This is a genomic window from Streptomyces sp. NPDC028722 (assembly GCF_040637655.1).
Taxonomy (GTDB): domain Bacteria; phylum Actinomycetota; class Actinomycetes; order Streptomycetales; family Streptomycetaceae; genus Streptomyces.
Genome location: NZ_JBEZWU010000032.1, coordinates 1 through 57413, shown reverse-complemented (window position 1 = coordinate 57413; position 57413 = coordinate 1). Strand labels below are relative to the sequence as shown.

Annotated in this window: 51 protein-coding genes (1 of these 51 running past the window's edge); 40 read left to right on the top strand and 11 right to left on the bottom strand. The window is 73.6% G+C overall.

The genetic code is table 11. The features are described from left to right. On the top strand, positions 1 to 180 hold the end of the coding sequence (clpB, locus tag AB0F03_RS32790; protein WP_361998761.1) for an ATP-dependent chaperone ClpB. 2418 nt of this gene lie to the left of the window's left edge; only the last 180 of its 2598 coding nucleotides appear in the window; its start codon lies beyond the left edge, outside the window; it ends in the stop codon at positions 178 to 180. Positions 181 to 404: 224 nt separating this feature from the next. Continuing rightward, positions 405 to 935, top strand: coding sequence for a YbjN domain-containing protein (locus AB0F03_RS32785; RefSeq protein WP_361998758.1), 531 nt, complete (start codon positions 405 to 407; stop codon positions 933 to 935). A 42-nt stretch (positions 936 to 977) separates the two neighbouring features. On the opposite strand, the gene AB0F03_RS32780 is transcribed toward AB0F03_RS32785, so the two are convergent. Next, a complete protein-coding gene (locus tag AB0F03_RS32780; RefSeq protein WP_361998755.1) occupies positions 978 to 2162 on the bottom strand; it encodes a pyridoxal phosphate-dependent aminotransferase in 1185 nt (394 codons plus the stop codon). Between the two features lie 796 nt (positions 2163 to 2958). Here AB0F03_RS32780 and AB0F03_RS32775 point away from each other — a divergent pair. From AB0F03_RS32775 to AB0F03_RS32695, 17 genes are all read left to right on the top strand, one after another. Then, positions 2959 to 3504: a DUF2617 family protein gene (locus tag AB0F03_RS32775; RefSeq protein WP_361998753.1), complete on the top strand. Its 546-nt coding sequence runs from the start codon at positions 2959 to 2961 to the stop codon at positions 3502 to 3504. 79 nt (positions 3505 to 3583) lie between these two features. Next, on the top strand, positions 3584 to 5218 hold the full coding sequence (locus AB0F03_RS32770; protein WP_361998750.1) for a polyamine aminopropyltransferase: 1635 nt from the start codon (positions 3584 to 3586) through the stop codon (positions 5216 to 5218). Positions 5219 to 5310: 92 nt separating this feature from the next. Beyond that, positions 5311 to 6060, top strand: coding sequence for an SRPBCC family protein (locus tag AB0F03_RS32765; protein ID WP_361998747.1), 750 nt, complete (start codon positions 5311 to 5313; stop codon positions 6058 to 6060). A gap of 275 nt (positions 6061 to 6335) precedes the next feature. Then, on the top strand, positions 6336 to 7124 hold the full coding sequence (locus tag AB0F03_RS32760; protein WP_361998744.1) for an aldose 1-epimerase: 789 nt from the start codon (positions 6336 to 6338) through the stop codon (positions 7122 to 7124). A 10-nt stretch (positions 7125 to 7134) separates the two neighbouring features. Further along, the gene (pyrE, locus tag AB0F03_RS32755) at positions 7135 to 7683 is read left to right on the top strand and encodes an orotate phosphoribosyltransferase (RefSeq protein ID WP_361998741.1); all 549 of its coding nucleotides are present in this window, start codon (positions 7135 to 7137) and stop codon (positions 7681 to 7683) included. 152 nt (positions 7684 to 7835) lie between these two features. Beyond that, positions 7836 to 8858, top strand: a complete 1023-nt coding sequence (gene fbaA / locus AB0F03_RS32750; RefSeq protein WP_361998739.1) for a class II fructose-bisphosphate aldolase — start codon at positions 7836 to 7838, stop codon at positions 8856 to 8858. A 128-nt stretch (positions 8859 to 8986) separates the two neighbouring features. After that, complete coding sequence (locus AB0F03_RS32745) at positions 8987 to 9415, top strand: DUF3151 domain-containing protein (protein WP_361998736.1); 429 nt, start codon at positions 8987 to 8989, stop codon at positions 9413 to 9415. A 136-nt stretch (positions 9416 to 9551) separates the two neighbouring features. Next, positions 9552 to 10400, top strand: coding sequence for a tryptophan 2,3-dioxygenase family protein (locus tag AB0F03_RS32740; protein WP_361998733.1), 849 nt, complete (start codon positions 9552 to 9554; stop codon positions 10398 to 10400). After that, the gene (kynU, locus tag AB0F03_RS32735) at positions 10393 to 11577 is read left to right on the top strand and encodes a kynureninase (RefSeq protein WP_361998731.1); all 1185 of its coding nucleotides are present in this window, start codon (positions 10393 to 10395) and stop codon (positions 11575 to 11577) included. Before AB0F03_RS32740 ends, kynU begins: the two co-directional genes overlap by 8 nt. Before the next feature lie 315 nt (positions 11578 to 11892). Further along, complete coding sequence (locus AB0F03_RS32730) at positions 11893 to 12816, top strand: alpha/beta hydrolase (RefSeq protein ID WP_361998729.1); 924 nt, start codon at positions 11893 to 11895, stop codon at positions 12814 to 12816. Between the two features lie 159 nt (positions 12817 to 12975). After that, positions 12976 to 14022 (top strand): alpha/beta hydrolase, encoded by a 1047-nt coding sequence (locus tag AB0F03_RS32725; protein ID WP_361998727.1) that lies wholly within the window; start codon positions 12976 to 12978, stop codon positions 14020 to 14022. Continuing rightward, complete coding sequence (locus AB0F03_RS32720) at positions 14015 to 15271, top strand: acyltransferase (protein WP_361998725.1); 1257 nt, start codon at positions 14015 to 14017, stop codon at positions 15269 to 15271. The genes AB0F03_RS32725 and AB0F03_RS32720 overlap by 8 nt, the downstream gene beginning before the upstream one ends. A 10-nt stretch (positions 15272 to 15281) precedes the next feature. Continuing rightward, a complete protein-coding gene (locus AB0F03_RS32715) occupies positions 15282 to 16661 on the top strand; it encodes a sensor histidine kinase (protein WP_361998722.1) in 1380 nt (459 codons plus the stop codon). Further along, on the top strand, positions 16658 to 17341 hold the full coding sequence (locus AB0F03_RS32710; RefSeq protein WP_361998719.1) for a response regulator transcription factor: 684 nt from the start codon (positions 16658 to 16660) through the stop codon (positions 17339 to 17341). The genes AB0F03_RS32715 and AB0F03_RS32710 overlap by 4 nt, the downstream gene beginning before the upstream one ends. Before the next feature lie 123 nt (positions 17342 to 17464). Next, the gene (locus AB0F03_RS32705) at positions 17465 to 18787 is read left to right on the top strand and encodes a histidine kinase (RefSeq protein ID WP_361998832.1); all 1323 of its coding nucleotides are present in this window, start codon (positions 17465 to 17467) and stop codon (positions 18785 to 18787) included. Beyond that, entirely contained in the window at positions 18784 to 19449 is a 666-nt protein-coding gene (locus AB0F03_RS32700; protein WP_361998717.1) for a response regulator transcription factor, read from the top strand. Before AB0F03_RS32705 ends, AB0F03_RS32700 begins: the two co-directional genes overlap by 4 nt. 74 nt (positions 19450 to 19523) lie before the next feature. Then, a complete protein-coding gene (locus AB0F03_RS32695; protein WP_361998714.1) occupies positions 19524 to 20744 on the top strand; it encodes a cytochrome P450 in 1221 nt (406 codons plus the stop codon). A gap of 49 nt (positions 20745 to 20793) precedes the next feature. Here AB0F03_RS32695 and AB0F03_RS32690 read toward each other — a convergent pair whose 3' ends face one another. Then, the gene (locus AB0F03_RS32690) at positions 20794 to 21666 is read right to left on the bottom strand and encodes a diacylglycerol kinase (RefSeq protein WP_361998712.1); all 873 of its coding nucleotides are present in this window, start codon (positions 21664 to 21666) and stop codon (positions 20794 to 20796) included. Positions 21667 to 21862: 196 nt separating this feature from the next. On the opposite strand from AB0F03_RS32690, the gene AB0F03_RS32685 reads away from it, so the two are divergent. Next, positions 21863 to 23146, top strand: a complete 1284-nt coding sequence (locus tag AB0F03_RS32685; protein WP_361998710.1) for an adenylosuccinate synthase — start codon at positions 21863 to 21865, stop codon at positions 23144 to 23146. Between the two features lie 82 nt (positions 23147 to 23228). After that, on the top strand, positions 23229 to 23456 hold the full coding sequence (locus AB0F03_RS32680; RefSeq protein WP_361998707.1) for a hypothetical protein: 228 nt from the start codon (positions 23229 to 23231) through the stop codon (positions 23454 to 23456). Positions 23457 to 23481: 25 nt separating this feature from the next. Here AB0F03_RS32680 and AB0F03_RS32675 read toward each other — a convergent pair whose 3' ends face one another. The 3 genes from AB0F03_RS32675 to AB0F03_RS32665 all read right to left on the bottom strand — a co-directional run bounded on the left by AB0F03_RS32675 (position 23482) and on the right by AB0F03_RS32665 (position 26434). Beyond that, the gene (locus AB0F03_RS32675) at positions 23482 to 24132 is read right to left on the bottom strand and encodes a hypothetical protein (protein WP_361998704.1); all 651 of its coding nucleotides are present in this window, start codon (positions 24130 to 24132) and stop codon (positions 23482 to 23484) included. Positions 24133 to 24242: 110 nt separating this feature from the next. Next, complete coding sequence (locus AB0F03_RS32670) at positions 24243 to 24938, bottom strand: GntR family transcriptional regulator (protein WP_361998701.1); 696 nt, start codon at positions 24936 to 24938, stop codon at positions 24243 to 24245. 140 nt (positions 24939 to 25078) lie between these two features. After that, positions 25079 to 26434 carry an aspartate aminotransferase family protein gene (locus tag AB0F03_RS32665; RefSeq protein WP_361998698.1) on the bottom strand — a complete coding sequence of 452 codons (1356 nt, stop codon included), beginning with the start codon at positions 26432 to 26434 and terminating at the stop codon, positions 25079 to 25081. 233 nt (positions 26435 to 26667) lie between these two features. On the opposite strand from AB0F03_RS32665, the gene AB0F03_RS32660 reads away from it, so the two are divergent. Then, entirely contained in the window at positions 26668 to 28743 is a 2076-nt protein-coding gene (locus AB0F03_RS32660) for a serine/threonine-protein kinase (protein WP_361998695.1), read from the top strand. Between the two features lie 17 nt (positions 28744 to 28760). Here AB0F03_RS32660 and AB0F03_RS32655 read toward each other — a convergent pair whose 3' ends face one another. Beyond that, positions 28761 to 29510 carry an SLATT domain-containing protein gene (locus tag AB0F03_RS32655; RefSeq protein ID WP_361998692.1) on the bottom strand — a complete coding sequence of 250 codons (750 nt, stop codon included), beginning with the start codon at positions 29508 to 29510 and terminating at the stop codon, positions 28761 to 28763. A 265-nt stretch (positions 29511 to 29775) separates the two neighbouring features. Here AB0F03_RS32655 and AB0F03_RS32650 point away from each other — a divergent pair, with 265 nt between their 5' ends. The 7 genes from AB0F03_RS32650 (at position 29776) to AB0F03_RS32620 (ending at position 36222) form a co-directional block, all read left to right on the top strand. Next, positions 29776 to 30117, top strand: coding sequence for a YbaB/EbfC family nucleoid-associated protein (locus AB0F03_RS32650; RefSeq protein WP_361998830.1), 342 nt, complete (start codon positions 29776 to 29778; stop codon positions 30115 to 30117). A gap of 73 nt (positions 30118 to 30190) precedes the next feature. Then, the gene (gene recR, locus AB0F03_RS32645; RefSeq protein ID WP_356821517.1) at positions 30191 to 30790 is read left to right on the top strand and encodes a recombination mediator RecR; all 600 of its coding nucleotides are present in this window, start codon (positions 30191 to 30193) and stop codon (positions 30788 to 30790) included. After that, on the top strand, positions 30783 to 31445 hold the full coding sequence (locus AB0F03_RS32640; protein ID WP_361998688.1) for a DUF5063 domain-containing protein: 663 nt from the start codon (positions 30783 to 30785) through the stop codon (positions 31443 to 31445). Before recR ends, AB0F03_RS32640 begins: the two co-directional genes overlap by 8 nt. A 163-nt stretch (positions 31446 to 31608) precedes the next feature. Continuing rightward, positions 31609 to 32880 (top strand): aspartate kinase, encoded by a 1272-nt coding sequence (locus AB0F03_RS32635; protein WP_121787698.1) that lies wholly within the window; start codon positions 31609 to 31611, stop codon positions 32878 to 32880. Beyond that, positions 32880 to 33947 carry an aspartate-semialdehyde dehydrogenase gene (locus AB0F03_RS32630; protein ID WP_361998685.1) on the top strand — a complete coding sequence of 356 codons (1068 nt, stop codon included), beginning with the start codon at positions 32880 to 32882 and terminating at the stop codon, positions 33945 to 33947. Before AB0F03_RS32635 ends, AB0F03_RS32630 begins: the two co-directional genes overlap by 1 nt. A gap of 326 nt (positions 33948 to 34273) precedes the next feature. Further along, positions 34274 to 34957, top strand: a complete 684-nt coding sequence (locus AB0F03_RS32625; protein WP_361998683.1) for a SigE family RNA polymerase sigma factor — start codon at positions 34274 to 34276, stop codon at positions 34955 to 34957. 143 nt (positions 34958 to 35100) lie between these two features. Continuing rightward, complete coding sequence (locus AB0F03_RS32620; RefSeq protein WP_361998680.1) at positions 35101 to 36222, top strand: hypothetical protein; 1122 nt, start codon at positions 35101 to 35103, stop codon at positions 36220 to 36222. Between the two features lie 91 nt (positions 36223 to 36313). Here AB0F03_RS32620 and AB0F03_RS32615 read toward each other — a convergent pair whose 3' ends face one another. Then, the gene (locus tag AB0F03_RS32615; RefSeq protein ID WP_361998677.1) at positions 36314 to 37102 is read right to left on the bottom strand and encodes an SURF1 family protein; all 789 of its coding nucleotides are present in this window, start codon (positions 37100 to 37102) and stop codon (positions 36314 to 36316) included. A gap of 182 nt (positions 37103 to 37284) precedes the next feature. Here AB0F03_RS32615 and AB0F03_RS32610 point away from each other — a divergent pair, with 182 nt between their 5' ends. Then, complete coding sequence (locus AB0F03_RS32610; protein WP_361998675.1) at positions 37285 to 39102, top strand: prolyl oligopeptidase family serine peptidase; 1818 nt, start codon at positions 37285 to 37287, stop codon at positions 39100 to 39102. 132 nt (positions 39103 to 39234) lie between these two features. Here the strand turns inward: AB0F03_RS32610 and AB0F03_RS32605 are convergent, their stop codons facing one another. Next, complete coding sequence (locus AB0F03_RS32605) at positions 39235 to 41097, bottom strand: NAD-binding protein (protein ID WP_361998827.1); 1863 nt, start codon at positions 41095 to 41097, stop codon at positions 39235 to 39237. Between the two features lie 164 nt (positions 41098 to 41261). Between AB0F03_RS32605 and AB0F03_RS32600 the strand changes: the two genes are divergently transcribed. Both AB0F03_RS32600 and AB0F03_RS32595 read left to right on the top strand, forming a co-directional pair. Next, positions 41262 to 42275 carry a permease gene (locus AB0F03_RS32600; RefSeq protein ID WP_361998824.1) on the top strand — a complete coding sequence of 338 codons (1014 nt, stop codon included), beginning with the start codon at positions 41262 to 41264 and terminating at the stop codon, positions 42273 to 42275. Further along, positions 42272 to 42982 carry a TIGR03943 family protein gene (locus tag AB0F03_RS32595; RefSeq protein WP_361998672.1) on the top strand — a complete coding sequence of 237 codons (711 nt, stop codon included), beginning with the start codon at positions 42272 to 42274 and terminating at the stop codon, positions 42980 to 42982. Before AB0F03_RS32600 ends, AB0F03_RS32595 begins: the two co-directional genes overlap by 4 nt. A 31-nt stretch (positions 42983 to 43013) precedes the next feature. On the opposite strand, the gene AB0F03_RS32590 is transcribed toward AB0F03_RS32595, so the two are convergent. Next, positions 43014 to 45077: an NAD(+) synthase gene (locus tag AB0F03_RS32590; protein WP_361998669.1), complete on the bottom strand. Its 2064-nt coding sequence runs from the start codon at positions 45075 to 45077 to the stop codon at positions 43014 to 43016. Between the two features lie 389 nt (positions 45078 to 45466). On the opposite strand from AB0F03_RS32590, the gene AB0F03_RS32585 reads away from it, so the two are divergent. From AB0F03_RS32585 to AB0F03_RS32575, 3 genes are all read left to right on the top strand, one after another. Next, entirely contained in the window at positions 45467 to 46843 is a 1377-nt protein-coding gene (locus AB0F03_RS32585) for a UDP-glucose/GDP-mannose dehydrogenase family protein (RefSeq protein WP_361998667.1), read from the top strand. Between the two features lie 165 nt (positions 46844 to 47008). Next, positions 47009 to 47179: a hypothetical protein gene (locus AB0F03_RS32580; protein ID WP_356947489.1), complete on the top strand. Its 171-nt coding sequence runs from the start codon at positions 47009 to 47011 to the stop codon at positions 47177 to 47179. Beyond that, the gene (locus AB0F03_RS32575) at positions 47176 to 48792 is read left to right on the top strand and encodes a glycosyltransferase (RefSeq protein WP_361998664.1); all 1617 of its coding nucleotides are present in this window, start codon (positions 47176 to 47178) and stop codon (positions 48790 to 48792) included. Before AB0F03_RS32580 ends, AB0F03_RS32575 begins: the two co-directional genes overlap by 4 nt. Positions 48793 to 48902: 110 nt before the next feature. Here AB0F03_RS32575 and AB0F03_RS32570 read toward each other — a convergent pair whose 3' ends face one another. Further along, complete coding sequence (locus AB0F03_RS32570; protein WP_361998662.1) at positions 48903 to 49769, bottom strand: lamin tail domain-containing protein; 867 nt, start codon at positions 49767 to 49769, stop codon at positions 48903 to 48905. 66 nt (positions 49770 to 49835) lie between these two features. Then, positions 49836 to 50447: a hypothetical protein gene (locus AB0F03_RS32565; RefSeq protein ID WP_361998659.1), complete on the bottom strand. Its 612-nt coding sequence runs from the start codon at positions 50445 to 50447 to the stop codon at positions 49836 to 49838. Between the two features lie 626 nt (positions 50448 to 51073). Between AB0F03_RS32565 and AB0F03_RS32560 the strand changes: the two genes are divergently transcribed. From AB0F03_RS32560 to AB0F03_RS32540, 5 genes are all read left to right on the top strand, one after another. Then, positions 51074 to 52819, top strand: coding sequence for a serine/threonine protein kinase (locus AB0F03_RS32560; protein WP_361998656.1), 1746 nt, complete (start codon positions 51074 to 51076; stop codon positions 52817 to 52819). Between the two features lie 267 nt (positions 52820 to 53086). After that, entirely contained in the window at positions 53087 to 54172 is a 1086-nt protein-coding gene (locus tag AB0F03_RS32555) for a hypothetical protein (RefSeq protein WP_361998655.1), read from the top strand. Next, entirely contained in the window at positions 54165 to 55817 is a 1653-nt protein-coding gene (locus tag AB0F03_RS32550; RefSeq protein ID WP_361998652.1) for a polyprenyl synthetase family protein, read from the top strand. Before AB0F03_RS32555 ends, AB0F03_RS32550 begins: the two co-directional genes overlap by 8 nt. After that, entirely contained in the window at positions 55814 to 56521 is a 708-nt protein-coding gene (locus AB0F03_RS32545) for a hypothetical protein (RefSeq protein ID WP_361998650.1), read from the top strand. The genes AB0F03_RS32550 and AB0F03_RS32545 overlap by 4 nt, the downstream gene beginning before the upstream one ends. A 122-nt stretch (positions 56522 to 56643) precedes the next feature. Further along, positions 56644 to 57114: a hypothetical protein gene (locus AB0F03_RS32540; protein ID WP_361998648.1), complete on the top strand. Its 471-nt coding sequence runs from the start codon at positions 56644 to 56646 to the stop codon at positions 57112 to 57114. Positions 57115 to 57413 lie beyond the last annotated feature (299 nt).

The window sequence follows — 57413 nt, the reverse complement described above, 5'->3', positions numbered from 1 at the left end:
GAGGAGGGCCTGGACCCGGCGTACGGCGCCCGCCCGCTGCGCCGCCTGGTGCAGACCGCCATCGGCGACCGGCTCGCCAAGGAGATCCTGTCCGGCGAGGTCAAGGACGGCGACACGGTCCGCGTGGACCGCTTCGAGGACGGCCTGCTGGTCGGCCCCGCCACCGGCAAGACCCTGTAGGACACGCTCACGGTCCCCTCCCCGGCCCGCCGGGAGGGGACCTCCGCGTTTCGGCGGGCGTCTGCGGTTCACTCGGACGGACGTACGGGCGCACCCCCGCGTCACCGCCCACGGCACCCCCTGCCGGATCATGTCCGCCACGGGCTGACAGGCCCCGTCAGGGCTTGCCACCCCCCTCCCCGCATGGGGGAGGATGGCGGCATCCGCATGAAGGGAAAAACACGGTGAGCATCGACCCGTCCTCGATTCCTAATTTCGGGGGCCAGCCCGAACCGCAGCCCCAAGGACCGGCGGGCCCCGTCCTCCCGGATCAGGACCTGGTGAAGCAGCTTCTCGAGCAGATGGAGCTGAAGTACGTCGTCGACGAGGAGGGAGACCTCGCGGCGCCGTGGGAGCAGTTCCGCACCTACTTCATGTTCCGCGGAGAGGACGAACAGGCGATCTTCTCGGTGCGGACGTTCTACGACCGCCCCCACCCGATCGACGAGAAGCCGCAGCTGCTGGAGTCCATCGACGACTGGAACCGCCGCACCCTGTGGCCCAAGGTGTACACCCACACCCACGACGACGGCACCGTCCGCCTGATCGGCGAGGCCCAGATGCTGATCGGCACGGGCGTCGACATCAACCACTTCGTCTCCTCCACGGTCAGCTGGGTGCGGGCCGCGATCGAGTTCGACAAGTGGCTGGTGGAGCAGCTCGGCCTGGAGCAGGAGGTCGACGAGGCGGAGAAGCCCGAGGACGACGGGGAGTAACCCGGTCCGTGAGGTCCGGGGGCGGCGGCCCCCGGACCGCGCTCACATGGCCCGCAGCCGCTCCGCCGCCTCCCGCAGGACCTCTTCCCGCTTGCAGAACGCGAAGCGCACGAACGGCGCCCCGGCCTCCCGGTCGTCGTAGAAGACCGCGTTGGGGACGGCCACGACGCCCGCGCGCTCGGGCAGGGCGCGGCAGAAGGCGAACCCGTCCTTCTCGCCCAGGGGGCGGATGTCGGCGGTGACGAAGTAGGTGCCGGCCGGCCGGAACACCTCGAAGCCCGCCGCCGTCAGCCCCTCCGCCAGGATGTCCCGGCGGGCCAGCATGCTCCGGCGGTACTCCTCGAAGTAGGAGTCGGGCAGGGCGAGGGCCTCGGCGACCGCGTACTGGAAGGGCCCCGAGGCCACGTACGTCAGGTACTGCTTCACCGTGCGGACCGCGCCGACCAGCTCGGGCGGCCCCGTCACCCAGCCGACCTTCCAGCCGGTGAACGAGAACGTCTTGCCGGCCGAGCCGATGCTCACCGTGCGCCCGCGCATCCCCGGGAACCCGGCGAGCGGCAGGTGCTCGGCGCCGTCGAAGACCAGGTGCTCGTACACCTCGTCGGTCACCACCAGCAGATCCCGCGCCACCGCGAGCTCGGCGATCGCGGCGAGTTCCGCGCGGGTGAGGACCGTGCCGGTCGGGTTGTGCGGGGTGTTGAGCAGCAGCAGCCGGGTGCGGCCGGTGACGGCCGCGCGCAGCTCGTCCAGGTCCAGCCGGAAGCGTCCCCCGTGCGGCCTCAGCGTCACCGGCACCCGTGTGCCGCCGGCCATCGCGATGCTCGCCGCGTACGAGTCGTAGTACGGCTCCAGGGCCACGACCTCGTCCCCGGGCTCCACCAGCGCCAGCAGGGCCGCCGCGATCGCCTCCGTCGCGCCCGCCGTGACCAGCACCTCGGTGCCCGGGTCCCAGGACAGGCCGTACCGGTGCTGCTGGTGCGCGACGATCGCGGAGCGCAGTTCGGGGACGCCGGGACCCGGCGGGTACTGGTTGCCGCGCCCGTCGCGCAGCGCCCGCACGGCGGCCTCCCGGACCTCCTCGGGCCCGTCCGTGTCCGGAAAGCCCTGGCCCAGGTTGATCGCCCCGGTCGCCACGGCGAGCGCCGACATCTCGGCGAAGATCGTCGTCCCGAACGCGGCGAACCGGCGGTTGAGGTGAGGACGTGCGCTGGAGGTCATACCGGCCATCCTCCGCCCAAGCTCTGGACTTGCTCAACTGTGCTTTGGGCGCGGATCGGGGTGGGCATCTCCCGGTCACCGCGTCGGACGCGGTGACGGCGAGGCGCCCACGGGGGGTCGCTTCGGGGGAACGGAAGGTGGGGGACGCCATGGTCATCGGCATCATCCTGGTGGTGGCGGCGGTACTGATCAGCGCGCGGGTGGCGGGCCGCAACCGCCGGAACCGGCAGGCCGGGCTGTCGCTCGGCAAGGGCGGCGGACGCGGCCGGGCGTCCCGCCCGTCATCGTCGTCATCGTCGTCGTCCGACGGTGGCAGCAGCTGGTGGGCCGGTGGCCTGGGCGCGTCGTCCGGGGGAGACGGCGGGCACGGCGGCCACGGTGGGCACCACGGAGGTCACTCCTGCGGCGGTGGTCACTCCTGCGGTGGCGGTTCGTCGTGCGGCGGGGGTTCGTCGTGCGGCGGCGGGGGCGGATGCGGGGGAGGCAACTGACACGGGGCAGCCGATCTCCCGCGGAGCGGGGGGAGCCGCATCGAACGTCCGCCGGAAACGAACACCCGGCGGACGTTCGCCCGTTCCCCTTCCGCGCCTGTCGTACGCGGTGGTTGAACAATTGAGCTGTTGAGCCCCCTGAGGGATGGAAACCCGGCGGAGTTGGGTAAAAACGCTGTGGCGTCACCACAGTTCGTGGTTCTCTCTACAACGCCGACACAGCCCCTCGGGCGTCCCCCTGGCCCCCCTGCGGCCGGGCCGACCGGACTGACAGGCCGATCTCCCTCTTCCTTGCGCGTTAGCGGAGCCGACCCATGCTCACGACCCTGAACACCTCCTACACAGATACCCGGGCTGCCGACCTCGCCTGGGCCCTGGGACGCGAACCGCTGCCCGCCCTCGCCACGCTCGACCTCGAACTCACCGGCGCGAAGCTCCAGTTACGGCTGCTCGGCGCGTCCCACCAGATCCTCCTGGAGGAGGAGCGGAGCAGCTGCTCGGAAACCGTGGCCTGCATCCCCGGCTCCAGCACCCCGCTGCCGGTGGGCGTCGCCAAACGCGTCGGCGACTGGGAGTACGAGTTCGCCGCCCGCGTCGAGATCCTCACGCCCGGCTCCTTCGAGGGCCGCGCGCAGGAACTGCTGGCCCTCGTCTCCGAGCATCCGCACGGCCTGGCCGGCGTCTTCCCCGGCAGCCCGCACGCCTTCACCGCGATACTCGCCCAGCGGCAGGAGGGCCAGGTGCACTGGCGTACCTGGCACGCCTACCCGCAGGACGGGCAGTTGGTGGCCACCCGTACCCGGGTCGGCGCCCGGGCGTCGGCGGGGCAGCCGGGCCGGGGCCGGTCCCGGGCGGCCTAAACCTGGGACGCGACAACCGCCGCCAGGTTCACACGTGCGGGTGACGAAGCGTCCCCGGTACGTGACGTACGGTCGCCATGTGGTCGAAACGTACACCCCCGCGCCCCCGGACACCCCGCCTTCCTCGGCGGGCCCCGCGCGGCTGCCCGTCCGGCCCGGCACCGGGCGGTTCCTGGTCCTCGTGTGCGTGTTCGTCTGCGCGGCCTGCGGGCTGGTGTACGAGCTGGAGCTCGTCGCGTTCGCCTCGTACCTGATGGGCGACTCGGTCACCCAGGCCTCCGTCGTGCTGTCCGTGATGGTGTTCGCCATGGGCATCGGCTCCCTGGGAGCCAAACGGCTGCGCCGGCACGCGGCCGCCGGGTTCGGCGCGGTCGAGTCGGCCCTCGCCCTGGTCGGCGGGGGCAGCGCCATGGCGCTGTACGCCGTGTTCGCCTGGACCGGCGGCTGGGGCGGCATGTGGGCCGGCGGCCCGCGCTGCCTGCTGGTCACCCTCTCCCTCGCCATCGGCCTGCTCGTCGGCGCCGAGGTCCCCCTGCTCATGGAGCTGATCCAGCGCGTCCGCCGGCAGGACGCGGGCGCCACGGTGGCCGACCTGTTCGCCGCGGACTACGTCGGCGCCCTCGTCGGCGGCCTGGCCTTCCCCTTCCTGCTCCTGCCGTACCTGGGCCAGCTGACCGGCGCGCTGCTCACCGGCGCGGTCAACATGGTCGCGGGCGGCGCCCTCGTCCTCGGCCTCTTCCGCCGCGACCTCACCCGCCGCGCCCGCTGGACCCTCCTCGTCGCGGGCCTCCTCGTCCTCGGGGTCCTCGGCACCGCCGCCGCCCTCGCCGGCGACTTCGAGCGGGCCGCCCGCCGCGCCGTGTACGGAACGGACGCCCGGGTGGCCGTGCGGACCGGCGTCCAGGAGGTCGTCCTGACCGGCGGCACCGGCGGCAGGCCCCTCGGCCTCTACCTCGACGGCCGGCTCCGGGCCGGGGGCCGGGACGCCCCCCGCTACCACCGGGCCCTGGTCCGCCCCGCCCTCGCCGGCCCCCACGCGCGCGTCCTGATCCTGGGCGGCGGCGACGGCCTGGCCGCCCGCGAGGTGCTGCGCCGGCACGGGGTGCGCCGCGTCGACGTCGTCGAACTCGACCCCGGCCTGGTGGACCTCGCCCGCCGCGACCCCGGCCTGTCCGCCGCCAACGGGCACGTCCTCGCCGACCCGCGCGTCCACGTCACCACCGCCGACGCGCTCACCTGGCTGCGCAGGGCGCACGGGCCGGCGTACGACGTCGTGATCGCCGACCTGCCCGACCCCGGCGTCACCGCCGGCACCAAGCTGTACTCCCAGGAGTTCTACGGCCTGGCCCGCCGCGTGCTGGCCGCGGACGGCCGGCTGGCGGTGCACGCCGGGCCCGTCACCACCCGTCCCCGCGCCTTCTGGACCGTCGCCGCGACACTCCGCGCGGCCGGCTTCGCCGTCTCGCCCTACCGGGTCCTCGGCGACGCCTCCGGTTCCGCGGCCGGATCGGGCGGCCCGGCGGGCGCCGCCGGTGCCCCGCGCGACTGGGGTTTCCTCCTGGCGGCGCCGGGCCGCACCCCGCCACCCCTGCGCCCGGCCCCCGGCCACCCGCCCGCCCGGTCCCGGGCGGCCCTCGCCTCGGACGCCGAGGCGGCGGAACGTACCCGCATCGGGGGGCTGCGGGCGTCGACCCTGCTCCATCCACGGTACTGAGACCAGGGCGGGCCGACTCGTTCCGGGAACGGGGGTGATGCCTGCGGCGGAGCCGGGTGCGTTCTCGCGGGGACTGGGTAGGCTCACCGGACATGGAGCACCAGGTCTTCGTCCCGGTTTCCGCCGAACGGCTCAGGGCGGCGCTGGCCGACCCCGCGCGCGTCGCCCGGGCGGTTCCCGGACTGCAGCAGGACGCCGGTGCCGCACCGATCGCCGGCCGGCTGAAGCTGCGCGTCGGCGGACACTCCGTCACCTACCGGGGCGCGCTGCGGGTGACGGCCCGGGCGGACGGCACGTACGCCGTCGACGCTGACGCAGGCGAGGCCCGCGGCGACGGATCGGTCCGGCTCGCCCTGACGCTGCGTCTCGCGGACGGCGACGGCGGCTGCACGGTCACCGTGCGGGGCACGGCGGACGCGGACGGCCGCATCACGGAACTGCCGGTCCAGGCGGTGGCCTCGGCGGCGGCACGACTGCTGGACCGCTTCGTGGCGGCGCTGGCGACGGACGGGGCGCAGCAGCCGGAGCCCGGCGCGGTGTCCGAGGCCGAGGTGTCCGTGTCGTCGCCGGAGCCCGGCGCGGACGACGTGTGTCCCGACCGCCTCACCGACGCCTTCACCGGCACCGGTGAGCCGCCGGCCGAGGCCGCGCACGCCCGCCGGACGATGATCGGCCGCAGCGCCGAGGAGGTCGACCACGCCCCGCCGCGCGGCCGCTACGCCCCCGTACCGGCCCCCCAGACGATCGCCGGCAACCCCGCCCTGCGCTGGGCGGCCCCCGCCGCGGCACTGGCCCTCGCCTCGGCGGTCGTACTGACCCGCGCCCTGCGCAAACGCCACTGACCCGCGCGGTGCGCGGGCGCCGTTGACCCGCGTCCTGCGCGAGCGCTGCCGACGGGCGCCGTGCGGGAGCGTCACTGACCCGCGCTGTGCGCGCGCTGCCGAGCCGCGTCCCGCGTGAGCGCCGCTCACCCGCGCCCCGCGCGAGCCCACTGACCCGCGCCCCCCGCGCGCCGGAGACGGACCCCCGCGAGCGCCGCTCACCCCCGCCTCGCCCAACCACCACCCCCGGGCCGCTTGCGGCACGCCCTCTTGATCGCCCCAGTAGGGTCGGTCCCGTGAGTGACGAAGACATCACGCTGACCGCGGGTGACGCGGAAGTGACCGTAAGGCCCGGCAACGGCGGCCGGATCGGCGGACTCCGGATCGGCGGTGCGGAGCTGCTGCGGCAGGGGGACCGCTACGGCTGCTTCCCGATGGTGCCCTGGTGCGGCCGGATCCGGGAGGGCCGGTTCCTGGACGGCGCCACCGTCCGCCGGATGCCGCTCAACGCCCCGCCGCACGCCATCCACGGCACCGCGCGCGACGGCGCCTGGCGCACCGCGCGCGTCACGGAGAACGAGGCGGTGATCACGTACGAGCTGACCGACCCCTGGCCGCACACCGGCCGCGTCACCCAGGTCGTCGCGCTCGCCGAGGACGCCCTGACGCTGGCGATGTCCGTGGAGACGTACGACGACTCCTTCCCGGCGCAGATCGGCTGGCACCCGTGGTTCCACCGGAACCTCGGCGGCGAGGACGTCCGGCTGGACTTCACGCCCGCCTGGCAGGAGGAGCGCGGCGCCGACCACCTGCCCACCGGCCACCGCGTCGATCCCAAGCCCGGCCCCTGGGACGACTGCTTCGGCATGCCGGACGGTGTCGACGTCACCCTCACCTGGCCCGGGCAGCTGGAGCTGTCGGTCACCAGCCGCCAGGAGTGGGTGGTGGTCTACGACGAGCAGGCCGAGGCCGTCTGCGTGGAGCCGCAGACCGGCCCGCCCGACGGCCTGAACACCCACCCGCGCCTGGTCACCCCCCTGGAGCCGCTGGAGGCGGCGACCACCTGGAGCTGGCGGCGCCTTTAAGCTGGCTGCCATGACGGACGTACGTGGCGCGCTGCTTCAGCAGATCAAGGACAAGGCCGTGGTGCACGGCAAGGTGACACTCTCCTCCGGTCTGGAGGCCGACTACTACGTCGACCTCCGCCGCGTCACCCTCGACGGCGAGGCCGCCCCGCTGGTCGGCCAGGTGCTGCTGGACCTGACCGCGGACCTGGAGTTCGACGCGGTCGGCGGGCTCACCATGGGCGCCGACCCGGTCGCCGCCGCCATGCTGCACGCCGCCGCCGCGCGCGGGCGCGGGCTGGACGCGTTCGTCGTCCGCAAGGCGGCCAAGGCGCACGGCTTGCAGCGGCGCGTGGAGGGCCCGGACATCGCGGGCCGCCGTGTGCTCGTCGTCGAGGACACCTCCACCACCGGCGGCTCCCCGCTGACCGCCGTGGAGGCGGTGCGCGAGGCCGGTGCCGAGGTCGTCGCCGTCGCGACCATCGTGGACCGGGCGACGGGCGCCGCCGAGAAGATCCAGGCCGGCGCGGGCGTTCCGTACCGTTTCGCCTTCTCGAAGGATGAACTGGGTCTGGACTGACGGACCGGTATGACCTGGACTTGGCCGGGGTGCCCACCATCGCACCGGCCGGTACGGCGTGTCTGGAAAGATGGGGCCGACGATGACGTCGCACCCCAGGTCTAGGTCAGGGCCGTAACGCAGAATCCACCCGCAACACGAGGAGCGGACAGATGCCCATCGCAACCCCCGAGGTCTACAACGAGATGCTCGACCGGGCGAAGGCAGGCAAGTTCGCCTACCCGGCCATCAACGTCACCTCGAGCCAGACCCTGAACGCGGCGCTGCGCGGTTTCGCGGAGGCGGAGAGCGACGGCATCGTCCAGATCTCGACCGGTGGTGCCGAATTCCTCGGCGGCCAGTACAGCAAGGACATGGTGACCGGCGCGGTCGCGCTCGCCGAGTTCGCGCACATCATCGCCGAGAAGTACCCGGTCAACATCGCCCTGCACACGGACCACTGCCCGAAGGACAAGCTCGACGGGTACGTACGCCCGCTCATCGCGCTGTCGAAGAAGCGCGTGGACGCCGGCCTCGGCCCGCTGTTCCAGTCGCACATGTGGGACGGTTCGGCCGAGACCCTCGCCGACAACCTCCAGATCGCGCAGGAGCTGCTGGAGCAGGCCCGCGCCGCGCACATCATCCTCGAGGTGGAGATCACCCCGACCGGCGGCGAGGAGGACGGTGTCTCGCACGAGATCAACGACTCCCTCTACACCACGGTCGACGACGCGATCCGCACCGCCGAGGCCCTGGGCCTGGGGGAGAAGGGCCGCTACCTGCTGGCCGCCTCCTTCGGCAACGTGCACGGCGTGTACAAGCCGGGCAACGTCGTCCTCCGCCCCGAGCTGCTCAAGGAGCTGAACGAGGGCGTCGCCGCCCGGTTCGGCAAGGCGTCCCCGTTCGACTTCGTCTTCCACGGCGGCTCCGGCTCCACCGAGCAGGAGATCCGGACCGCGCTGGAGAACGGCGTCGTGAAGATGAACCTCGACACGGACACCCAGTACGCGTTCACCCGTCCGGTCGCCGACCACATGTTCCGCAACTACGACGGCGTCCTGAAGGTCGACGGCGAGGTCGGCGACAAGAAGGCCTACGACCCGCGCACCTGGGGCAAGCTGGCCGAGGCGAGCATGGCCGCGCGCGTCCTGGCGGCCACGCAGCACCTCCGCTCCGCGGGCAACAAGATCAAGTAAGCGGTTCCTCCCGAGGGGCCCGGTGACCGTCACGGCGCCGGGCCCCTCGTCCGTCCGGGTCCGGGCCGGTGGTGCCCGGGTCCGGGCCGGCCGCCACCGGCCGTTCCCGCGTGCGCGAGACTGACCCCATGACGATTCACGAGAACCTCCTCGGCGGCCCGCCCCCCACCCACCTCCCGGACGACCCGGAGCCCCGCCGGCTGCTGGCGGACGGCACCGCGCCCGCGGACGTCGCCGCGCGGTATCCCACCTCCTCCCTCGTCTGGGCCCAGCTGGCCGACGAGGCGTTCGAGCGCGGCGCGGTCGTGGAGTCGTACGCCTACGCCCGTACGGGCTACCACCGCGGTCTGGACGCCCTGCGCCGCAGCGGCTGGAAGGGCCACGGCCCGGTGCCGTGGGAGCACGAGCCGAACCGCGGCTTCCTGCGGGCCCTGCACGCCCTGGCCCGCGCCGCCGGGGTCATCGGTGAGCAGGACGAGTACGAGCGCTGCGCGCGGTTCCTGGAGGACTCCTCGCCGACGGCCGTCACGACGCTGGGCCGGCCCGGGACGCGGTGACCGGTGTGGCCCGTCCGGCAACGGACGGGCCTTGCCGTTTCCGGGGGGAATGCGGAGGATGCGGTGTGGGGACCGGGGCCCCCGTGCCGGCATCGGCAGGGGCGGACCGCTACCCGGAGTAACACAGGAGACAGCGATGTCCCACCAGGCTCACCTCCCTTCCGAGGCCACTGAGCCCGAGACCCCGCATCTCGACTTCGCGGGTACGACGCCGTACGAGGACTACGTCAAGGCGGACGTGCTCACCCATCTCCAGCACACCCTCTCCGACGACCCCGGAGAGATGGTCTTCCTGGTGACCACCCAGGTCATGGAGCTGTGGTTCACGGTCCTCGTGCACGAGTGGGAGACCGCCGCGAAGGCGCTCCGCTCGGACGACGTGCCCACCGCGATCGCCGCGCTGAAGCGTTCCGTACGCGAACTGGAGGCCCTCAACGCCTCCTGGAAGCCGCTCGGCCAGCTGACCCCCGCGCAGTTCAACAGCTACCGCAGCGCGCTCGGCGAGGGCTCCGGATTCCAGTCGGCGATGTACCGGCGCCTGGAGTTCCTGCTCGGCGACAAGTCGGCGTCCATGCTCGTCCCGCACCGCGGCGCCCAGCGCGTCCACGCGGAGCTGGAGAAGGCCCTGCACGAGCCGAGCCTGTACGACGAGGTCGTACGGCTCCTCGCGCGCCGCGGCCACGCGATCCCCGACTCCGTGCTGCGCCGCGACGTCACGCGGCGCTACGAGCCGTCGGAGGCCGTGGAGGCCGCCTGGGCCGCCGTCTACGCGGACGACGAGAGCGACGAGATCGCCCGGCTGGGCGAGGCGCTGACGGACGTGGCCGAGCTGGTGTGGCGCTGGCGCAACGACCATCTCGTCGCCACCCGGCGCGCGATGGGCGCCAAGGCCGGCACCGGCGGCTCGGCCGGCGTGGCCTGGCTGGAGAAGCGCGCCCGCAAGAACGTGTTCCCCGAGCTGTGGACGGCGAGGTCCCATGTCTGAGCTGCGCCTGCTCGCGGAGAAGCTGGACGCGGCGGACGAACTGGCCCCGCTGCGCGACCGTTTCGTCCTCGACGACGTGATCTACCTGGACGGGAACTCGCTCGGTGCCCTGCCCGCGCACGTGCCGGGACGGGTCGAGGACGTCGTCCGCCGCCAGTGGGGCGAACTGCGCATCCGCTCCTGGGAGGAGAGCGGCTGGTGGACGGCGCCCGAGCGGATCGGTGACCGGATCGCCCCGCTGGTCGGCGCCGCCCCGGGCCAGATCGTCGTCGGTGACTCCACCAGCGTGAACGTCTTCAAGGCGCTCGTGGCGGCGGTCCGCATGGCCGGCGAGGACCGCACCGAGATCCTCGTCGACGCCACGACCTTCCCCACGGACGGCTACATCGCCGAGTCGGCGGCCCGCCTGACCGGCCGCACCCTGCGCGCGGTCACCCCGGCAGAGGTGCCGGGGCTCCTGGGCGGCCGTACGGCGGCGGTCCTGCTGAACCACGTCGACTACCGCACCGGCCGCCTGCACGACCTGCCCGGGCTCACCGCCGCGGTCCACGCGGCCGGCGCCCTCGCGGTCTGGGACCTGTGCCACAGCGCGGGCGCGCTGCCGGTGGGCCTGGACGAGCACGGGGTCGACCTGGCCGTCGGCTGCACCTACAAGTACCTGAACGGCGGCCCGGGCTCACCGGCGTACCTGTATGTGCGCAGCGCGCTCCAGGACCGCTTCGACTCCCCGCTGCCCGGCTGGAACTCCCACGCCGACCCCTTCGGCATGAGCCCGGCCTACGCCCCGGCGCCGGGCGCCCCGCGCGGCCGGGTCGGCACGCCGGACATCCTCTCCATGCTGGCCCTGGAGGCCGCCCTGGAGGTCTGGGACGGGGTGTCCCTCACCGCGGTCCGCGCGAAGTCCCTCGCCCTGACGGACTTCTTCCTGCGGTGCGTGGACGAGTACACCGGCCCGGGGCGGACGGAGTCCGTGACGCCCGGACGCCACGAGGAGCGGGGCAGCCAGATCGCCCTGCGCTGCCCGGACGCCGGCGAGGTCATGAAACGCCTCGTCGAGCGCGGGGTCGTCGGTGACTTCCGGCATCCCGACGTGCTCCGGTTCGGGTTCACGCCGCTGTACGTGGGCTTCCGGGACACCGAGCGGGCCGCGCGGATCCTGGCGGAGGTGCTGGCCTAGGAGACGGGGCGGGCCGGCAGGGGCGGGGGGACCTCGTCACCTGCCGGGCCGCCCCCACCGCGCCGCGCGCTCCGCACCGCCCCACCGCCCCACCGCGCCGCCCCCACCGCGCCGCGCGCTCCGCACCGCCCCACCGCCCCACCGCGCCGCCCCACCGTGCCGCGCGCTCCGCACCGCCCCCACCGCACCGCGCACTTCTCACCGTGCGTCACATTCAGGTGTCCCCGCACGTCACCGGCCTGATACCGTCCCCGCCAACGGCCGGCCGCCCCGCCCGGTCTGCCGATGCCGTTGTTGTCGCTGGGAGGTTGGAGCATGCCGGACGACGCCGCCGCAGCCCGCGCGGCCGCCGAGGAGGAGTCGGCCTTCTCGCACCCCCCGGTCGGCCCCGACGCCACCGCCGCCTACGGTGACCACCCCGACCAGGTGATCGACTTCTACGCCCCGCGCCCCGGCACGGAGTCCGCCGCTTCCCCGGCCCCCCTGGTCGTCGTCCTGCACGGCGGCGCCTGGCGCGCCCGCCACGACCGCCGTCACATCACCCCCTTCGCGGACCACCTGGCCCGCAGGGGTTTCGCGGTGGCCAACGTCGAGTACCGGCGCGGCGGCCGGCCCCTGATCCCCGGACAGGGCGACGGGACGCGCGAGCCGCACGCCGGGGCCGGGGACACGCCTCCCGCCGGCCGCTGGCCCGACACCCTCGACGACGTCGCGGCGGCCCTGGACGCCCTCCCCGTCCTCGTCCGCGAGGCGCTGCCGCAGGCGGACGCGGGCCGTACGGTCCTGACCGGCCACTCGGCGGGCGGGCACCTGGCCCTGTGGGCGGCGGCCCGTCATGTGCTTCCCGCCGACGCCCCCTGGCGCACCGACGGGCCGGCGGCGCTGCGCGGTGTCGTCGCGCTCGCGCCGATCGCGGACCTGGAGGTGGCCGAGAAGCTCGGCGTCTGCGGGCACGCGTCCCGGCAACTCCTCGGCGGGCACGATGTGTTCGCGGAGCGCCGGGCCTACGCGGACCCCGTCCTGCTCCTCCCGACGGGCATCGCCACGACCCTGGTCCAGGGCCGGGCGGACCTGGTCGTACCGCCGGCGGTCGCCGAGTCGTACGCCGAGGCCGCGGCGAAGGCGGGGGAGACGGCCGGGCTGACGCTCCTGGCGGACGTGGGCCACTTCCCGCTGATCGACCCGGCGGCGGACGCCTGCGCGGTCGTGGCGGAGGAGATCGCCCAACTCGCCTGGTGACACACCCGCTTCCCCCGTAGGGGCCGGCCCGGGTCATACCCGTAGTACCTGAGAGCTACGGCGCGGAACAGCTCCCCGGCGGGACGCCGACGACGGTCCCGACCTCCTAACTTCCTTGTCGGACAAGCCCGATGGCCGGGCCCCGAAAGGAAGCCACCCATGGGGCAACCCCGCACCGACGTCCCGCACCTGCCGGTCCCCGGTCCCGCCGACGCCCCACGGCCGCAGCGACCGGCCCGGCGCCCGACAGCACGGCGCGCCGGGCGTCGTCTCCTGCTCCCCCTGCTGCTCACCGCCGGGCTCGTCGTCCCCCTCGCCGGGGCGGCCCGGCCGGGGATCCCCGCCCCGGCACCCGCTGCCCTCGGCCGCCTCACACCGGCCGCCCTTCCGTCCGCGTACGAGGCGAACCGGGCCGACGCCGCCGAGGCGGCCCGGATGGCCGCCGCGCACGGGGACGCGCACCGGGCCGGCGCCGACCGGGCCCTGGCGGCGCGCTCCCGCCGGCTCCTCTCCTTCGACGGCCGCGGTCCCGGCCTGGCCACGGAGGTCCTCGGCGACCTGGCGCACGCCGACCGGGTGGCGGTCCTGGTGCCCGGCTCGGACACCTCCCTGGACACCTACGCCCGCTTCCACCGGGCCGCGGCGGCCCTGTACGGGGACCTCGGGCACCGCGCCCCCGCCGGCACCCGCGCCGCCGTCGTCGCCTGGCTCGGCTACCGCACGCCGGAGACGGTCAGCACCGCGGTGGCGACCCCGGCCCGCGCCGGACAGGCGGCGCCCCGGCTGCGCGCGCTCGTACGACAGCTGCACACGCTCGCCCCCGCCCGGGCCCGCGTCTCCCTCCTCTGCCACTCCTACGGCTCGGTGGTCTGCGCCCGCGCCGCCGCGGGCCTGGACGTCGACGACATCGCCCTCGTCGGCAGCCCCGGCACCGGCGCCGACACGGTCGCCGGCCTGCACACCTCCGCCCGCGTCTGGGCGGCCCGCGGCAGCCGCGACTGGGTGGCGCACGTCCCGCACGTCCGCGCCGACCTCCTGTTCACCACCATCGGCTTCGGCCCCGACCCGGTCTCCCGCGCCTTCGGCGCCCGGGTCTTCGACGCCGCCCGCGCCGACCACAGCGGCTACTTCCGCCCGGGCTCGGCCGCCCTCGCCAACCTGGCCCGGATCACCCTCGGCAGGGCACCGGAGGTGTCCCGTGGCTGAGCCGTCCCCGAGCGCCCGTGCCCCGCGTCGCGCACCGCACGCGATCCGCCGGGCCGCCCGGCGCGTGGACGCGGCCACCCCCGCCTCCCGCGACCGGGCGGTGGACGCCCTGCGGGCCCTCGCCATCCTCGGTGTCGTCCTCGGCCACTGGCTGGTCACCGCCCTGGTCCCGGAGGACGGCGCACTGCACACGGCGAGCCCGTTGCAGCACCTGCCGGGGCTGGCCCCGGTGTCCTGGGTGTTCCAGACGCTGGCCGTGTTCTTCCTGGTCGGCGGCCATGTGGCGACCCGCGGCCACGCCTCGGCCCGCGCCCGTGGCGTGCCGTACGGCGCCTGGCTGCGCGCCCGTCTGGGCCGCCTGCTCCGGCCGGCCGCCGCCCTGCTCGGCCTGTGGACGGTGGCGGCCACGGCCCTGCTGCTGTCCGGCACCTCCCTCCTCACCGTCCACACGCTGGTGAAACTCGCCCTGTCCCCCCTGTGGTTCCTGCTGGTCTTCGCCGCCCTGACGGCCGCGACCCCGCTGGTCGCCCGCCTCCACCCGCTGTGGCCGCTGGCCGTGGTCCTGCACGTCGACATCCTCCGCTTCGGGCTGCACCTCGGCCCGTCCTGGCTGGGCTGGGTGAACGTGGCGGCGGGCTGGCTGGTCCCGTACACCCTGGGCGCGGCCTGGGCCCGCGGCGAGCTGGAGAGCCGCCGCGCCGCCCTGGCCCTGCTGGCGGGCGGTACGGCGGCCACGGTCGCGCTCGTGGTGTGGGCGGGCTATCCCGCGTCCATGGTCGGCGTGCCGGGTGCTGCGGTCTCCAACCTCGACCCGCCGACGCTGGCGGCCGTCACCTTCGGCGTGGCCCAGTGCGGCCTGGCCCTGCTGCTGCGCGACCGGCTGCGCTCCGCGATGCGCCGGCCGGTCGCGTGGGCGGCGGTGGCCCTGGTCAACCTGTCCGCGATGACGGTCTTCCTGTGGCACCAGACGGCGCTGATGGTGACGACGGTCACCGCGCTCCAGGCCGGCCGCCTGCCCGGTCTGCACACGCTGCCCGACGGGCCGGCCTGGGTGGCGGCCCGCCTCCTGTGGCTCCCGGTCTTCGCCCTGGTCCTGTTCCTGTGCCGGGCCGCGTTCCGCTCCCTGGAGGAAGGGACCCGCCGTCCCCGCCCGCGGCCGGGCACACCGGCCGGGCGGGCCCGCCCGCGGGTGGTGCGGGTGCGCCGGGACCCGGACCGGGGGGCCACGGGGGTGGTGCGCCGTGTCTAAGGTGGGGCGCGTGACGGGAACGGGGGGCCGCCGGGTGTTCGTGGTGCTCACGGGCTGGATCCGGCGCTGGCTGCGGGTCCTGCGCGACGACCTGTGGACCGTACGGCCCGATCCGCTGCCCGCCTCCGTGTGGCTGCGCTGGCTGCCGCACGGCGTGCTGTGCCTGGCCGCGTTCGGGGTGACGTTCGGCGGCGTGGCACAGCTCGGCAGCGACGGGAACCTGGCTCCCTGGCCGGCCTTCGTGATCGGTCTCGCGTCGGGCGGCCCGGTCGTCCTCGCACTGTGGCGGCCCGTCGCGGGCTGGTGGCTGTCCCTGGCCGGGACGCTGGTGGGAGCGGTCGAGGTCCACGGGCGGCTGGGCAGCGTGTCCGGGCCGGCGTTCACCTGGCCCTGGACCGTGGCCGGCATCATCGCCCACCTCCTCGTCCTGCTGCTGCTCGCCCTGCGGGTGCGCACCGGGGCGGCGGTCGGGGCGCTGGCCCTGACCGCGCTGCTCACCTACCTCCTGGAGGCCGGGTGGGGCGGGGCGCACCACGAGCCCACCGGGGTCGTCGCGGTGGTGCTGTCCACGGTCGTCGTGGTGCTCGGCAGCGCCCTGCGCGGCCGTCGGGAGGCACGCGCCCAGCTCGTCGAGCAGACCACCCTCACCGCCGAGGAACGGGCCCGCCGCACCCTGCTGGAGGAGCGCAACCGCATCGCGCGGGAGCTGCACGACGTGGTCGCCCACCACATGTCGGTCATCTCCATCCAGGCGCAGGTGGCCCCGCACCTCGTCGAGCAGCCGTCGCGGGAGCTGGTCGAGAACCTCGCGGGCATCCGGCAGAACGCGCTGGAGGCGCTCACCGAGCTGCGCCGGGTGCTCGGTGTGCTGCGTTCGGAGAACCCCGAGGACCCGTACGGGCTGGGACATCCCGGCACCGGGGCGGCGCCCCACGCCCCGCAGCCCACGCTCGACCGGCTCGACGCGCTGATCGAGAACACCCGCGCGGCGGGCCTGGACGTGACCGGCGAGGTGACGGGCAAGGCCCGGCCCTACGCTCCCGGGGTGGAGCTGTCGGCGTACCGGATCGTGCAGGAGGCGCTGAGCAACGCCCTGCGGCACGCCCCCGGGTCCCGGGTGCGGGTGGAGGTCGCGCACCTCCGGAGCGGTGTGCGCCTGGACGTGACCAACTCCCGGCCGCGGCACCCCGGCCCGCCCTCCGCGGGCGCCGGGCACGGGCTGCTCGGCATGCGCGAGCGGGCGGCGATGCTCGGCGGCACCGTCACGGCGGCCGGGACCCCGGCCGGCGGTTTCACCGTGGCGGCCTTCCTCCCCCGGGACGGCACGCCGTCCGCGCTCCCGCCCGGCCCGGCCCCGCCCCCGACCCCGTCAGGAGAACCGATCGCATGACGAGCGGCACCAGCGGCACCATTCGCGTACTCGTCGCCGACGACCAGCAGATGGTCCGGCAGGGCTTCACCGTGCTGCTCGACACCCAGCCGGACATCGACGTGGTCGGACAGGCGGTGGACGGCCGGGACGCGATCGCCAGGGTCGCCGAACTGTCCCCGGACGTCGTCCTGATGGACATCCGCATGCCCGAACTGGGCGGCATCGAGGCGACCCGCCGTGTCACCGCGGACCACCCGGGCATCAGGGTCCTGATGCTGACCACCTTCGACCTGGACGAGTACGTGTACGAGGCGCTGCGCGCGGGGGCCTCCGGGTTCCTGCTCAAGGACGCCTCCGCCGACCAGCTCGCCGAGGCGGTCCGGGTCGTGGCGGCCGGCGACGCGCTGCTGGCCCCCGGCATCACGCGCCGGCTGATAGCGGAGTTCTCCCGGCTGGACGGCTCCCCGCGGCTCCCGCTCCGGCAACGCGTGGGCGAACTGACCGAGCGGGAGACGGAGGTGCTGGCGCTGATCGCCCAGGGCCTGTCGAACGCGGAGATCGCCGGACGGCTGGTCGTGGCCGAGCAGACCGTGAAGACACATGTGGGCCGGATCCTGCTGAAACTGGGCCTCAGGGACCGCACCCAGGCAGCGGTCTTCGCCTACGAATCCGGCCTGGTCCGCCCCTCCACCCACTGACCCGCGCCCCCCACCCTCCGTAGTACTTCCGGCGGACGCCGAACGCCCGTCTCACTGCTGACGACCGCGGTCCCGCCTGCGCCTACCGTTCTGTTCGTGACCGAGACGACGCACACACAGCCGATGAGGCCGTCCGTGTCCGGCAGGCCCCGCAGTCCGGAGTTCCGGCTGGCCGTGGATGCTCTGCGCGGGCTGTGGCAGGACCTGTTCCACGACGCCTTCGCCTACCGTCCGCTGGCCCCCGCGGCCGGGGGCGGCCCGCTGACCCGCCGTCTGTCGGGCCGGCCCCGGGCGTACGCGGTCTGGACACCGCACGCGCTGGTGGTGGCCGGCGCGCTGGTGGCGCTGCTCGTCGGAACGGTGAACACGGCCGTGGGCGGGCCCTCCGTCTTCGGTGGACTGCTCGCCGCGGCCCCGGTCCTGCTGACGCTGGTGCGCCCGGTCGGCGCGTTCTGGGTGTCGCTCCTGGCGACCGGCGTGGCCGACGTCGTCGGCAGCAGCCGCTGGGGCAGCTGGCCGTGGCTGCCGGGCAGCTTCCTGTCCCATCTGCTGGTGCTCACGATCGTGGCGGCCCGCACCCGCCCGCGCACGGCGGCCTGGATGTGGGCGCTGACCGGCCTGTACGGGGTGTGGACCGACGGACTCTTCGGCTGGGAGCACGACGGCACCGACGTGGGCCCGATGCTGGTCCTCTCCGCGCTGGCCCTGCTGGTCGTCGCCGTCCGGCACATCCGCCGGCAGGCGCAGCGGGAGGTGTCCGCGCAGCGGACGGTCACCGCGGTGGAGCGTTCACGGCGCACACTGCTGGAGGAGCGCACGACCATCGCCCGCGAGCTGCACGACGTGGTCGCCCATCACATGTCGGTGGTGGCCATCCAGGCGGAGGCCGCGCCCTACCGGGTGGAGAATCCGCCGCCGGAGCTGGAGAAGGCCTTCGTCACCATCCGGGAGAACGCGGTGGCGGCCCTGACCGAGCTGCGCCGCGTGCTGGGCGTCGTACGCGCGGAGGACTACGAGGCGCCGGACGCCCCGCAGCCCACCCTCGCCGACCTGGACGGGCTGCTCGCCAACGTGCGGGCGGCCGGCCCGGACGTGAGCAGGACGGTGACCGGCGCGGTGCGGGAACTGCCGCAGGGCGTGGAGCTGTCGGCGTACCGGATCGTGCAGGAGGCGCTGAGCAACACGCTGCGGCACGCGCCGGGCGCGGACGCGCGGGTCGAGATTGCGTACGTCCTCGGCGGCCTGGGCCTGCGCGTCGTCAACGACCCGCCGCCCGCCCCGCACCTGGTCAAGCCCTCGCCCGGCGCCGGGCACGGCATCACGGGCATGCGGGAGCGCGTCGCCATGCTGAACGGCGAGATGACGGCGGGCCCGACGGACGGCGGAGGGTACGAGGTGACGGTGTTCCTGCCGGTGCCGGCCGCCGTGCACGAGGACGAGGCATGACCATTCGCGTGCTGATCGCCGACGACCAGATGATGGTGCGCGAGGGCTTCTCGGTCCTGCTGAACGCGATGCCGGACATCGAGGTCGTCGGCGAGGCCGTCAACGGCCGGGAGGCGGTCGGCCAGGTGCGGCGGCTCGCCCCGGACGTGGTGCTGATGGACATCCGCATGCCGGAGCTGAACGGCATCGAGGCGACCCGCGAGATCGTGGCCGCGGACGCGGCGGCGAAGGTCCTGGTGCTGACCACGTTCGACCTCGACGAGTACGTGTACCAGGCGCTGCGGGCCGGGGCCTCCGGCTTCCTGCTGAAGGACGCCTCGGCCCGGCAGCTGGCCGACGGCGTCCGGGTGGTGGCGTCCGGCGAGGCCCTCCTCGCGCCCACGGTCACCCGACGGCTGATCACCGAGTTCTCCCGGCTGTCCGAGGCACCGCGCCTGATGCCGGCGGCGCAGGCGGCGTTCGGAGAGCTGACGGAACGCGAGACGGAGGTGCTGGTCCTGATCGCCCAGGGCCTGTCCAACGCGGAGATCGCCGGGCGGCTGGTCGTGGCGGAGTCGACGATCAAGACCCATGTGAGCCGCGTCCTGGTCAAACTGGGCCTGAGGGACCGCACCCAGGCGGCGGTGTTCGCCTACGAGGCGCGGCTGGTGACGCCCGGCTGACGCGGCCGCGATCCCGCGCCCGGCCGGAGAACGGCACCCTGGCCGGACGCGGTGCCACACGTTAGCGTCCCCGCATGGCAGGCCTCACCGATCTCGCTTTCGACCCCTGGGACCCGGCGTTCGTCGCGGACCCGTACCCGGCCTACGCGCAGATGCGGGCGCGCGGCCGGGTGATCCGGTACGAGCCGACCGACCAGTGGCTCGTCCCGCACCACGCGGACGTCTCGGCGCTGCTGCGCGACCGCCGCCTCGGCCGCACCTACCGGCACCGTTTCTCGCACGAGGAGTTCGGCCGGAGCGCGCCCCCGCCGGAGCACGAGCCGTTCCACACCCTCAACGACCACGGGATGCTCGACCTGGAGCCGCCGGACCACACCCGGATCAGGCGTCTGGTGTCGAAGGCGTTCACCCCGCGCACGGTGGAGCGGCTCAAGCCGTACGTGCGCCGGCTGGCGGACGACCTGGTCGCCGGGCTCGTCCGGGAGGGCGGCGGCGATCTGCTGACGGACGTGGCGGAACCACTGCCGGTCGCGGTGATCGCCGAGATGCTGGGCATCCCGGAGGCGGACCGGGCGCAGCTGCGCCCCTGGTCGGCGGCCATCTGCGGGATGTACGAGCTGAACCCGCCGGGGGAGACGGCGGCCCGGGCGGTACGGGCGTCGGTGGAGTTCTCCGACTACCTGCGGGAACTGATCGCGGCCCGCCGCGACAGGCCGGGGGAGGACCTGGTCTCCGGGCTGATCGCGGCCCACGACGAGGGCGACCGCCTCACCGAACAGGAGATGATCTCCACCGCCGTCCTGCTGCTCAACGCCGGCCACGAGGCCACGGTCAACGCCACGGTGAACGGCTGGTGGGCCCTGTTCCGCGACCCCGGCCGGCTGGCGGACCTGCGCGCCGACCACCGTCTGGTCCCCGCCGCGGTCGAGGAGCTGCTGCGCTACGACACCCCGCTCCAGCTCTTCGAACGCTGGGTCCTGGACGACATCGAGATCGACGGCACCACGATCCCCCGGGGCTCGGAGATCGCCCTGCTCTTCGGCTCCGCCAACCATGACCCGGCCGTCTTCGCCGACCCCGGCCGCCTGGACCTCACCCGCGCGGACAACCCGCACGTCTCCTTCAGCGCCGGCATCCACTACTGCATCGGCGCCCCGCTGGCCCGCATCGAGCTGGCCGCGTCCCTGTCGGCGCTGCTCCGGCAGGCCCCCACGCTGGCCCTGGCGGCGGAACCGGAACGCAAGCCGGGCTTCGTGATCCGGGGCCTGCGGGGGCTGAGCGTGGAGATCGGCTGACCGCGCCGGCGCGACGCGGCACACCGGGGCGGGACGGGGCCGGCGCGGGTCAGAGGTCCGTCATCGCCGCCGGACCCCCGGTGACGGCGCGGCGGGGCAGCACCAGCCCCCACGCCCCCTCCTCCACCCGCCACGTCCGCCGCCGTACCGGCCCCGCCACCGCCGTGTCCGCCCGGTAGCGGAAGTCCGCCCCGGTGACCGTCACCGTGTGGCCGGAGGTCAGCAGCGGGGTCGCCGCCGCGCCCACCGACAGCGGGCGGACCTCCACCTCCGCCATCCCGCGGGAGCCGGGGGTCACCGAGACCGTCTCCACCGGCTGGTCCAGGTCCACGAGCGTCGCGCCGTCGACCTCCACCCTCAGCCGGGTGGGCCCCGGGGAGGGCACGGCGGGGAGCCGGAGCGGACGCGTGGCCAGGGGACGGACCAGGGAGCGGTACCAGGGCCGGCCCAGCAGGACGTGCACCGGCTGGGCGGCGGCCACCCGCACCGGCGCCGAAGGGATGCCCAGCGTGCCCAGCACCACCCCGTCGCTGTCGTCCACCAGCAGGTCCAGCCGCCGCTCCGCGCCGTCCAGCACGGCCCGCGCCGCCGCCACCGTCCCGGCGGGCACCCCGAGGGACTCGGCGAGCGCGCTGTCCCCCACCGGCACCACCGACAGCGCACACCCGGCCAGCTCCCGGTGCCGGTGCAGCAGGGTGACGGTGCGCACCAGAGCCCGGCCGTCACCGATCACGACCGGCCGCCGGGACCCCCTTCGGCCCAGTGCGCGGGCGAATTCCTCCGGCCCCTCCGGTAGACACACCTTGGCCGCCGCACCCGCGCTGAGCACGTCTTTCGCGATCCGCACGGACTCTCCGTCCGTCTGCCGTGCCGCCGGATCGATGATCACCAGCAGCTGATCGGACGTCGCGAAAGTCGCCACCTCGGTCCTGCCTCGCTTCCTCGGGTAGCATCTTTGTGCAAGAGCCCCTTGCGCTATTGCGCCAGGGGCTTCGTCTATTCCGGGGCATCCGGTCCGACGGTCGGCGACCAACGGCGGTCGCTGTGGCACGCGGCGGTGAACCTTACGCCCACGCCCCCGACCTTGGACATGCCCCGCCCGGAAGGGGTGTACGCGCGTGCCCGCACTTGTGCTGCTCGGTGCTCAGTGGGGTGACGAAGGCAAGGGAAAGGCGACGGACCTGCTCGGTGGCTCCGTCGACTATGTGGTGCGATACCAGGGTGGCAACAACGCCGGCCACACGGTGGTCGTCGGCGACCAGAAGTACGCACTCCACCTCCTTCCTTCCGGAATCCTGTCGCCCGGCTGTACGCCGGTCATCGGCAACGGTGTCGTCGTCGACCCGTCGGTGCTGCTCTCCGAGCTGAGCGGTCTGAACGAGCGTGGCGTTGACACGTCCAAGCTCCTGATCAGCGGTAACGCGCACATCATCACGCCGTACAACGTGACCGTCGACAAGGTGACGGAACGCTTCCTCGGCAAGCGCAAGATCGGTACCACCGGCCGCGGTATCGGCCCGACCTACGCCGACAAGATCAACCGCGTGGGCATCCGGGTCCAGGACCTGTACGACGAGTCGATCCTCACCCAGAAGGTGGAGGCGGCCCTCGACGCCAAGAACCAGATCCTCACCAAGCTCTACAACCGGCGGGCCATCGCCGTCGACCAGGTCGTCGAGGAGCTGCTGACGTACGCGGAGAAGCTCGCGCCGTACGTCGCCGACACCGTCCTGGTGCTGAACCAGGCGCTGGAGGACGACAAGGTCGTCCTGTTCGAGGGCGGCCAGGGCACCCTCCTGGACATCGACCACGGCACGTACCCCTTCGTCACCTCCTCCAACCCGACCGCGGGCGGCGCCTGCACCGGCGCCGGCGTGGGCCCGACGAAGATCAGCCGCGTGATCGGCATCCTCAAGGCCTACACGACCCGTGTCGGCGCCGGCCCGTTCCCGACGGAGCTGCTCGACGCGGACGGCGAGGCGCTGCGCCGCATCGGCGGCGAGCGGGGCGTCACCACCGGCCGTGACCGCCGCTGCGGCTGGTTCGACGCGGTCATCGCCCGTTACGCGACCCGCGTCAACGGCCTGACCGACTTCTTCCTCACCAAGCTGGACGTCCTGACCGGCTGGGAGCAGATCCCGGTCTGTGTGGCGTACGAGATCGACGGCAAGCGCGTCGAGGAACTCCCGTACTCCCAGAGCGACTTCCACCACGCGAAGCCGGTCTACGAGACCCTGCCGGGCTGGTCCGAGGACATCACCGGGGCGAAGTCCTTCTCCGACCTGCCCAAGAACGCCCAGAACTACGTCAAGGCCCTGGAGGAGATGTCCGGCGCCCCGATCTCCGCGATCGGCGTGGGCCCGGGCCGCGACGAGACGATCGAGATCAACTCGTTCCTCTAGCCGCCTCGCGGCAGCGCCCGCCGTCGTGCCCCCGGGCACGGCGGCGGGCGCCGCTGTGTGGTGAACGGTGCACAATCGAGGTATGGGCGTCCACCGGAACGCGCGATGCCGGGGCCCGTACGGCGGTGAGGGCCACCAGGCCGGCGGCACGGACTGCTCCGACCCCGCCGTCTTCGAGATCACCCGCCACGACCGGCCGCCCCTGTGGGTGTGCCCGGTGCACCTCGGTCCTTCGCTGCTGATGGCGAGCGGGGTGCTGTGGCCCCCGGTGATCCACCTCATCGGCCGCGTGCCCGGCCTGCCACCGTGACGGCCCGCCGCGGTGGTGGCGTGCCTCAACTGAACACGATCATCGAGCCCTGCGCCAGGGAGCGGGTCGCCGCCGCGTGCAGGCCCAGCCAGACGTGGCGCTCGCGGGCGAAGGGGCTGGGGTCGTAGGGGGCGGGGACGGCCGGCTCCTCCAGTTCCGTCGGACCGGCCGGCGGGGTGGGCGGCGCCGGGGGGTTCGCCGGGTCGATGCCGATGACCTGGGCGACGTGCTGGAGTTCGCGCAGCAGGGTCTGGGAGCTGCCCAGCGGGCCGCCGCCCGCGAGGAGTTCCTCGTTGGACAGCGGGTGCGGGAAGTCCACGGGGACGTAGGCGCCCGCGTGGTCGTAGTGCCAGACCAGGTGCGACTGCTGCGCGGTCGTCTCGAACATCTCCAGCAACTGCTCGTAGTCCCCGCCCAGTTCGTCCACCGGGGTCACCGGCAGGCCGCAGACCTGGAGCAGGTGGGCGCGGCGCAGGAAGTGCAGGGCGTCGTAGTCGAATCCGGCGACCGGGGCGACGTCACCGGACAGACCCGGCATGTACTGGTACACCGGCACCGGCGGCAGCCCGGAATCGGCCAACGCCTTGTTGTACTGCGCGAGTTCCTCGGCGAAGGGGTTGTCCGGGGTGTGGCACAACACGTCCACGAGCGGTACCAGCCACAGGTCACAGGCCAAAAGAGGCTCCTCGCATCGGCAGGCGCGGGGTCACGCACGACAGCAGGTGGTCAGGGCAGGGTAGTGCGTCGGGCCCGGAGGCGGTCTCCCCCAGGGGCCGTACCGGTCACCTACCCGTTGGTCAGGCGTTCCAGCAGTGCCAGCGCGTGGGCGTTGGAGGCGGCCACGATCGCGCGGGCGGCCCGGGCCTCGCGGCGGGCCAGGGCGTCGACCAGCTCGGTGTGCCCGGCCCAGAGCCGGCCGCGCAGGTCGGGCAGGCGGAGCAGGTGCTGCACCGCGCAGACCCAGGACTGCACCCGCAGGCGGTGCAGGAAGTCACCGAGGTAGGCGTTGCCGAACAGGGCGCTCAGCTCGCGCCAGAACCGCAGGTCGTAGCCGACCAGGACCGTGAGGTCCCCGGCCGCCGCGGCCCGCTGGGCCTCCTCGCCGCGGCGGCGCACGGTGGCCAGGGCGGCGGCCGTGCGCGGGTCGTCCGGCGGGGTGCGGAAGGCGGGGTGGTCCGCGACGAGGGCCTGGAACATGCCGTCGGTGACCAGGCTGCGGGCCTCGATCATGTGCCGGTGGTCGGCGAGCGAGTACTCGGGCACGCGGAAACCGCGGTGCTGGTCGGCCTCCAGGATGCCCTGCGCGGACAGGTCGACCAGCGCCTCGCGGACGGGGGTGGCGGAGACGCCGTACTGGTCGGCGATCTCCTTGACGGTGAACGCCCGGCCCGGGCGCAGCCGCCCCGCCAGCACCTCGTCCCGGAGCGCGTCCGCGATCTGCTGGCGCAGGGTGCTGCGCGTCACGGCGCCGGTACCGGGCATGCTCCGTGCCTCTCCTCACAGGTCCGGGGTTGACGTACTCGTACACAGGCGCGATCAACGCGCCTATGTATCACTTACGAGCACGTCACCTTACGCGTTCGGACCGGCCCGGCGGCAGCCTCGGTTCTGGCGCCGCGGCGTCACACGGTGTACTCGTCGGCGACGGCCAGCGCGGCGTCGAGCGCGGCCAGGCCCTCCTTCAGCTCCGCCTCGGTCACGGTGCAGGGCGGTACGACGTGCGTGCGGTTCATGTTCACGAACGGCCACAGGCCGTGCCGCTTGGCGGCGGCCGCGAACGCGGCCATCGGGGCGTTGGCCTCGCCGGCCGCGTTGTACGGCACCAGCGGCTCGCGGGTCTCCCGGTCCCGCACCAGCTCCAGCGCCCAGAACATGCCGACGCCGCGCACCTCGCCGACGCTCGGGTGCCGGTCCGCCAGCGCGGCGAGGGCCGGGCCGACGACCGTCTCGCCGAGGTGCCGGGCGTTGTCGACCACGCCCTCCCGCGCCATCACGCCGATCGTGGCGACGGCGGCGGCGCAGGCCAGCGGGTGACCGGAGTAGGTGAGGCCGCCGGGGTAGGGGCGCTTGCCGAAGGTCTCGGCGATCCGCGCCGAGATGGCCACCCCGCCGAGCGGGACGTAACCGGAGTTCACCCCCTTGGCGAAGGTCATCAGGTCGGGTACGACACCGGCCAGGTCGGCCCCGAACCACTCGCCGGTCCGGCCGAACCCGGACATGACCTCGTCCAGGACGAAGACGATCCCGTACGTGTCGCACAGCTCGCGGACACCGGCCAGGTAGCCGGGCGGCGGGACCATGATCCCGGCGGTGCCGGGGACGCTCTCCAGGACGATCGCGGCGATGGAGGCCGGCCCCTCGAAGGCGATCGTCGTCTCCAGGTGCTCCAGCGCCCGCGCGCACTCCTGCTCCTCGGTCTCCGCGTAGAAGCGGGAGCGGTAGAGGAACGGCGCCCAGAAGTGGACGACGCCGGCGCTGCCGCTGTCGGAGGCCCAGCGGCGCGGGTCACCGGTGAGGTTGACGGCCTGCTGGGTGCCGCCGTGGTACGAGCGGTAGGCGGAGAGCACCTTCGGGCGGCCCGTGTGCAGCCGGGCCATGCGCACCGCGTGCTCGACGGCGTCCGCGCCGCCGTTGGTGAAGAAGATCTTGTCCAGATCGCCGGGGGTCCGCTCGGCGATCAGCCGGGCCGCCTCCGAGCGGGCCTCGACGGCGAACGCGGGCGCGAAGGTCGTCATCCTCGCGGCCTGCTCCTGGATCGCCGCGACGACCTCGGGGTGCTGGTAGCCGATGTTGGTGAAGACGAGTCCGCTGGTGAAGTCCAGGTAGCGCGTGCCGTCGTAGTCCCAGAAGTACGACCCCTCGGCGCCGGCGACGGCGAGCGGGTCGATGAGGTCCTGGGCGGACCAGGAGTGGAAGACGTGCGCGCGGTCCGCGGCCTTCACTGCGGCGCCGGCGTCGGGGCGGGGCTGAGGGGTCATGGGGGCGAGGGTAAATGTCCGCGATGCGGAAGGGGTATCGGCGTCCTGTTCCGTGGACAGGGGCAATTCGCGACAAGGTGTCGACAGGCCGTCGGCGCACCGGGCCGGTGGCGGGGCCGCGGACGGCCCCGGCGAGCCTGTTACGCAACCGTAGACAGCGGCCCGCGCCCGCCGCCGCGCCCCCGCACTATTCTCGGTCCGTTGCGACCTATGGGGGGAAGGGCGGCACGGGGATGGACAAGCTGGGACCGGGGGACCCCCAGGGGATCGGGTCCTACCGGCTGCTGGCGCGGCTCGGCGCGGGCGGCATGGGGCACGTGTATCTGGCCCGGTCGGAACGGGGACGTACCGTCGCCGTGAAACTCGTCCGTGCGGAACTGGCCGAGCAGGAGGAGTTCCGGGCGCGGTTCCGGCAGGAGGTGCGGGCCGCGCGGCGGGTCGGCGGGTACTGGACCGCGCCCGTGCTGGACGCGGACACCGAGGCGCCCGTGCCGTGGGTGGCGACCGGATACGTGGCCGGGCCGAGCCTCCAGCAGGTCGTCGGGCACGACCACGGGGCGCTGCCCGAGCGGTCGGTGCGGATCCTGGCGGCGGGGCTCGCGCACGCGCTGAAGGACATCCACGCGGCGGGGATCGTGCACCGGGACCTGAAGCCGTCGAACGTGCTCGTGACCATCGACGGGCCACGCGTGATCGACTTCGGTATCGCGCGGGCCCTGGAGACGGCCACCGCCGCGGGGGAGGGGCTCACCCGGACCGGGTCGCTCGTCGGATCGCCCGGGTTCATGGCGCCCGAGCAGGTGCGCGGGGACCGGATCACGCCGGCGTGCGACGTGTTCTGCCTCGGCTCCGTGCTGGTCCACGCGGCGACCGGGACGCTGCCCTTCGGGAGCGCCGACAGCGGGGTGCACGCGCTGATGTTCCGGATCGCCCAGGAGGAGCCGGACCTGACGGGGGTGCCCGAGGGGATCGCCGACCTGGTGAGGGACTGCCTGCGCAAGGAACCGGGGGCCCGGCCCTCGCTCGACGCGATCCTGGAGCGGACCGGGGCGCAGGACACGGTGGCCGACGGGCGGGCCCGGGACCCCTGGCTGCCCGGTTCGCTGGTCGCGCAGCTGGGCCGGCACGCCGTGCGGCTGCTGGAGGTGGAGAGCCCGGAAGGCGGCCCGGGGCGGTCGTCGTCCGGCACGGGTGAGGATGCCGCGGGTGCGGATGCGGGTGCCGTGGGGACGGAGGCGTCGGCGGACGGTTTCCCGCTCGCACCGCCCCTGCGGGCAGCGGGCACGTCCGGCGCCGCGACGGGGGCGTCCGATGGGAGTGCCGATGAGGGCCGGGCGCCCTCCGTGGGTGCCGGTGCGTCGCCCGAGCACGCCGCCGTGTCCGACGGGGTGCCGGCTCCGCCCGGCGGCCCGATGTCCGCCGGGGGCGCCGGGCATCCGCCCGCCGCCGTCCCCGCCCCGGCGCCGCCGCCCGGCACGCCGCCGGCGCCGCCCGGCTTCGGAGCCGTACCCGGCGGCGCGTACGGGCCCGCGCACGCGCAGCAGTACTCCCAGCAGTACCCGCAGCAGCATCCGCAGCAGCACCCCGGGCCCGCCGCCTACGGGTATCCGCGGCAGCCCGGCGCCGGGGCCTGGGGCGGGGCGCCGCAGCCGTACAACCCGTACGCCGACGGGCTCGGCCGCACCCCGTCGTACGGGCCGACGACCGTCGGGGTGCCGGGGGAGACGGAGCGGCGCAACGGACGGTCCACCGCGCTGCTCGTCGTGGTCGCCCTGGTCGTCGCGCTGGGCGCGGGCGGCACGGTGTACGCGCTGATGAAGAACGGCAGCGGCGTCGACGACAAGGGCGGCGGCACGGTCAGCCCCGTCCCCACCCTCACCTCCGCGCCCCCGGCCACCTCCGGGACGCCCGCACCGGCCACCTCGGCGCCGTCGCCGTCCGCCTCCGCGGCGGGCGCGGTCCCGGACGCCTACCTGGGCTCCTGGCGGACCACCATCGACAACGCCGACGGCTCCCACACCCGCGAACTCACCCTCCGGCAGGGCGGAGTCGGCGACACCGTGCTGACGCTGGTCGCGGACGGGCCCACCGAGGGCGGTGGGACCTACCACTGCGTCTTCCAGGGCACGCTCGCCGCCGAGCCCGGTACCGGCGGGCCGCTGGAGATCGGGCCCTCCACCGTCACCAGCGGTGCGCCCGCCTCCTCCTGCTCGCCCGGTGAGGCCACCGAGGTCACCCTGCTGCCGGACGGCCGCCTGAAGCGGTCGAAGGCGAACGGCGGGGAAAGCCTGACGTACCGCAAGGAGTGACGGGGTGAGCGGAGTGCCTAGCGCGGCTCGGGCGGGCGCTGTCTGGGCATGTTGGGCCGGCTCCCGTTCGCCGGCGGCAGGGGGAAGCGGCTGCCGGACCCCCCGGTCTCCTGCCGCGGCACCGACGTCACCGCCGTCTGGATCCCCAGCGGCACCGCACCCGTCCGGAACTCCACCATCCAGTCGGTCGTCTCCGTGCGCATCAGCTCGGTGACGTCCTCGGAGAACCGCCGCAGCACCGACAGGCACCGCTCGGCCGCCTCGCTCGCCGTCCCCTCCGCCGGCCCCAGCACCTCCCGCACGCACTCCGACGCCCAGTCGAACTGGAGCGCCTGGAGCCGCCGCTGCACCGCCTGTGCCGTCGCCACGTCTCTCATCCAGCCGGAGGTGACCCCGAAGAACCGGTCGGCGCCGGCGCAGGACGCCGCGAGCAGCAGGGCCAGACAGCCCCAGGGGGCGATCCCGCCGGCCACCCCGGTGAGGTCCAGCAGGGGCAGCGCCGCCCCCACCACGGTTCCGGCCGCCGTGCCCGCCCGCAGCACCCGCGCCCCGAGTCGCTTGCGGACCCGGTCCCGCAGATACCACGCGGCCGTCTCCAGCGCCCGGCCCTCCACCCACCGGTACAGCTCGTCCAGCCGTTCGGCGGGTTCCGCCCAGTCGCCGAGCGGGAAGGCCCACCCGGCCAGGTCGCCCGGCCGCAGCCCGGCCGCGCCCTCGCCCCGCCCGTCCTGAGGCGGACCCTCGGGCTGCATCTCCGGCTGACCCACCCGGCACTCCCTACTGATCACGACCGGTCACATCGCGTGACATGCCCTGCCGACGCGCGGCCCCCTTCCTACCGCCCAATGGGTGGCGGGGAGGGACCTTCCCCGGTTTTTCCGCCCGGAAGTGCGTCTTGATCAGGTAGAGGACTCCCGAAGTTCTCACTCGAAAGAGTGGCGGGGCGATGGCCGCGTGGACCACGTAGGCTCAGTGACGACGGAGAAAAAAGACGTCGAGAAGGACGTCGGAGAAGACGGCGAGGAGCTGATCGTGATCCCCGGTGGCCAGCCCAACATGCAGCAGTTGCTCCAGCAGGCCCAGAAGATGCAGCAGGACCTCCAGCAGGCGCAGGAGGAACTGGCGAACACGGAGGTCGACGGGCAGGCCGGTGGCGGTCTGGTGCGGGCCACCGTGACCGGTTCCGGGGAGCTGCGCGCGCTGCGGATCGACCCGAAGGCGGTGGACCCGGAGGACACCGAGACCCTCGCCGACCTGATCGTGGCGGCCGTGCAGGCGGCCAACGAGAACGCGCAGTCGCTCCAGCAGCAGAAGCTCGGCCCGCTGGCGCAGGGGCTGGGCGGCGGCAGCGGCATCCCGGGCCTGCCGTTCTGACCCCGCCGCCTTCCACGCGAAGGCGGGTGCCGACTACCGTACGTACCGAAAGGTCTCCAGGAAAGGCAGTCCGTTGTACGAAGGCGTGGTCCAGGACCTCATCGACGAACTGGGGCGGCTGCCCGGCGTCGGTCCCAAGAGCGCGCAGCGGATCGCCTTCCACATCCTCCAGGCCGAGCCGGCCGACGTGAAACGGCTCGCGCAGACGCTCCTGGAGGTGAAGGCGAAGGTCCGCTTCTGCGCGACGTGCGGCAACGTGGCGCAGGAGGAGCTGTGCAACATCTGCCGTGACGCGCGCCGCGACCGCACGGTCATCTGCGTGGTGGAGGAGCCGAAGGACGTCGTCGCGATCGAGCGAACCCGCGAGTTCCGGGGCCGCTACCACGTGCTCGGGGGCGCGATCAGCCCGATCGAGGGAGTCGGTCCCGATGACCTGCGTATCCGAGAACTTCTCGCGCGGTTGGCCGACGGGACGGTCACGGAGCTGATCCTGGCCACGGACCCCAATCTGGAGGGCGAGGCCACGGCGACGTATCTTGCCCGCATGATCAAGCCCATGGGCCTCAAGGTCACCCGCCTGGCCAGCGGCCTCCCGGTGGGTGGCGACCTGGAATACGCGGACGAGGTGACCCTCGGCCGCGCCTTCGAGGGGAGACGACTCCTAGATGTCTGACGCCACACTGCACGCCTCGGCGCAGAACCCGGACGACTTCGTGGTCCAGATCGCCGACCAGGTCGAGAGCTTCCTGGTGGCTGTCACGGAGGTGGCGAAGGGCGACGAACCCGGCTCGACGGTGCCCTTCCTCCTCCTCGAGGTCTCCCAGCTCCTCCTGGCCGGCGGCCGGCTGGGCGCCCACGAGGACATCGTCCCCGACGACCGCTACGAGCCCGACCCGGGCCCCGAACCGGACGTGGACGGCATCCGCGAGAACTTCGCCCGCCTCCTGGACCCCGTCGACGTCTACTCCGAGGTCTTCGACCCGTACGAGCCCCGCAAGGCGCCGGTGCCCGGCCGGATCTCCGACGACCTCGCCGACATCATCACCGACCTGCGGCACGGGATGGTCCACTACCGCGCGGGCCGCACCACCGAGGCCCTGTGGTGGTGGCAGTTCTCGTACTTCTCCAACTGGGGACCGATGGCCTCCGCGGTGCTGCGCGCCCTCCAGTCCGTCCTGATCCACGTCCGCCTGAACCAGCCCCTGGAGGAGCTGGACGGCCTCGACACCGACCAGGCGAACATCGGTGACGAGATTCTGGAGCTCGAGGCGGGCCGGGTGATGGCCCAGGAGATCGGCGACCCGCTGGGCATCCGGCCGGCGACGTGACCGTCCGCGCGGTTGTGAGCCAGGGCACGTTCCGAGTGCCGGGCGGCACGCCGGGCAGGCTGCCGTAGCGGGCGTCCGGCGTCTCACCATGCGGGAGAACGGTGGTGGGATACGGACGCTCGTTAAACTGAGCCGACACAAACGAACCGAGCGAGGAGCGCACGTGGGCCTTGTCGTGCAGAAGTACGGAGGCTCCTCCGTAGCCGATGCCGAGGGCATCAAGCGCGTCGCCAAGCGGATCGTGGAAGCGAAGAAGAACGGCAACCAGGTTGTCGTCGTCGTTTCCGCGATGGGCGACACGACGGACGAGCTGATCGATCTCGCCGAGCAGGTGTCTCCGATGCCTGCCGGCCGGGAGTTCGACATGCTGCTGACCGCCGGAGAGCGGATCTCCATGGCCCTGCTGGCGATGGCGATCAAAAACCTGGGCCACGAGGCGCAGTCCTTCACCGGCAGCCAGGCAGGCGTCATCACCGACTCGGTCCACAACAAAGCCCGGATCATCGACGTCACCCCGGGCCGGATCCGCACCGCGCTGGACGAGGGCAACATCGCGATCGTCGCCGGCTTCCAGGGCGTGAGCCAGGACAAGAAGGACATCACCACGCTCGGCCGCGGCGGGTCCGACACGACGGCCGTGGCGCTCGCCGCCGCGCTCGACGCCGAGGTCTGCGAGATCTACACCGACGTCGACGGCGTGTTCACCGCCGACCCGCGCGTGGTGAAGAAGGCGAAGAAGATCGACTGGATCTCCTTCGAGGACATGCTGGAGCTCGCGGCCTCCGGCTCCAAGGTGCTGCTCCACCGCTGTGTGGAGTACGCCCGCCGCTACAACATCCCGATCCACGTACGGTCCAGCTTCAGCGGACTCCAGGGCACGTGGGTCAGCAGTGAGCCGATTGGGGACAAGCAGGTGGAGCAGGCCATCATCTCCGGTGTCGCGCACGACACCTCCGAGGCCAAGATCACGGTCGTCGGTGTGCCGGACAAGCCGGGTGAGGCCGCCGCCATCTTCCGGACCATCGCCGACGCCGCCATCAACCTCGACATGGTCGTGCAGAACGTGTCCGCCGCCTCCACGGGCCTGACGGACATCTCCTTCACGCTGCCCAAGACCGAGGGCCGCAAGGCCATCGACGCGCTGGAGCGCAACCGCTCCGGCATCGGCTTCGACTCGCTGCGCTACGACGACCAGATCGGCAAGATCTCCCTGGTCGGCGCCGGCATGAAGACCAACCCGGGCGTCACCGCCTCCTTCTTCGAGGCACTGAGCAACGCCGGCGTGAACATCGAGCTGATCTCGACCTCCGAGATCCGCATCTCGGTCGTCACCCGCGCCGACGACGTGGCGGAGGCCGTCCGCGCCGTGCACACCGCCTTCGGGCTCGACTCCGACACCGACGAGGCCGTCGTCTACGGAGGCACGGGCCGCTGATGGCGCCGACCGGCAGGCCGACGCTCGCGGTCGTGGGAGCGACCGGGGTCGTCGGCACGGTCATGCTCCAGATCCTGTCCCAGCGGGCGGACATCTGGGGCGAGATCCGGCTGATCGCCTCCCCGCGCTCGGCCGGGCGCAAGCTGGCCGTGCGCGGGGCGGAGACCGAGGTGGTGGCCCTGTCGGAGGACGCCTTCGACGGGGTCGACGTCGCGCTGTTCGACGTCCCCGACGAGGTCGCCGCGGTGTGGGCGCCGGTCGCCGCCGCGCACGGTGCGGTCGTCGTCGACAACTCCGGCGCCTTCCGGATGGACCCGCACGTGCCCCTGGCCGTGCCCGAGGTCAACCCGCACACCGTGCGGTCCCGCCCGCGCGGGATCGTCGCCAACCCCAGCTGCACGACCCTGACGATGATCGTCGCCCTGGGCGCGCTGCACGCCGAGTTCGGGCTGCGCGAGCTGGTGGTGTCGTCGTACCAGGCGGTGAGCGGGGCCGGGCGGGCCGGGGTGGAGACGCTCCGGGCCCAGCTGTCCCTGGTGGCCGGCACCGAACTGGGCACCAAGCCCGGGGACGTACGGCGGGCCGTCGGGGACGGTACCGGGCCGTTCCCGGAGCCGGTCGCGCTCAACGTCGTCCCGTGGGCCGGATCGCTGCGCGAGGACGGCTGGTCGTCGGAGGAGATGAAGATCCGCGACGAGTCCCGCAAGGTCCTCGGACTGCCGCGGCTGCCGGTCGCCGTGACCTGTGTGCGGGTCCCGGTGATCACCACGCACTCGCTGACCGTTCACGCCCGCTTCCAGCGCGAGGTCGGCGTCGACGGCGCCCGCGAGATCCTCGCCACCGCGCCCGGCGTCGTGCTCTGCGACGACCCGGAGGCCGGCGAGTTCCCCACCCCCGCCGACGTGGTGGGCACGGATCCGACCTGGGTCGGCCGGGTACGGCGGGCCCTGGACGACCCGGCCGCGCTCGAACTGTTCGTGTGCGGGGACAACCTGCGCAAGGGCGCCGCGCTGAACGCGGTGCAGATCGCGGAGCTGATCGCGGCGGAGCCGCCCGGCCCCCGTTAGCCGCGCTGCGTAGGATCTGTGAGCGAAGGGTGACCGGGAGCATGGTCTTAACCACTTGAACCCGTCCCTGCTCGCGGCAGAGGATTTGCCTCCCCGCTCCCCGCAACCGTACGGAGGGCGGGGAGCGTCTTTGCGGTCACCCTTGCGGGACCTGGGGGCGTGATGATCCTGGCGTGGGGACGCCGTGATCAGGGCGTGGGGACGCCCGTTCAAATGGGACATAAGGGAAGAGCGGGACGCATGACGGCACTTGAGGCACCGTCGGTTGTCGCACATGTGACGCCCGGCACGTACAACCTCCGAGGGGGGGAACGTGTCCAACTGGCGTGGCAGAGGTACTCGAACTCAGTGTGGCCCGCACCGGCACGGCCCTGCGGCCGCCCCGTGCGGCGCTCAGGCCCCGCACGCCCGGCGGCATGCCGGTGATCGCGCCCATGCCCGCAGCGCGGCCGGCCCGCATACCCAGTCAGCGTGACGCCGCCGAGGAGACCGGGACCGCCCCGGCGACCGCGGCCGCCGGCACGACCGTCGATCACCTCACCGAGACCTACCGGGCGCACTACCGCTCCCTGCTCCGCCTCGCCGCCCTCCTCCTCGACGACACCGCCTCCTGCGAGGACGTCGTCCAGGAGGCCTTCATCCGCGTCCACTCCGCGCGCAAACGCGTCCGTGACCCCGAGAAGACCCTGGCCTACCTGCGCCAGACGGTCGTCAACCTCTCCCGGTCCACGCTGCGCCGGCGCATCCTCGGCCTGAAACTGCTCTCCAAGCCCATGCCCGACATGGCGAGCGCGGAAGAGGGCGCCTACGACCAGCTGGAGCGCCGCGACCTCATCAAGGCGATGAAGGGTCTCCAGCGCCGCCAGCGCGAGGTGCTCGTGCTGCGCTACTTCGCGGACATGACCGAGGCTCAGACCGCCGAGACGCTCGGCATATCCCTGGGCTCGGTCAAGGCGTACGGCTCGCGGGGCATCGCCGCGCTGCGGGTGGCCATGGAGGCATCGGCATGACCGACCACGCCGAAGAGGGTGAACCGCATGACGGTCACTCCCATGAACGTCACTCCCATGAACGTCACGAGCCCTACGCCTGGCACGAGCCGACACAACGGCACGGGCAAGAGCACACGCCAACGCACGCTGGGAACGCAACTGTGAACCACGGCCCCGAAGACAAGGGCCCCCAGGGGTCCGGCCCCCGTCCCGACGGGTCCGACAGGCCCGGTGACGGGCCCGACGGACTCGACGGACCGGACACGCCGGACTCCGACGAACTGGCCCTGCGCCGGCTGCTGCACTCGGCGGTCGACGACATCGAACCGAGCACCGGCACCCTGGACCACCTGCGCCGGGCCGTGCCCGCGCGGCGCGCCCGCAAGCGGCAGGCCGTGGTCGGCGTGGCCGCGGCGGCCCTCTTCATCGGCACCGCGATCCCCGCCCTCGTCCACGTCTCGTACGCCGGCGGCTCCGACCCCAACACCGCCATGGCCGGCCAGTCCTCCCAGGCCCAGGGCGGCACCGGCCAGAGCAAGGACAAGGGCGGCGACAAGGGCGGCAAGAAGGACGCCGAAGGCGCGACGGCCAAGCCCGGCAAGGCGCCCGGCAAGCACGGCGAGAAGAACGAGGGCGGCCACACCGGCGGCGGTTCGACCGGCGGCGGCGTCACCCCCCCGGCCACCGCCGCCCCGGGCGTTCCCCTGTGTACGGCGGCCCAGCTGGGCTCCGCCACCGGCACCGCCGACGCGCCCGACACCACGGGGGTCGTCTACGGCGTCTTCCACGTCGCCAACGTCTCCGGCACCGCCTGCACCCTCGGCGGCCCGGGCACCGTCACCCCCGTGGCGCAGGGCGCCGCCGACCCGGCCAAGATCATCTCCGCCCGGCATGTGGCCGGGGACGCGGCGACGGCCCTGCCCGACCCGTCCCAGGAGGTCTCCGGGCTGATCCTCCAGCCCGGCGCGGCGTACGAGGAGAAGTTCGCCTTCGTCCCGTCGGAGACCTGCCCCACCACCGGCGGCGGTAGCACCGGCGGCACCGAGACGGGCGAGCCCACGCCGGATCCCACTCCGACCCAGGACACCGACGCCGCGGGCGGCACCACCGACCCAGGCGCCTCGGTGGGCTCCACCCCCCAGCTCGTCAGGGAGGACGGCACGGCCGACGGCAGCATCCTGCTGACCCACACGGCGGCCCCGGGCTCCCCGACGGCGACGGCGATGGTGTCCGGGGCGTGCGCCGGGACGGTCTACTACACCGGGGTGCTGGCGGGGGCGTGACGCGCGGTGGGCGGGACGGGTGCCCACGGCGGCACCCCGCCCACGGGCGGCGGGTGTTCCCGCTCCCGCCCGGCACCCGCACGGGCGCCGGTCAGCCGCCGGCCACCGGCGTCGGGTGCTCCTCCGTCACCAGGCCCAGCTCGGCGTCCCGCTGGGCCTCCACCTCGCGCCGCAGCAACCGGAACCACATGAACACCACGAACCCGGCGAAGACGAACCACTCCCCGGTGTAACCGAGGTTCTGGAACGCCTTCAGATCCAGTCCCGTACCGTCGGGCGCGGTCGCGGGCACCGCCTTCATCCCCGCGTCACCGCGGTCCAGAGTGATCCAGGCGTCGTACAGCCGGTACGGCACCAGGTTCACCAGCGCGGCCGAGCTGATCATTCCCGTCTGCCCCGCCGGCAGGCCGCCCTGCGCGCCGACCCCGTTGGTCCCGGGGGTCTCGGACGCCTGCAACGCCCCGGTGACGGTGACCTCGCCGCGGGGCGGCGCGGGCGCCTTCGCGGGGTCCGCCGTACCGGGCAGCCACCCCCGCACCACGGGCAACGCCTTGCCGGAGCCGGTCCGCAGCAGGGTGAGGACGTAGAAGCCGCTCCTGCCGTCCAGTTCCCGCCCCGGCACCAGCAGCTGTTTGCCGTACCGCCCGCTCGCGGCGGCCCGCCGTCCCGCCGTGCTCCTGTCGACGGGCAGCATCGCGGCCAGCGGACGCGCGGCCTCGTTCCGGCCGGACGCGACCTGCTCGGTCACCGCCCGGCCGTCCTGCACCCGGTCCTCGAACCGGCTCAGCTGCCAGGACCCCATGAAGACGCAGAACGGGATGGCGAGCAGCACGAAGACGTTGATGCCCCACCAGCGGGGTGTCAGCAGAAACCGGTACACGCCCTCCACGGTACGGCGCCCGTCCCGGTGGTCCGGCCGCGGGTCGGCCCATGTCCCCGTCCGGGACGCTCCGCACCCCGCCGGCGGGGTGCGCAGGGGGCGGGGCCCCTGCGGCGGAAAGTTATCCACAGGCTGGGTACACCCGCCGCCCGCGGATCCGCGCGGCCAGGCAATATGGGCGCATGACTGGGGCGACGAGTGACAGCAGGAAACCGGACACAACGGACATGCCGGACTGGGAGCAGCGGTTCCGGGCACCACGTGTGTCGCTGCCCGACTGGGCGGAGGACGCGCCGGACCGCTCCCTGTTCGTGTCGAACGCGACGGGGACGTACGAGCTGTACGCGTGGGACCGCGCGACGGGCGGGCAGCGGCAGGTGACGGACCGGCCGAACGGCACGACGGACGGCGTCCTGTCGCCGGACGGCGCGTGGATCTGGTGGTTCGACGACAAGGACGGCGACGAGTTCGGCATCTGGCGCCGCCAGCCCTTCACGGGCGGCCCGGACGAACCCGCCGTCGCCGGCCTCGGCCCGTCCTACCCGGCCGGCCTGGCCCTGTCCCGGGACGGCCGCACGGCGGTCGTCGGCCGCTCCACGGACGAGGACGGTACGACGGTCCACCTGGCCCGTGCGGGCGGGGAACCGGTGGAGATCTACCGGCACCGCGAGTCGGCGGGCGTCGGCGACCTCTCCCACGACGGCTCCCTGATCGCCCTGGAGCACACCGAGCACGGCGACGCCATGCACGCGGCGCTGCGCGTCCTGCGCCCGGACGGCACGACGGTCGCCGAGCTGGACGACACCCGGGGCGGCACCGAGGAACTGGGCCTGGAGGTGCTGGGCTTCGCCCCGGTCGACGGCGACACCCGGCTGCTCGTCGGGCACCAGCGCCGGGGCCGCTGGGAGCCGCTCGTCTGGGACGTGGCGACGGGCGAGGAGACGGACCTGGCCCTGGACCTGCCCGGCGACGTCAGCGCCGAGTGGTATCCGGACGGCTCGGGCCTGCTCATCGCCCACGGCTTCGAGGCCCGCAGCGAACTGTTCCGGTACGACCTGGCCTCCCGCGCGCTGACCAGCGTCCCCACCCCGCCCGGCACGGTCTCCGGCGCGACGGCCCGCCCCGACGGCAGCGTGGAGTACCTGTGGTCGTCGGCCGCCGAGCCGCCGGTGGTGCGGTCCACGGCCGGCGGGGTCGTGCTGGACCCACCGGGTATGGCGTGTCCGGCGTCGGTCGCGGTGGAGGACGTCTGGGTGGAGGGCCCGGGCGGCCGCATCCACGCCCTGATCCAGAAGCCGGCCGGCGCCACCGGCCCGCTGCCCACGGTCTTCGACCTGCACGGCGGCCCGACCTGGCACGACAGCGACTCCTTCGCGGCGGGCCCCGCCGCCTGGGTCGACCACGGCTACGCGGTCGTCCGCGTCAACTACCGCGGCTCCACCGGCTACGGCCGCGCCTGGACCGACGCCCTCAAGCACCGGGTCGGCCTGATCGAGCTGGAGGACGTGGCCGCGGTCCGCGAGTGGGCGGTCTCCTCCGGCCTCGCCGACCCCGCCCGCCTCGTCCTCACCGGCGCCTCCTGGGGCGGCTACCTCACCCTGCTCGGCCTCGGCACCCAGCCCGACGCGTGGGCGGTGGGCATCGCGGTGGTGCCGGTCGCGGACTACGTCACCGCGTACCACGACGAGATGGAGGCCCTGAAGGCCATGGACCGCACCCTGCTGGGCGGCACCCCGGAGGAGGTCCCGGACCGCTTCGAGGCGTCCTCCCCGCTGACCTACGTCGACCAGGTCAAGGCCCCGGTCCACATCTCGGCGGGCGTCAACGACCCGCGCTGCCCGATCCGCCAGATCGACAACTACGTCAAGAGGCTGGAGACCCGGGGCGCGACCCACGAGGTGTACCGGTACGACGCGGGACACGGCTCCCTGGTGGTGGAGGAGCGGATCAAACAGGTGAGGCTGGAACTGGACTTCGCCCGGCGGCACCTGACGCCGTAACGGCACCACTCGGTGGGGCCGGGCCGGCTGGGACCGGGTCCGTGCGGGTGGGTGACCCGGGTGGTTGACGTCCGGGAGCCGGGGACGGCCGGGCGGAAGAACGCCGTGGCGCGCCGCCCGGCCCCCCGGGGCTCACCGCAGTTCCGCGAGGCCCCGGCGGGTGGCGGCGACCACCACTCGGTCCCCCTTCTCCAGCACATGCCCGGCCGGCGTGCCGGTCCGTCCGAGCAGCGCCAGCACCCGCCAGGACCCGGCCTGGAACGCCTCCCGCACGGACCGCCCCTCCAGCTGGGGATGCCCGTCCACGTCGACGGCGGCGAACAGCAGCACCCTGCGCTCCACGGCCACGGCCCCGAGCACCTGCCGCCCGAGCATCGCCCCGGCGAACGCGGGGGCGGCCAGGTGGGTGACGCTCCGGCTCCGGGTCAGCGCCTCGGGGTGGGCGGCCCGGAGGGTGCGGTACACGGCGGTGGCGAAGTCGTCGTCGTACAGCCGCAGGACGACGCGCAGATCGGGCCGTACGGTCCGCGCGTACAGCACCGCTTCGAGGTTGGTGGTGTCGGCGCTGGTCACCGCGAGCAGCGTCTGCGCCCGGTGGATCTTGGCGGCCTCCAGGACGCCTTCCTGGGTGACGTCGCCGAGCACCACCGGCACCCGCAGCCGGCGCGCGGTGGCGAGCCCCCGGGCCTCCGGGTCGGCCTCGACGCACACCACGGGGACGTTCAGTTCCCGCAGCCGGGTCAGCACCCGGGTGCCGATCTTGCCGAGGCCCAGCAGCACCACGTGCCCGCCGAGACCCCGGGGCGGCTTGCGCAGCGTGGAGGCGGTGCGGAAGGTGCCGAACGCCTCCAGCGCGGCGGCCAGCAGCACGGGCAGGAGCAGCAGTCCGACGAACGCGGAGAGGAGCTGGAGGAGTTGCCGGCCCAGGGGCGCGCGCAGGGCGGGTTCGTCGATGGCGAAGAGGTCGAGGAGGGTGACGTAGAAGGCCCGCAGCGGATGGAGCCCGGTCACCAGCCACAGGGCGACGGCGAGCGCGACGACGCACCCCACCAGGCCGGCCACGGACCAGCGCAGCCGGCGGGAGAACAGCGAGGCGAGCGGCGGCACGCCGGTCACGCCGCGGGCGGGCGCGGCGGGTTCCGAGCCGCCGGTGGCGGACACCTGTTCCAGCACCACCGCCTGCCGGCCGGCGGCCTGCCGGACCTCCTCGTCGTCGGGCAGCAGCCGGGGCTGCTGCTCGCCGCCGCCGTACGGTCCGTCGGTACCGGCCCGGTCACCGCCCGACAGCAGGGCCAGGGTGCACAGCCCGGAGTCGGCGTCCGGTCCCTCCGCGGACAACGGCCGTTCCACGGCCCGCAGCAGCAGGCCCTCGGCCTGCACGACCTTGCTGGTGCCGGCGACGGCGGTGGCGGCCAGCGCGGGCGCGGCGGTGTCGGCGTCGGACAGCACGGTCGTGGAGGCCTCCAGGCCGCCGTTCCGGCCACCCGCGCCCACCCGGCCGTCCCCGCCGTCCGCGCCGGCCGCCAACGCGGCTGCCTGGTCGAGGAGTTCCTCGACATGCTGGCCCAGCCGCCGGTTGTAGAGCCGCAGGACGAGCCGCAGCCGGGGGTTGAGCCGGCGGGCGATCAGCGCGGCACGGATGTTGGTCTCGTCGTCGTCGTACACCAGGGCCAGCGCGGTGGCGCGGGCCACCCCGGCCTCCGCGAGCACCGCCTCCGTCAGTTCGAAGGCCTCCAGCACGCCGTCACCGTCCGGGCGGTGTCCGGCGGCGGGCCCGGCGGGCTGTCCCGCCCCGGCGGTCCGGCCGACGGAGCCCACCGCGGCGTTGACCATACGGTCGAACAGGGCCGCCGAGGCGGACCGGGCCCGTCCGACCACCGGGAGCCGCACCGTGCGCTCGTTCGGCGGCACGACGAGGGTGACCTGCTCGCCGTAGACCCCGCGCAACTCGGCGGCCAGCCGGTGCGCGAGCCCGTCGTCACCGCACACCACCATGTGTGCCGCCGGGGCACCCGGCCCCCCTTGGTACGGAACGCTCGCCACAAGGGGAAAGAGTGCCCCAAGGAGTCGAGTGGTTCCAGCAATGCGCTGAACACCCGTGCGGGGATCCGCGTACCGAGGGGGAGGGAGAGCAGCAGCCGGAGGGAACACCCGTGGCCATCACCGAAGACGCCCCGCCCGGCGCGGACATCCACCGTCCCGGACCCCCGCCGGAGCCGGAGGGCCGGCGGCTCAGTTCCCCGCTGCTGCTGACGCTGATCCTGCTGGGTGCCGTCCTCGCCCAGTCCCCGATCCGGGGTCTGCTCGGCACCCCGCTGATGCAGAGCTGGATGACGGTGTTCGTGGCCGTGACCGTCCAGGCGCTGCCGTTCCTCGTCCTCGGCGTGCTGCTGTCGGCGGCGATCGCGGTGTTCGTCCCGGCGTCCTTCTTCGCGCGCGCCCTGCCCCGCCGCCCCGCCCTGGCGATACCCGTGGCGGGACTCGCGGGCGCGGTCCTGCCGGGCTGCGAGTGCGCGTCGGTGCCGGTGGCGGGTGCCCTGGTCCGCCGGGGTGTGACCCCCGCCGCCGCGCTCGCCTTCCTCCTGTCCGCGCCCGCGATCAACCCGGTCGTGCTGACCGCCACCGCCATCGCCTTCCCCGGGCACCCGGAGATGGTCCTGGCCCGGTTCGCGGCGAGCCTGCTGGTGGCCTGTGCGATGGGCTGGCTGTGGCAGCGGCTGGGCCGCGCGGACTGGCTGCGCCCGCCGGCCCACGGGGCACACGAGGGCGCCACCCGGGGCGAGGCGTTCTGGGGCGCGGTGCGGCACGACGTCATGCACGCCGGCGGCTTCCTGGTGCTCGGCGCGACGGCCGCGGCCACGCTGAAGGCGGCCGTGCCGGCGACCTGGCTGCGCGAGGCCGCCGGCAACCCCCTGGTCTCGGTGCTCGCCCTGGCCGTGCTGGCCGTGCTGCTGTCCATCTGCTCGGAGGCGGACGCGTTCGTCGCGGCGTCCCTCACCCAGTTCTCCCCGACGGCCAAGCTGGTGTTCCTGGTGGTGGGCCCGATGATCGACCTCAAGCTGTTCGCGATGCAGGCCGGCACCTTCGGCCGTACGTTCGCCCTGCGGTTCGCCCCCGCCACCTTCGCGCTGGCCGTCACCGGCGCCGTACTGACCGGGACGGTGCTGCTGTGAACCGCCAGGCCCAGGCGGCCGTCCTGTTCCTGCTCGGCGCCGCCCTGCTGCACGCGGGTGCCACCGACCTGTATCTGCGCTACGTCAAGGCGGGCCTGCGCCCGCTGCTGCTGGCCTCGGGCGCGGTGCTGATCGCGGTGGCACTGGCGACGGCCTGGTACGAACGCCGCCGCCACGAGCGCGCCCGGGCCGACGCGCACCCCGAACCCCGCGTCGCCTGGCTGCTGCTGCTCCCGCTCCTCGCCCTGATCCTCATCGCCCCGCCGGCCCTCGGCTCCTACAGCGCCCTGCGCTCCGGCACGGCCTTGCAGAAGCCGTACGCCTACGGCCCGCTGCCCGCCGGCGATCCGGTGCCGCTGTCCGTGGTGGACTACGCCTCCCGCGCGGCCTACGGTCACGGCCGCTCGCTGCACGGGCGCGCGGTCCGTGTCACCGGTTTCCTCGCGCTGGACGGCGCGGGGCGGCCCTATCTGGTCCGCATGGCCCTCAACTGCTGCGCCGCGGACGCCCAGCCGGTGAAGATCGCCCTCACCGGCGCGCTGCCGCCGGTCCTGCGCCCGGACGCCTGGCTGGAGGTGACGGGCACGTACACCCCCCGCCTGGTCCGCGATCCCGTCAACGACGGCCCGGTCCCGTACCTGCGCGTCACCGCGGCACGGCCGGTCCCGGCACCGCACGACCCGTACGACGAGACCTGGAACACCTGAGCCGGTCGCGCCGTTCCAGGTACCCCTCCGCCTACCGGCCGGCCCCGGCCCCGGCCCCGGCGCCGTCGAAGTCGAAGCGCTCCAGATCCCGCAGCCACGCCTCGGCGTTGCCGTCGGACGGGGCCCGCCAGTCGCCGCGCGGGGAGAGGGAACCGCCCGCCGAGACCTTCGGCCCGTTCGGCATGGCCGAGCGCTTGAACTGCGAGAACGCGAAGAAGCGGCGGCAGAACACCTCCAGCCAGCGCCGGATCTCCGCCAGGTCGTACGCCACTCGCTTGGCCTCGGGGAAGCCGGGCGGCCACGCGCCGGACTCCGGGTCGTGCCAGGCGTGCCAGGCCAGGAAGGCGATCTTCGAGGGCCGCAGGCCGTAGCGCAGCACATGGAAGAGGGTGAAGTCGTGCAGCGCGTACGGTCCGATCCTGGACTCGGTCGACTGCATCTCCTCGCCCGGCACCAGCTCCGGGCTGATCTCCGTGTCCAGGATCGCGGCCAGGACCGCGCCGGTCTCCTCGTCGAACTGCCCACTGCCGATCACCCAGCGGATCAGGTGCTGGATGAAGGTCTTGGGCACGCCGGAGTTGACGTTGTAGTGGCTCATCTGGTCGCCGACGCCGTACGTGGACCAGCCGAGCGCCAGCTCGGAGAGGTCACCGGTGCCCAGCACGATGCCGCCGCGCTGGTTGGCCAGCCGGAACAGGTAGTCCGTGCGCAGCCCGGCCTGCACGTTCTCGAAGGTCACGTCGTACTGCGGCTCGCCGGAGGCGAAGGGGTGGCCGATCTCCTGGAGCATGAGCCGCGCGGTCGGCGTGATGTCCAGCTCGGCCGCGGTGACGCCGAGCGCCCGCATCAGCGTGTGGGCGTTGTCCTTGGTGTGGTCGCTGGTCGCGAAGCCGGGCAGGGTGAAGGCCAGGATGTCGCTGCGCGGCCGGCCCGCGCGGTCCATCGCCCGGGCGGCCACGATCAGCGCGTGCGTGGAGTCGAGACCGCCCGACACCCCGATGACGACCTTGGGGCCGCCGATCGCCGCCAGCCGCTGCTGGAGCCCGGCGACCTGGATGTTGTAGGCCTCGTAGCAGTCCAGGGCGAGCCGCTCGGGGTCGGCCGGTACGAACGGGAACCGCTCGACGCGCCGCCGCAGCCCGAGGTCGGTGACCGGCGGCTCCAGCCGGAACTCGACCGTCCGGAAGTCAGCGGTCCGTGCCGCGTGGGTCCGGCGGTTGTCGTCGAAGGTGCCCATCCGCTGCCGCTCCTGGCGCAGCAGGTCGAGGTCCACGTCGGCCACCGCGTACTGCTCGTCGAGCGGGAATCGGTCGGTCTCGGCGAGCAGCACCCCGTTCTCGAAGATCATGGTCTGTCCGTCCCAGGACAGGTCGGTGGTGGACTCGCCCAGTCCGGCCGCGGCGTAGACGTACGCGGCGAGGCAGCGGGAGGACGCCGAGCGGCACAGCAGCTTGCGGTCCTCGGCCCGCCCGACGGTGATGGGGCTGCCGGACAGGTTGAGCAGCACGGTCGCACCGGCGAGCGCGGCCTCCGCGCTGGGCGGCACCGGCACCCACATGTCCTCGCAGATCTCCGTGTGGAGCACGAGTCCGGGCACGTCCTCGGCGGTGAACAGCAGGTCCACCCCGAACGGCACGGACGCGCCCCCGACGCGGATCGTCCCGCCCCGCTCGTCATGCCCGTCGGCGAGCTGCCGGCGCTCGTAGAACTCCCGGTAGTTCGGCGGGTAGGACTTCGGTACGACACCGAGGATCCGCCCGCGGTGCACGAGCACCGCGCAGTTGTAGATCCGGTTGCGGTGCCGCAGCGGGGCGCCGACCACCAGCACCGGCAGCAGCTCCGCCGACCCGGTCACGACCGCCGCGAGCCCCGCCTCGACCTGGTCCAGCAGCGCGTCCTGGAGCAGCAGGTCCTCGATCGAGTACCCGCACAGGCCCAGCTCGGGGAAGACGGCGACGGCGACGCCCTCGTCCGCGCACCGGCGCGCCTGACGCAGCACCGCCTCGGCGTTGGCCCGCGGGTCGGCGATGACGGTGTGGCCCGTACACGCGGCGACACGCGCGAAGCCGTGCTGATAGATCGACCAGAAGTTCAACGGGACATCCCTCGTGACTGAACGGACCGCACCGGCGAAGCGCTGCTCCAACACGGAAAGCCTAAATCCCGCCCCACCGCCGCCCCACTCCGGATCACCGGCCCGGCCACCGCCGGTCAGGGCGCCGCGGATCGTGGAAATAACAGCGTGATCACGAACCTTCACCGCATTCTCACATCTTCCCCTTGATCGGTTACCTTGATCCCTCTTTCAACTACAGGGGGGCCGAGCGCCGCCGAGTGGGGGGACCGCCGGGCCGAGGCCTGCCGCTGCCCGCCCGCGACGGCGTCCGCCGTGCGGTCCGCGTGTCGTCGCCGCCGGGCGCTGCCCGGCACGGCCGGCCGCCACCACCGCTCGTCCCCGCTGCACTACGAACCATGGAGTTGTGCATGGCAGGCATCGCTGCCCCGGACGCCGTGGTCACGGACCCGGTCGACAGTGACGAGCCGGCTCCCCGCCTCACCGTCGTCGGCACCGGTTACCTCGGTGCCACCCACGCCATCTGCATGGCTGTCCTGGGTTTCGACGTCCTGGGCGTGGACGTGGACCCGGGCAAGATCGACCGGCTCAACGCGGGAGAGGTCCCCTTCTTCGAGCCCGGGCTCCCGGAACTGCTCGCCAAGGCGCTGGACTCCGGCCGGCTGCGGTTCACCACCAGCTTCGACGAGGCGGCCGGCTTCGGCGACGTCCACTTCATCTGCGTGGGCACGCCCCAGCAGTCGGACTCGGGCGCGGCGGACCTGCGGTATGTCGACAGCGCGGTCACGGAACTCGCTTCCCGCCTGCGCGGACGCGCCCTCGTGGTCGGCAAGTCGACGGTGCCCGTGGGCACGGCCGCCCGGCTCACCGAGCTGGTGCACCGCCTCGCGCCCGCCGGCGAGGAGGTCGAACTGGCCTGGAACCCCGAGTTCCTGCGCGAGGGATACGCCGTGGACGACACGCTGCGCCCCGACCGGCTCGTGTTCGGCGTCCGCTCCCCTTGGGCCGAGAACCGGCTGCGCGCGGCCTTCGCGCCCGTCATCGCCCAGGGCACGCCGGTCGTGGTCACCGACCTGACCACCGCCGAACTGGTCAAGGTGGCCGCGAACTCCTTCCTCGCCACCAAGATCTCCTACATCAACGCGATGGCGGAGGTCTGCGAGGCGACCGGCGGCGACGTGACCCGGCTCGCCGAGGCCCTGGCCTACGACGACCGGATCGGCGGCCGTTTCCTCAAGCCCGGTCTGGGCTTCGGCGGAGGCTGCCTGCCCAAGGACATCAGGGCGTTCGCGCACCGGGCCGAGGAGCTGGGCGTCGGCCAGGCGGTCACGTTCCTGCGGGAGGTGGACGCGATCAACAAGCGGCGCCGCGCCCGCACCGTCGACCTCGTCCGCGAGCTGGTCGGCGGCGATCCGAACGGCGTACGGGTGGTGGCGCTCGGCGCGGCCTTCAAGCCCAACTCCGATGACGTGCGCGACGCTCCGGCCCTGGACGTCGCGAGCACCCTGGACCGGCTCGGGGCCCACGTCACCGTCGTCGACCCGGCCGCCACCGCCAACGCCCGGCGCAGCCACCCCGAACTCACCTATGCCACCGACGCCCTCACGGCCGCGGCGGGGGCCGATGTCGTCGTCCTGCTCACCGAGTGGAACGAGTTCCGCCACCTGGACCCCGGGGCGATGGGTGCCGTCGTGGCGCACCGGCGCATCGTCGACGGCCGGCACGCCCTCGACCCGGCCCAGTGGCGGGCGGCCGGCTGGGAGTACCGCGCCCTCGGCCGTCCGTGAGGACGCCGTACGGATCCCAACCTCACTAAGACGCGCGCCGGTTGACGCGGGTTGTGTGATGCGTCCCACATCACACGACGGTGATCGTCAACTCTTGAATATTCACATACACTCTTCACGGTATCTCCACTTATCTTTTCCTTACTCCTGGGGGGGAGCTCTCTCATGTCAGATGGACAGCAGCTTGCCGCGACCGGTGCCGGCGGCCTGACGGTCGCGGGCGTGACGATCTACACCGGCTGGTGGATGCTCGCTCTGGCCGCCGGCGTGGTCCTCGCCGGCATCCTCGTCACCCGCGTCGGCTTCCGCAGGCGGCAGACCGTGGGCGAGGAGTGAGCCGCAGACGCAGCGGCCCGGACCCGGTGCTGTCCGCGTGGCAGCACCGGTCGGGCTCGGTCCTGATCGGCATCTGCGGTCTGGCCCTGCTCACGGTCTGGACCGCCCACCACGCGCTCACCGTCTCCAAGTGGGACTCCGCGACCACCGGCCGCCTGTCCCTGGTGTGGCTCGGCACGTTCGTGCTCTTCGCGATCCAGGTCACGCTCTACCACCTGGACCGCCCGACCCGGGTGCCCGCCCGGGCGCGTGAGCGCCTCGACCGGCTGCACGTGTCGATCCTGATGCCGGTCTACAACGAGGACCCCGGCTACCTGAAACTCGGCCTGGAGTCCTTCCTCCAGCAGACCCGCCGCCCCGACAGCGTCCATGTCGTCGACGACGGCTCGACCACCACCGACTACGCGGACGTCCGCGACTGGTGGCTGTGGGCCGCTGAGCAGGCCGGCGTGGGCACGAGCTGGCAGCGCGTCCCCAACGGCGGCAAGCGCCACGCCCAGGCGCACGGCGTCGAGGCCAGCCCGGAAGCCGACGTGTACATCACGGTGGACTCCGACTCCTACCTCGACCCGCACGCGGTCGAGGAGATCCTCAAACCGCTCTCCAAGCGACGCGTCCAGTCGGTCGCCGGCATCGTCATCGCGACGAACAACCAGGGGCCCGGCCGCCCCGTCCGCGCGCCCCTGCCGGGGAATCCCACGCGCAAGGAGGTCCGCCGGGAAAGGCGTGAGCACCGCAAGGCCGTTCTGCACTGGCGCAGCAGCCAGCTCCTGGCCCGGACCACGGACCTGTGGTTCGTGACCTCGCAGATGGTGGACCGCTCCGGTCAGTCCGCGGTGGGCGCCGTCATGGTCAACTCCGGGCCGCTGGCGGCCTACCGCGCCGGCGTCGTCCGCGACAACCTCGGCTCCTACCTGAACGAGACCTTCATGGGGCGCGGTGTCGCGTTCAGCGACGACAGCATGCTGACGCTGTACGCCCAGGAGCGCGGTCTGACGGTCCAGCAGTCCACGGCCATCGTGTTCACGGCCATGCCGGAACGCTGGAACCACTTCGGCCGCATGTACCTGCGGTGGATGCGCGGTTCGACGATCCGCTCCATCTGGCGCATGCGCTACCTGTCGATGGCCCGGCCCGCCTTCTGGCTGCACGCCATCCGCTGGACCCAGATGGTCCTCACCCAGCTGGTCACGGTCTGGCTGCTCGTGGTGGAGCCGGTCGCCTACAACAACATGCCCCCGCTGAGCATGCTGTGGATCCCCTTCCTGCTCGGCTGGGCGCAGGGCCTGCGCTACCTCGGCATCATCCGCTCCGACGAGCGCATCCGCTCCCGGATCCTGACCTGGCTGATGATGCCGGTGGCGATCGTCATGGCCTGGACGTGGTTCCGCTGGCTGCGCTGGTACGGCATCCTGACCTGCGCCAGGACCGGCTGGGGCACCCGGCAGGACGGCGCCGAGGTCTCCCTCGGCGCCGGCATGTCCCCCTCTTCCGCCCCGGTGGCGCCATCCGCTGCCGTACCCGAGCCGGGGTACGCCACGGCGGATCCCTGGGACGCCAGCCCGGCCGCCGCACAGCCGTACCGGCCCCCGGCGGTCACCTCTGTTCCGTGAACCACCGCCCCCGGCCGGGAACTCCCGCCGGGGGCGGCGCACTCCCGCGGCGCCCCGGCCCGGCCGTCACCACCCACGGGCCGGGGCGCCCGACCGCGTACGACCGCTCCCTACGGCGTACCCGACTTGTTGAACCCCTTGTCGAGATAGGGGTGCTGGTCCACGACGAAGCCGTCGTCCGCGACCAGACGGGCGATGCCGCCCTGGTCCCGCCAGACCTCCCCGGAGGAGCCGAAGGAGAACCCGCCGTACTCCTGGTGGGTCTCGTCGGTGTAGACCCGGTAGCGCTGGCCGGGCTGGATCACCGTCCCCGGGGGGAAGGGATAGGAGTACCCGGTGGGCTTGCACTGCACGGTCCAGCCGGTGAGATCCTGCGGCGCGCCGCCCTTGTTGCGGATCTCGACGTACTCGTCGGCCTGGGCCCGGCCGCTGCCCTGGTAGCGCAGGCCGGAGATGACCACGTCGGGCTCGTCCGGCGTGAACGCGCAGACGACCTCGGCGAAGTTGATGCCGGCCTCGGGGCTGCGGAACTGCCGGACGATCTGCCCGCCCCGCTTGAACCCGCTCAGGACCGCCCGGTACTGCTTGCCGTCGATCGTGACCGGCTGCGGGTGCACGAAGGTCTGGAGGTCGACCAGATCGTCGTCCGCGGGGCTGGAGTTGGTCGTGTTGGGGGTCTCGTTGTGATGGAAGCTGAAGTTCAGGTCGGTCGTGCTGCCGTCCTCGAACATGACGTTGACGGTCAGCCGGACGTCGAACACGCTCGGGGTGACGTGCGTGGGGACATTGCGGTGCACGAAGGTGCCGACGACGAACTCGGCGCCGTCGAGCTGGACGTCCGCGGCCGCCCCGCGGAACTGGTAGCCGCTCTGGGAGTTGTTGCTGCCCCACCTGATGTCCGCGGTGCCCAGGCCGTCGAGCGGTGAGACGGCCGGATCGGTGGAGGAAAAGACGCCGGAGGTGACGACGGTGGTCATGGTGTCTGTTACCTGCTCTCTCGGTCCTCGATCTTCGTCCTCGGTCCTCGGTCCTCGGTCCCGTCCTCAGTCCTCGTCCTCGATGACCTCGGCCTTGAGCTTGGCCGGCGGCGCGGTGCCGATCTGGGCGACACCGTCGGTACGGCGGCCGGGCGTGGCGCCGTCGGCGGCCTCGAGTCCACAGGTGTAGACGAGGCAGTCCTTGTCCTCGCCGGTCGTGTTCAGGTGCACGTGGTACGTGAAGGTCAGCGTGCGCCCGTCCTGGCTGACGTCGGCCCGCACGGGAGGCAGGTCGCCTCGCGTGGTCTGGTCCATGCGCTTGTACTGGACGCCCACCACGCCGTTCCAGCGGAACCCGGTGGGCGCGGTGAAGACGTGCTCGCGTTCGCCGGCGTCGACCGTCTCGCTCCAGTTCGGCGTGCGCACACAGACGTTGACGGTGGTGCCGAGACCCCCGGGAGCGTCCTCGACGCCGCCCTCCTGCCAGACGACCAGGTCCAGCTTCTGCCCGCGTCCCTGCTCGTAACCCCAGTCGTAGCCGTTCGCGTACTGGTCCGTCTCGCCCCGCGCACCGTCGCGCGGCGGGTCGGCGTAGGGCCTCCCGGCCAGAGCGTCGGCGCGGCCCCGCTCCTCTCCCCGCTCATAGGCTTCCTTCTTGGCCTGCACGTCGGTGGTCATCTCCGCGTTCCTCCTGGGACTGTGATCGAAGCGTGCGACGAAAAGGGACGTGCGGCGCGCGGACCCCGGCCCGCGCCCGGCCCGCGGGCGGTGTGCCCGCCGCACCGCACAGCACGTGGGCCACCGCATGCGGGACGCCATGGGGGAACGGCGTCCGGAAGACGTGAGGCAGGACGCCGCCCGCGGCTTCGGGCGGGGCGTTCGCGCAGGCATCACGGCACGCACCGGGCCCTCCGGGGCAATCGTTAGCCCGGGGCCGCGGGCGGTATGCCGCCGTTCCGCCGTTCGAGAAGGCCGGATCGATTCTGCGTCACTTGTTCGAGTGGACTTGAGGCGCAGGGGAGTGCGGCGGTGCGAAGCGTGACCGCCCCGAGCCGCACCGAAGGCGCCGGCGCCCCCTGCTGTCCGCCCCCTGATCCCGCCCTCGGCTGCTCCCTCGTGCGGGTGGAGCGCTCGGTGCGCTGCTCCTCGCGGGACCGGCCCGGCCGGTATGCAGGGGGAATGCCAACGACGGCGCGGAAGGAGACCCACATGCGGGAGACGAGGCCGTGGCAGCGGAGAGGGGCGGGCGCCACCGAGGCCCGCGCCGCCGAGGCCCCACCGCGCTCGTGCCGGGTGGTGACGGCGTGACGGCCGAGACCCGGGCCCGTCCGGACGGGCAGGCGCCCCCGGACGCGGCCGGAACGCGGGGCACCGTGGCGGGGAACGGTACCGCCGGCTTCTCCGGGGACGGCGGGCCCGCACCGGCAGGACGGCTGGCCTTCCCCGCGGCCGTGGCCGTGGCGGGCGGGGCGGTCCTCGTCGCCGACCACGCCAACCACCGGGTCCGCCGGATCGACGGAACCGGCACGCTCACCACGGTCGCCGGCGACGGGCTGCGGGGTTTCGCCGGGGACGGCGCGGACGCGACCCGGGCCCGCCTGGGCTTCCCGGCGGCCCTGGCGGTCGCCCCGGACGGAAGTGTGCTCATCGCCGACGAGATGAACCACCGGATCCGCCGGATCGACCCGTCGGGTGTCATCGACACCGTCGCGGGAGACGGCTCCCGCGCCGGTGGCGACGACGGCGACGGCGACGGCGGCCCCGCCGACCGCGCCCGGCTGGACGCCCCGTGCGCCGTGGCCGTGGACGGCGCCGGAGCGCTGTACATCGGCGAGGCGGGCGGCCACCGGGTCCGCAGGGTCGGCGCCGACGGCGTCGTCAGCACGGTAGTCGCGGCATCCGGACGGCGAGGCGGCCCCGGTACGGCCGACGCCGGCGAGGCGTTCCTGCCCGCGGGCCTCGCGGTCGACACGGCCGGGCAGCTGTACATCGCCGACCCGGTGGGCCGCCGGGTGCTGCTGCTGGGCACGGACGGGACGCTCCGAGTCCTGGCGGGACCACCGGGCACGGTCGCGGACGCGGGCACGGGTGCCACGGCCGTCGACTGGAGCGCACCGTGCGCGGTAGCGGTCGACGGCCAGGGGGCGGTCTACGTCGCCGACGTGAACGGACACCGGGTGTGGCGGCTGTCCGACGGAGCCGCCCGGGTCGTCGCGGGGCACGCTCCGGCGGCCGGCGGGGCGGGGGACAGGGGCACCGGTGACACGGCCGACGCGGCCGATACGGTCGTCGGCGCGGCGCTGGCCTACCCGTGCGGTCTCGCCGTGGACCCGACCGGCCACCGGCTGCTCGTGGCGGACAACTTCCACCACCGGATCGTCGCCCTGCCCCTCACCACCGCACCTACGCGGGCGGATGAGCCGGAGCGGAAACCGGAGCCGGAACCGAAGCCGGAGCCGGCCCGGCAGCCGGAGTCCGAGCGGGAAGCCGAACCGAAGCCCCAGCCGAAACCCGAACCCGAACCCGAACCGGAGCCGGAGAGAGAACCGGAACCCGAACCCGAACCGGAGCCCCAGCCGGAACCGGAGAGGAAACCGGAGCCCACACCACCTCCACCGCCCGCCCCGCCCGCACAGCTGCTGGTCCGGCAGGAGGTCGGTGTCGAGATCGCCCGCGGGGAGAGCGAGTTGCTCCACGTACGGGTCTCGTCCACCGATCCGTGGACCCCGGGACGGGTGGAGCATCACTTCACGGCTCCGACGGGCTTCGTCTTCGACGGCCGGGCGACCAGCGCGTACTACCGCGCCGACCGCACGGTGCTCCCCGGCGGGAAACCGACGGCGACCGTGCGTGACGGCGGCAGATCGCTGGCCGTCACGGACGAGCCCCGCCTGAACACCCGGGAGCATCCGGCGGTGGCCCTGGTCTACACGCTCGGCATCCGGGCCCTGGCGGACGCCGAGCCGGGCCGGTACACCGACGGGCGGGCGGTGATCTCGGGCCAGCCGGACGTACGCCTGAAGGCCAGCGTGCTGGGAGACGACGAGTAGCACCGGCGGGAGCGCGTACGAGCCCGTGGGCCGTCCGCGGCGGACCGTCCGCCGCGGACGGCCACGGGCGACCCACAGCGGACGGCCACGGGTGGTGACCCACAGCGGACGGCCACGGGGACCCACAGCGGGCGGCCGGGCGTCACCTTGCGACGGTGACGACTCCCAAACCCTCAATAGGGAAGTAAACGTTTCTCTGCTTCCGGGTCACCCGCGTGAACGTCACACATTGCGACATTACGGATTCAGTGCGTTAGCGTTCGAAACGTGTCCACGCCCACCCTCCCCAGGCTCGGGCCCCCGGGTCCCTTCCCGCACGCCCCGCTCGTCCATCCGCTCGACCGCAAGTGGCTGCACTACGCCTTCCTGTCCCGGTGCGGTCGGCAGGCACTGATCGCCAACCTGTCCGTGCTGGGATCGTCCACCGGTGAGGTCCACGCCGACCCGGGCGCCCCGGCCACCGGGCGGCGCAGCGGCACCGGCACGGCGGCCGAGGGACAGCACATGGCGATCCTGCTGGTGTACGCGGAGGGGCGCGGCTGGAGCGCGACACAGTTCAACGCCGACCAGCCCGAACTGCCGTGGTCGGCCTTCCGGTGGCCGCATCCGCACGGCGAGCCGGGCCCGTTCCGGGTGGCGGCCCGGTCCGCGGCGCCGGCGGCCGACGTACGGCTGATCAGGACCAGCAGGCCCTGCACCTCGCAGTGCGCGCCGTTCGGCGAGGACGAGCACCTGCGGTGGCAGTCGGAGCCCGGAGTCCTGGGCACCGGCACGCTGCGGCACGGCGACGGCACGGTCACGGAGACGGACCTGCTGGGCTACCACGAACGGGTCCGCGGCCGGTGGTCCTGGCCCACACTCGGCGGCTGGGTGTTCGGCTTCGTCAACGACCCGTCCGGGCCGGTCGACGCCGCCCCGCCCGCGGCGGTGGTCTTCACCCTGATCCAGCCCGAGCGCCCGGCGGACGCGGCCAACGGGTCGGTGATGCTGTGGCGGCAGGGACGCATGATCCGCCACTTCCCGCGCCGCAACCTGCGCGTCGCGGTCAGCGGGAGCCTGGACCGCGACCGGGTGGCGATGGTGCCGCCGCTGGCGGACACGCTGGGCACCCCGCCGATGGCCGAGGTGCCCGGCCGGCTGCTGATCACCGCCCGGCTCGGCGACGACCGTCTCGTCCTCGACTTCCGCTCGCACACGGCGGGCCGGATCGCCAACCCGTCGGAGACGAGCCTGCACCCGTTCAGCGTGCACGAGACCCTCGGCCCGTGCACCGTGGAGGGCCGGATCGGCGGACACCGCATCGCCTTCCGTGCCGAGGGCATCGTGGAGTTCGCCGGGGGTGCCCATGACTGAGACCGCCCCCGCTCTCACGGGTGCCGGCCTGCTGGACGAGACCGTGGCCGCCCTGTCCGACCGGGCCCCGGCCGTCCTCGCCGCCGCCGCCGACCACCTGCGCGGCATCCGGCTCGGCCTGCACTTCAACGACGGCAGCCACGCCACGCTCACCGCACGGCACAGCCGTATCGTCGTCCAGCGGGACCGCTGCCCGGACCCCGACGTCGAGGTCGCCTTCGACGACCGGGCGATGAACCTGCTGTTCGACCTCCAGCGCCCGCCCGTCGACCAGGTGCTGTCCGACAGCCTCGACGTCCGCGGCTCCCAGGAGGACACCCTCGCCGTGTGGCGGGCCTTCACGCTGCTGTCCCAGCGCGCGGCGGGCCTGCGCAGCATGCAGGAACTCTGGGGCGCCTACCGCGAACAGGCCCCCCAGCTGTGGGGCAGCGCGACCCCCGCCGATCCGGAGCCGACCGCCGATCCGGTCGACTGGACGGCGCTGGACTTCCTCGCCCGGCGCGCCCCCGAGGACGCCCCCGCCCCCCTCGTACTGATCGGCGACACCACCGTACGGGCGCCGCGCATGCTCTGGGACGGCCGCACCAGCACCAGCTGGTCGCTGGAGGACACCGTCCGCGACGCGGACCTCCTGGAGACCATGCGCCGGTGCCGGGCCCGCACCGGCGAGGAGATCGAACGGCTGCTGCCGGACCGTGAGCCGCGCGCCGAGCTGTACGACCTCATGCGTTCCTACCCCGCCCGCCAGGGCAAGGGCCTGCGCCCCACCCTGACCATCGCCGCCTGCGCCGCCTTCGGCGGACGCCCCGACGACGCCGTACGCGCCGCCGCCGCACTGGAGCTGTTCCACAACGGCTTCCTCGTCCACGACGACATCGCCGACGAGTCCACGCACCGGCGCGGCATGCCCACCATGCACGAGGAACACGGACTGGGCCTGGCGGTCAACGTCGGCGACGGCCTGAACCTGCTGGCCGTCGACGCCGTCCTGTCCAACCTCGAGACGCTCGGCCTCGCCCGCACCCTCGGCCTCATCCACGAGGCGGTCCACATGTGCCGGGAGTCCATCGAGGGCCAGGCCATGGAGCTGGGCTGGATCCGCCACGAGGTCGTCCCCGAGGCCGACGACGCCTACTTCACGATGAGCACCAAGAAGACCGGCTGGTACACCTGCATCAGCCCGTGCCGCATCGGCGCCGTCTGCGCCGGCGTGACCGACCCGGCCGTACTGGGCCGGTTCGACGAGGCGTTCCGCCTGATCGGCATCGCCTTCCAGATCCAGGACGACATCCTGAACCTGGTCGGCGAGGAGGCCCTCTACGGCAAGGAACCTCTCGGTGACCTGCTCGAAGGCAAACGCACGGTGATGCTGATCCACCTGTTCCGCACCGCGTACGCCTACGAGCGCCCCCGCCTCCTCGACGTCCTGCGGCAGCGCCGTACCGACAAGACCCAGCAGCACGCCGAGGAACTCCTCGCCGCCATGCGCCGGCACGGCTCCATCGAGTACGCCACCGAACTCGCCGACCGGCTCGCCGCCGAAGGCATCGCCCGCTTCGAAGAAGACCTCCGGGTCATCCCCGAGAACGAAGGCAAAGCCGTCCTGCGGCAGATCGCCCACTACGTCACCTCGAGGCCACTGTGACCCCTACCGCGACCCCCCGCCCGCCGGCCGGCCCCACCGACACCGGCCCGCTGACCCCCACCGACCACCGGGCCTTCGCCTTCCTCGGCCAGGTCAACAGCTCCCTGCGCCAGTGCCTGTGCACCCTGGCCCGGCACGGGGTGGCGCTGCGCCGCGACAGCCCCGAACGCGCCCGGCTGCTCCTCGACACGGTCCGGCCCTGGCCCCTCTACAAGGGCGGCCAGTTCCTCTTCGACCTGATGGAGTGGGAGGACCTGATGGTGGACGGCGAACCCCCGCCCGTGCTGCCCACCGAACGGATCGTCTCCGCCGCCACCTTCCCCGTCCAGTGGCTCGCCGCCGCCACCTCCGAGGCCCCCGCCGCGACGAGAGCCGTCCCCGGCCAGCGCACCGCCGCCGCCCTCGACCTCCCCCTGCGCCTGCTGGCCACCACCGCCCGCACCGCCTTCCTGGGCGCCGCACAGGACCTCACCGACCTGCTCGGCACGCCCACCCCCCGGCCGGGAGCGGAGGACGACACGGACCCCGGCCCCGGCCCCGGACCCGCGCAGCCCACCGCCCCCGAACCACCGCCGCTGGAGGCGGGGTTCTACCTCTACGAGGACGTCATCCTCGGCACCCTCACGGTCCTGGGCCCCCTCCTGTCCGACCACGCCCCCTCCGGCTCCGAGGACGTGCCGTCCGACCCGGCCCCCTCCGCATAAGGCACGGCGCCGCCCGCCCCGCCCGTGCTCCTCACAGGCCCCGAGCGGCGCCGCCCGCGCCCCCAAGCCCGCCACCGGCGGATCCGCCCCCGCGGACACGCTCATCCACAGAAGGGAAACCCATGGGCACACAGACCCAGGCCCCCGTCGAACCGGGATCCGAGAACAAGCTGTACATCCTCCAGCAGGGCATCGTCGAGGACGCCCCGGGAGGGGTGCCGGCCCACCTCAGCTTCGGCGTCCTCAGCACCGTCCCCGACCCGGTGAACCCCGGCGACATCACCTTCAACCTCAAGGCCCCCACGGGCTTCGTCTTCACGGGCTGGCTGTCCTGGGCCTACCACGACGTCAACACGCTCGCGGCCAAGGGCAACATGCAGACCACCCAGGGCACCCTGGGCAACCAGGGCCGCACCCTGTCCTTCACCCACAACCCGTACCTCTCCACCAACCAGGAGTGCATCGGCTACGCGGCCCAGGTCACCGCCACGGACGGCGCGACACCGGGCCGCTACACCGACGGCGAACTTCGCGTGGGCACCGCGAACCCCGTCAAACTCAAGGGCAGAGTCCTCGACCCCGCCGAGGACTGACCTTTCCCACCCACCCCGTTGGTGGCTCCGCCTCCCACCGGGAGCCACCAACGGGACACGCGGCGTGTGCGCTCCCCGGGAGGGGCATTACCGCGGTCGGCGCATTGCGTCCCCATGCCTCCCGCATGACCCTTCCTTGACCCGTCTCCCCTAGGGTCGGAACCCGTGGTTGCGGACCGGGGGGAGACGGCGGCGATGGGTGAGGGCAAGGTCCCCGGCAAGGTGCTGGACATCAAGACCGCCGACATCAAGGCGGCGGCACCGGCCTTCCACCAGGGGGCCATCGATCTGAGCAAGGC

Coding starts and splice junctions, on each gene's coding strand:
- AB0F03_RS32710 (WP_361998719.1), top strand. CDS start 16,658: ATGACGAGCGGCACCAGCGGCACCATTCGCGTACTCGTCGCCGACGAC.
- AB0F03_RS32605 (WP_361998827.1), bottom strand. CDS start 41,097: ATGGTGGTGTGCGGTGACGACGGGCTCGCGCACCGGCTGGCCGCCGAG.
- AB0F03_RS32775 (WP_361998753.1), top strand. CDS start 2,959: ATGCTCACGACCCTGAACACCTCCTACACAGATACCCGGGCTGCCGAC.
- AB0F03_RS32745 (WP_361998736.1), top strand. CDS start 8,987: ATGACGATTCACGAGAACCTCCTCGGCGGCCCGCCCCCCACCCACCTC.
- AB0F03_RS32630 (WP_361998685.1), top strand. CDS start 32,880: ATGGCGCCGACCGGCAGGCCGACGCTCGCGGTCGTGGGAGCGACCGGG.
- AB0F03_RS32700 (WP_361998717.1), top strand. CDS start 18,784: ATGACCATTCGCGTGCTGATCGCCGACGACCAGATGATGGTGCGCGAG.
- AB0F03_RS32585 (WP_361998667.1), top strand. CDS start 45,467: ATGGCAGGCATCGCTGCCCCGGACGCCGTGGTCACGGACCCGGTCGAC.
- AB0F03_RS32765 (WP_361998747.1), top strand. CDS start 5,311: ATGGAGCACCAGGTCTTCGTCCCGGTTTCCGCCGAACGGCTCAGGGCG.
- AB0F03_RS32740 (WP_361998733.1), top strand. CDS start 9,552: ATGTCCCACCAGGCTCACCTCCCTTCCGAGGCCACTGAGCCCGAGACC.
- AB0F03_RS32640 (WP_361998688.1), top strand. CDS start 30,783: ATGTCTGACGCCACACTGCACGCCTCGGCGCAGAACCCGGACGACTTC.
- AB0F03_RS32580 (WP_356947489.1), top strand. CDS start 47,009: ATGTCAGATGGACAGCAGCTTGCCGCGACCGGTGCCGGCGGCCTGACG.
- AB0F03_RS32660 (WP_361998695.1), top strand. CDS start 26,668: ATGGACAAGCTGGGACCGGGGGACCCCCAGGGGATCGGGTCCTACCGG.
- AB0F03_RS32695 (WP_361998714.1), top strand. CDS start 19,524: ATGGCAGGCCTCACCGATCTCGCTTTCGACCCCTGGGACCCGGCGTTC.
- AB0F03_RS32680 (WP_361998707.1), top strand. CDS start 23,229: ATGGGCGTCCACCGGAACGCGCGATGCCGGGGCCCGTACGGCGGTGAG.
- AB0F03_RS32670 (WP_361998701.1), bottom strand. CDS start 24,938: ATGCCCGGTACCGGCGCCGTGACGCGCAGCACCCTGCGCCAGCAGATC.
- AB0F03_RS32725 (WP_361998727.1), top strand. CDS start 12,976: ATGGGGCAACCCCGCACCGACGTCCCGCACCTGCCGGTCCCCGGTCCC.
- AB0F03_RS32570 (WP_361998662.1), bottom strand. CDS start 49,769: ATGACCACCGTCGTCACCTCCGGCGTCTTTTCCTCCACCGATCCGGCC.
- fbaA (WP_361998739.1), top strand. CDS start 7,836: ATGCCCATCGCAACCCCCGAGGTCTACAACGAGATGCTCGACCGGGCG.
- pyrE (WP_361998741.1), top strand. CDS start 7,135: ATGACGGACGTACGTGGCGCGCTGCTTCAGCAGATCAAGGACAAGGCC.
- AB0F03_RS32780 (WP_361998755.1), bottom strand. CDS start 2,162: ATGGCCGGTATGACCTCCAGCGCACGTCCTCACCTCAACCGCCGGTTC.
- kynU (WP_361998731.1), top strand. CDS start 10,393: ATGTCTGAGCTGCGCCTGCTCGCGGAGAAGCTGGACGCGGCGGACGAA.
- AB0F03_RS32610 (WP_361998675.1), top strand. CDS start 37,285: ATGACTGGGGCGACGAGTGACAGCAGGAAACCGGACACAACGGACATG.
- AB0F03_RS32540 (WP_361998648.1), top strand. CDS start 56,644: ATGGGCACACAGACCCAGGCCCCCGTCGAACCGGGATCCGAGAACAAG.
- AB0F03_RS32730 (WP_361998729.1), top strand. CDS start 11,893: ATGCCGGACGACGCCGCCGCAGCCCGCGCGGCCGCCGAGGAGGAGTCG.
- AB0F03_RS32665 (WP_361998698.1), bottom strand. CDS start 26,434: ATGACCCCTCAGCCCCGCCCCGACGCCGGCGCCGCAGTGAAGGCCGCG.
- AB0F03_RS32705 (WP_361998832.1), top strand. CDS start 17,465: ATGAGGCCGTCCGTGTCCGGCAGGCCCCGCAGTCCGGAGTTCCGGCTG.
- AB0F03_RS32550 (WP_361998652.1), top strand. CDS start 54,165: ATGACTGAGACCGCCCCCGCTCTCACGGGTGCCGGCCTGCTGGACGAG.
- AB0F03_RS32565 (WP_361998659.1), bottom strand. CDS start 50,447: ATGACCACCGACGTGCAGGCCAAGAAGGAAGCCTATGAGCGGGGAGAG.